This window comes from Rahnella sp. AN3-3W3, from assembly GCF_003263545.1.
GTDB classification, from domain to species: domain Bacteria; phylum Pseudomonadota; class Gammaproteobacteria; order Enterobacterales; family Enterobacteriaceae; genus Rahnella; species Rahnella variigena.
Genome location: NZ_JYDG01000055.1, coordinates 1 through 45,467, shown reverse-complemented (window position 1 = coordinate 45,467; position 45,467 = coordinate 1). Strand labels below are relative to the sequence as shown.

Annotated in this window: 36 protein-coding genes and 1 pseudogene; 22 read left to right on the top strand and 15 right to left on the bottom strand. The window is 52.1% G+C overall.

Going from position 1 to position 45,467, the window contains the following annotated elements; all coding sequences use genetic code 11:
* Nucleotides 1-544 precede the first annotated feature (544 nt).
* Together xylB and xylA are read right to left on the bottom strand one after the other, a co-directional pair.
* The gene (gene xylB, locus UC15_RS16255; RefSeq protein ID WP_112289403.1) at nt 545-1,996 is read right to left on the bottom strand and encodes a xylulokinase; all 1,452 of its coding nucleotides are present in this window, start codon (nt 1,994-1,996) and stop codon (nt 545-547) included.
* Nucleotides 1,997-2,087: 91 nt separating this feature from the next.
* The gene (xylA, locus tag UC15_RS16250; RefSeq protein WP_112289402.1) at nt 2,088-3,407 is read right to left on the bottom strand and encodes a xylose isomerase; all 1,320 of its coding nucleotides are present in this window, start codon (nt 3,405-3,407) and stop codon (nt 2,088-2,090) included.
* Nucleotides 3,408-3,789: 382 nt separating this feature from the next.
* Here xylA and xylF point away from each other — a divergent pair, with 382 nt between their 5' ends.
* From xylF to xylR, 4 genes are all read left to right on the top strand, one after another.
* Nucleotides 3,790-4,782 (top strand): D-xylose ABC transporter substrate-binding protein, encoded by a 993-nt coding sequence (gene xylF, locus UC15_RS16245; protein WP_112289401.1) that lies wholly within the window; start codon nt 3,790-3,792, stop codon nt 4,780-4,782.
* Nucleotides 4,783-4,847: 65 nt separating this feature from the next.
* The gene (locus tag UC15_RS16240; protein ID WP_112289400.1) at nt 4,848-6,389 is read left to right on the top strand and encodes a xylose ABC transporter ATP-binding protein; all 1,542 of its coding nucleotides are present in this window, start codon (nt 4,848-4,850) and stop codon (nt 6,387-6,389) included.
* Complete coding sequence (gene xylH / locus UC15_RS16235) at nt 6,382-7,581, top strand: xylose ABC transporter permease XylH (RefSeq protein WP_112289399.1); 1,200 nt, start codon at nt 6,382-6,384, stop codon at nt 7,579-7,581. Before UC15_RS16240 ends, xylH begins: the two co-directional genes overlap by 8 nt.
* 178 nt (nt 7,582-7,759) lie before the next feature.
* Nucleotides 7,760-8,947 (top strand): D-xylose utilization transcriptional activator XylR, encoded by a 1,188-nt coding sequence (gene xylR / locus UC15_RS16230; RefSeq protein ID WP_112289398.1) that lies wholly within the window; start codon nt 7,760-7,762, stop codon nt 8,945-8,947.
* 59 nt (nt 8,948-9,006) lie between these two features.
* On the opposite strand, the pseudogene UC15_RS26255 reads toward xylR, so the two are convergent.
* The 4 genes and pseudogenes from UC15_RS26255 to UC15_RS16210 form a co-directional block, all read right to left on the bottom strand.
* Nucleotides 9,007-10,430, bottom strand: a pseudogene (locus tag UC15_RS26255) (DUF1996 domain-containing protein).
* 248 nt (nt 10,431-10,678) lie between these two features.
* On the bottom strand, nt 10,679-13,003 hold the full coding sequence (gene yicI / locus UC15_RS16220) for an alpha-xylosidase (RefSeq protein ID WP_112289397.1): 2,325 nt from the start codon (nt 13,001-13,003) through the stop codon (nt 10,679-10,681).
* A 177-nt stretch (nt 13,004-13,180) separates the two neighbouring features.
* On the bottom strand, nt 13,181-14,548 hold the full coding sequence (locus UC15_RS16215) for a glycoside-pentoside-hexuronide family transporter (RefSeq protein ID WP_112289396.1): 1,368 nt from the start codon (nt 14,546-14,548) through the stop codon (nt 13,181-13,183).
* Nucleotides 14,549-14,749: 201 nt separating this feature from the next.
* Entirely contained in the window at nt 14,750-15,823 is a 1,074-nt protein-coding gene (locus UC15_RS16210; protein ID WP_112289395.1) for a sugar ABC transporter substrate-binding protein, read from the bottom strand.
* A gap of 297 nt (nt 15,824-16,120) precedes the next feature.
* Here UC15_RS16210 and UC15_RS16205 point away from each other — a divergent pair, with 297 nt between their 5' ends.
* Nucleotides 16,121-17,272, top strand: a complete 1,152-nt coding sequence (locus tag UC15_RS16205; RefSeq protein ID WP_112289394.1) for a PQQ-dependent sugar dehydrogenase — start codon at nt 16,121-16,123, stop codon at nt 17,270-17,272.
* A gap of 83 nt (nt 17,273-17,355) precedes the next feature.
* On the opposite strand, the gene UC15_RS16200 is transcribed toward UC15_RS16205, so the two are convergent.
* The 3 genes from UC15_RS16200 to UC15_RS16190 form a co-directional block, all read right to left on the bottom strand.
* The gene (locus UC15_RS16200; RefSeq protein ID WP_112289393.1) at nt 17,356-17,976 is read right to left on the bottom strand and encodes a glutathione S-transferase family protein; all 621 of its coding nucleotides are present in this window, start codon (nt 17,974-17,976) and stop codon (nt 17,356-17,358) included.
* 146 nt (nt 17,977-18,122) lie between these two features.
* On the bottom strand, nt 18,123-19,406 hold the full coding sequence (locus tag UC15_RS16195; protein ID WP_112289392.1) for an MFS transporter: 1,284 nt from the start codon (nt 19,404-19,406) through the stop codon (nt 18,123-18,125).
* Nucleotides 19,403-20,824 (bottom strand): M20 family metallopeptidase, encoded by a 1,422-nt coding sequence (locus UC15_RS16190; protein ID WP_112289391.1) that lies wholly within the window; start codon nt 20,822-20,824, stop codon nt 19,403-19,405. Before UC15_RS16190 ends, UC15_RS16195 begins: the two co-directional genes overlap by 4 nt.
* Before the next feature lie 156 nt (nt 20,825-20,980).
* On the opposite strand from UC15_RS16190, the gene UC15_RS16185 reads away from it, so the two are divergent.
* A complete protein-coding gene (locus UC15_RS16185; protein WP_112289390.1) occupies nt 20,981-21,904 on the top strand; it encodes a LysR family transcriptional regulator in 924 nt (307 codons plus the stop codon).
* 16 nt (nt 21,905-21,920) lie between these two features.
* On the opposite strand, the gene UC15_RS16180 is transcribed toward UC15_RS16185, so the two are convergent.
* Both UC15_RS16180 and UC15_RS16175 read right to left on the bottom strand, forming a co-directional pair.
* Nucleotides 21,921-22,634: an HAD family phosphatase gene (locus UC15_RS16180; RefSeq protein ID WP_112289389.1), complete on the bottom strand. Its 714-nt coding sequence runs from the start codon at nt 22,632-22,634 to the stop codon at nt 21,921-21,923.
* A 101-nt stretch (nt 22,635-22,735) separates the two neighbouring features.
* Nucleotides 22,736-23,080: a GlpM family protein gene (locus UC15_RS16175; RefSeq protein WP_112289388.1), complete on the bottom strand. Its 345-nt coding sequence runs from the start codon at nt 23,078-23,080 to the stop codon at nt 22,736-22,738.
* A 310-nt stretch (nt 23,081-23,390) separates the two neighbouring features.
* Here UC15_RS16175 and UC15_RS16170 point away from each other — a divergent pair, with 310 nt between their 5' ends.
* Complete coding sequence (locus UC15_RS16170; RefSeq protein ID WP_112289387.1) at nt 23,391-24,602, top strand: serine hydrolase; 1,212 nt, start codon at nt 23,391-23,393, stop codon at nt 24,600-24,602.
* 132 nt (nt 24,603-24,734) lie between these two features.
* Here the strand turns inward: UC15_RS16170 and ybjG are convergent, their stop codons facing one another.
* Both ybjG and UC15_RS16160 read right to left on the bottom strand, forming a co-directional pair.
* Nucleotides 24,735-25,340: an undecaprenyl-diphosphate phosphatase gene (ybjG, locus tag UC15_RS16165; RefSeq protein WP_112289386.1), complete on the bottom strand. Its 606-nt coding sequence runs from the start codon at nt 25,338-25,340 to the stop codon at nt 24,735-24,737.
* 294 nt (nt 25,341-25,634) lie between these two features.
* Entirely contained in the window at nt 25,635-26,369 is a 735-nt protein-coding gene (locus UC15_RS16160; protein ID WP_112289385.1) for a class I SAM-dependent methyltransferase, read from the bottom strand.
* Between the two features lie 272 nt (nt 26,370-26,641).
* Between UC15_RS16160 and UC15_RS16150 the strand changes: the two genes are divergently transcribed.
* The 4 genes from UC15_RS16150 (at nt 26,642) to UC15_RS16135 (ending at nt 30,067) form a co-directional block, all read left to right on the top strand.
* Entirely contained in the window at nt 26,642-26,929 is a 288-nt protein-coding gene (locus UC15_RS16150; protein ID WP_112289384.1) for a hypothetical protein, read from the top strand.
* A 449-nt stretch (nt 26,930-27,378) separates the two neighbouring features.
* Nucleotides 27,379-28,488: a porin OmpC gene (gene ompC / locus UC15_RS16145; protein ID WP_112289383.1), complete on the top strand. Its 1,110-nt coding sequence runs from the start codon at nt 27,379-27,381 to the stop codon at nt 28,486-28,488.
* A gap of 165 nt (nt 28,489-28,653) precedes the next feature.
* Nucleotides 28,654-29,016, top strand: a complete 363-nt coding sequence (locus UC15_RS16140; RefSeq protein WP_112289382.1) for a bleomycin resistance protein — start codon at nt 28,654-28,656, stop codon at nt 29,014-29,016.
* A 142-nt stretch (nt 29,017-29,158) separates the two neighbouring features.
* Nucleotides 29,159-30,067, top strand: coding sequence for a benzoate transporter (locus tag UC15_RS16135; RefSeq protein ID WP_112289381.1), 909 nt, complete (start codon nt 29,159-29,161; stop codon nt 30,065-30,067).
* A gap of 215 nt (nt 30,068-30,282) precedes the next feature.
* On the opposite strand, the gene UC15_RS16130 is transcribed toward UC15_RS16135, so the two are convergent.
* Complete coding sequence (locus UC15_RS16130) at nt 30,283-31,965, bottom strand: aspartate:alanine antiporter (RefSeq protein ID WP_112289380.1); 1,683 nt, start codon at nt 31,963-31,965, stop codon at nt 30,283-30,285.
* 318 nt (nt 31,966-32,283) lie between these two features.
* On the opposite strand from UC15_RS16130, the gene ybjM reads away from it, so the two are divergent.
* Nucleotides 32,284-32,655, top strand: coding sequence for an inner membrane protein YbjM (gene ybjM / locus UC15_RS16125; RefSeq protein ID WP_112289379.1), 372 nt, complete (start codon nt 32,284-32,286; stop codon nt 32,653-32,655).
* Nucleotides 32,656-32,735: 80 nt separating this feature from the next.
* Here the strand turns inward: ybjM and UC15_RS16120 are convergent, their stop codons facing one another.
* Nucleotides 32,736-33,002 (bottom strand): GrxA family glutaredoxin, encoded by a 267-nt coding sequence (locus UC15_RS16120; protein ID WP_013575818.1) that lies wholly within the window; start codon nt 33,000-33,002, stop codon nt 32,736-32,738.
* Between the two features lie 285 nt (nt 33,003-33,287).
* Here UC15_RS16120 and nfsA point away from each other — a divergent pair, with 285 nt between their 5' ends.
* The 10 genes from nfsA to UC15_RS16070 all read left to right on the top strand — a co-directional run bounded on the left by nfsA (nt 33,288) and on the right by UC15_RS16070 (nt 45,310).
* Nucleotides 33,288-34,010 carry an oxygen-insensitive NADPH nitroreductase gene (gene nfsA, locus UC15_RS16115; RefSeq protein ID WP_112289378.1) on the top strand — a complete coding sequence of 241 codons (723 nt, stop codon included), beginning with the start codon at nt 33,288-33,290 and terminating at the stop codon, nt 34,008-34,010.
* 19 nt (nt 34,011-34,029) lie between these two features.
* Nucleotides 34,030-34,932 carry a 30S ribosomal protein S6--L-glutamate ligase gene (gene rimK, locus UC15_RS16110; RefSeq protein WP_112289377.1) on the top strand — a complete coding sequence of 301 codons (903 nt, stop codon included), beginning with the start codon at nt 34,030-34,032 and terminating at the stop codon, nt 34,930-34,932.
* Between the two features lie 147 nt (nt 34,933-35,079).
* A complete protein-coding gene (locus UC15_RS16105; RefSeq protein WP_112289376.1) occupies nt 35,080-35,562 on the top strand; it encodes a YbjN domain-containing protein in 483 nt (160 codons plus the stop codon).
* A 461-nt stretch (nt 35,563-36,023) separates the two neighbouring features.
* Nucleotides 36,024-37,133, top strand: coding sequence for a spermidine/putrescine ABC transporter substrate-binding protein PotF (gene potF, locus UC15_RS16100; protein ID WP_112289375.1), 1,110 nt, complete (start codon nt 36,024-36,026; stop codon nt 37,131-37,133).
* Nucleotides 37,134-37,301: 168 nt separating this feature from the next.
* On the top strand, nt 37,302-38,435 hold the full coding sequence (gene potG, locus UC15_RS16095; RefSeq protein WP_112289374.1) for a putrescine ABC transporter ATP-binding subunit PotG: 1,134 nt from the start codon (nt 37,302-37,304) through the stop codon (nt 38,433-38,435).
* A gap of 11 nt (nt 38,436-38,446) precedes the next feature.
* Nucleotides 38,447-39,400 carry a putrescine ABC transporter permease PotH gene (gene potH / locus UC15_RS16090; protein WP_112289373.1) on the top strand — a complete coding sequence of 318 codons (954 nt, stop codon included), beginning with the start codon at nt 38,447-38,449 and terminating at the stop codon, nt 39,398-39,400.
* Complete coding sequence (gene potI, locus UC15_RS16085) at nt 39,397-40,242, top strand: putrescine ABC transporter permease PotI (protein ID WP_112289372.1); 846 nt, start codon at nt 39,397-39,399, stop codon at nt 40,240-40,242. The genes potH and potI overlap by 4 nt, the downstream gene beginning before the upstream one ends.
* Before the next feature lie 46 nt (nt 40,243-40,288).
* Complete coding sequence (locus UC15_RS16080; RefSeq protein WP_232829912.1) at nt 40,289-40,795, top strand: YbjO family protein; 507 nt, start codon at nt 40,289-40,291, stop codon at nt 40,793-40,795.
* A 71-nt stretch (nt 40,796-40,866) separates the two neighbouring features.
* On the top strand, nt 40,867-41,997 hold the full coding sequence (rlmC, locus tag UC15_RS16075; RefSeq protein WP_112289370.1) for a 23S rRNA (uracil(747)-C(5))-methyltransferase RlmC: 1,131 nt from the start codon (nt 40,867-40,869) through the stop codon (nt 41,995-41,997).
* 202 nt (nt 41,998-42,199) lie between these two features.
* The gene (locus tag UC15_RS16070; protein ID WP_112289369.1) at nt 42,200-45,310 is read left to right on the top strand and encodes a T6SS effector BTH_I2691 family protein; all 3,111 of its coding nucleotides are present in this window, start codon (nt 42,200-42,202) and stop codon (nt 45,308-45,310) included.
* Nucleotides 45,311-45,467 lie beyond the last annotated feature (157 nt).

Here is a 45,467-nt window from a genome sequence, read left to right as displayed (position 1 = left end):
TTGGGTTGCCACCCAAACCGGCCTTAAGGTCAAATCAAGGTCGTGGGCGTCGGCCCACACCGACCAGAGACCCGGTAACGCGCGGGCCTCTGGACTCCGCGCTTTTTTCACTGCGCGCTGTCGCGGGTATGACGGACATGTTCTGGCGCATTGGTGAGTGGCGCAAATCCAGGTGCTTCGCACTGCCTTCTCTCGGTCTTCAAGCCATAGGTCTTGAAGCCGCTCCGTTCAGCTGAATTTTAATCACGCCAGTCAACTTTTCTAAAAGATGAAAACAATCTGTCTTTGAATTTAAGATCATGCGGGCGTTTCAGAAAGCTTGCTGAATGAGAGGTTGCAGACCCAAGGCTGCAATCCCGAAATGAAGGGACCGCGCAGCGGCAAGATTTCCAGCCTGTCGCTGCGATACCTGAAACATAGCCAGCGAGCGGAGCGCGCAGTGAAAGAGCCGGAGATTCCTAAGAGGCGCGGCGATAGGCGCCTCTTAGGGCCGGTTTGGGTGGCAACCCAAGGTCTTGACCTGAAGCTGCCTTGTAATGGCCAATTACATCAACCCTTCAAGCCTCACATATAACTCCCTGAAGACTTTCCTCCGCTCCGCATATGCCGTGTTCTTAACACTGTCTGGTTCATGCACTTGCTCAAGTGCCAGCTCCGGCAGGAACTGTTCCAGCGGTTTACCCGCATTCATCGCAATTTGCGCCAGACGCGCTGCGCCCAATGCCGGACCGACATCGCCGCCGGTGCGGTATTCCAGCGTCTTACCGCTGATATCCGCCAGCATTTGCCGCCAGTAAGGGCTTCGGGCACCGCCGCCAATCAGCGTGATGCTGTGCGGTTTCAGACCGGTTGCGTGCAACACGTCCATTCCGTCTGCCAGGGCGAATCCCACACCTTCGAGCACCGCGCGGGCAATATCGGCAGGGCCGTGCTGATGGGTCAGGCCAAACAACGTTCCCCTGGCATTCGGATTATTGTGCGGCGTGCGTTCACCGGACAGATACGGCAGGAACCAGACCGGAGAGTCCGCCGGTTGAGTTTTCTGAGCCAGAGTGATCAGTTCACCCACTGAAGCGGTGCCGGTCAGATTCGCGGCCCAGTCCAGACAGGATGCGGCACTGAGCATAACCGACATCAGATGCCAGGTGTCCGGCAGCGCGTGGCAGAAACTGTGTACCGCCTGTTGCGGATTACTCAGAAATCCGTCGCTGACCGCGAAATACACGCCGGACGTGCCAAGAGAAAGCATCGCCTGACCCGTTTTGTATAACCCGACACCTACCGCGCCAGCGGCATTATCGCCGCCACCGGCGATGACTGGCACACAATCCATTCCCCAGCGGGAAGCGAGTTCCGGCAGTAACTGACCGGTAATCTGATTGCCTTCGAAAAGCTCCGGCATGTGTTTACGCGTCAGGCCGGTTGCGCTGAGCATTTTGTCACTCCAGTCGCGTTTCGCTACGTCGAGCCACATCGTGCCTGCGGCGTCAGACATATCTGAAGCAAAAACGCCGGTCATCAGCCAGCGAAGATAATCTTTGGGCAGCAATACTTTGTCTATTTTCGCGAACAACTCGGGTTCGTTTTCGCGCAACCAGAGCAGTTTTGGTGCCGTAAAGCCGGGCATCATCAGGTTGCCGGTTATCTGGCGGGAGTCCGGGAGTTCCGCTTCCAGTTTCCCGCACTGGCTGAAACTGCGGCCATCGTTCCATAAAATTGCCGGACGCAGAACCTGATGCTTTGCATCAAGAACCGTGGCGCCATGCATCTGCCCCGTCAGGCCGACCGCTTTAACACTTTGCAGGGCATGTTGCTTAGATAATGCAGAAACTGCGCGGTCTGTTGCAGTCCACCAGTCGGCCGGATTTTGCTCAGACCACAAAGGATGGGGACGGGAAAGGGTTAACGCCTCACTGTGGCTGGCGACCACCCGACCTTCTTCGCTAAGCAAAATGGCTTTGACGCCAGACGTGCCGAGATCTATTCCGAGATACATATTTTTCCCTTTTCTGTTAACCCGTTTCCAGAACGATTTACGCCCTGCGATTCCGCACAAAGCGGGCAGGGCGTCAGCTTATTTTACAACATTAACCAAACAGATAACGGTTAACCAGATTCTCCAGACGTTCCTGCTGGCCGCTCTGATGCTGAGGTGCCAGCGCGTTTTGTTGCGCGTAGTTGCTCAGGGATTCCAGAGACATTTTGCCTTGCAGGATCTGCTGACCCAGTTCTGTATTCCAGCCTGCGTAACGCTGTGCTACGTGTTTATCCAGTTCACGGCTTTCAATCATACGGGCCGCCACTTTCAACGCCAGCGCCATGGTATCCATGCCACCAATATGGCCGTAGAACAGATCATATTTGTCGGTGCTCTGACGACGCACCTTAGAGTCGAAGTTCAGACCACCGGTGGTGAAACCGCCGGCTTTGATGATTTCATACATCACCAGCGCGTTTTCTTCCACGCTGTTCGGGAACTGGTCAGTGTCCCAGCCGCATTGCGGGTCACCGCGGTTAGCATCGACGGAACCAAAGATCCCAAGGGCAATGGCGTTGGCAATTTCATGATGGAATGAGTGACCTGCCAGCGTCGCGTGGTTCGCCTCGATATTTACTTTGATCTCTTTTTCCAGACCAAACTGTTTAAGGAACCCGTAAACGGACGCCACGTCATAATCATACTGATGCTTGGTCGGCTCCTGCGGTTTTGGCTCAATCAGCAGGGTGCCCTGGAAACCAATTTTGTGTTTGTGCTCAACCACCATTTGCATGAAGCGACCCAGTTGTTCACGTTCCTGACGCAGATCGGTATTGAGCAGTGTTTCATAACCTTCGCGGCCACCCCACAACACATAGTTTTCACCGCCGAGCTGTTTAGTGGCGTTCATCGCATGAACAACCTGCGTCGCTGCCCAGGTATAAATTTCAGGATTTGGATTGGTTGCCGCACCCGCGCCGTAACGTGGATTGGTAAAGCAGTTCGCGGTGCCCCACAGCAGTTTAACGCCGCTGGCTTCCTGTTTTCGCGCCAGAACATCGGTCATCACGGCAAAATTATTGATGTATTCTTTAATCGTCGCGCCTTCCGGCGAGACATCAACATCGTGGAAGCAGTAGTAAGGCACATTGAGTTTCTGGAAGAATTCGAACGCCACATCTGCTTTACGTTTCGCCAGCTCCAGCGCATCGCCGGGTTGTTGCCACGGACGATCAAATGCGCCCACGCCGAACATATCATTGCCGTTCCAGCAGAATGTGTGCCAGTAGCAGGCTGCGAAACGCAGATGCTCAGCCATCGTTTTGCCGAGGATGACTTCTTCAGGATTGTAATGACGGAATGCCAGCGGATTAGTGCTGTTAGCACCTTCGTAGCGAACGGCGTCAAGCTTGTCGAAATATGCGTGCATTGAAAACTCCTTGAAAACGGGCCCAGCGGGACTGGGTAGCTGAAGCTCTATCTTCGGAGGAGATGTTAAATCCCACAATTACGTTATTTCACACTCAATTTAATAGAATTATTAAGTGTGCGGTAGATCGCATAAATAAGCAGTTTTCTTCATGATTTTTATTAAGCTTCCACGATGTCTCGATAATAAAAAGTCTTATCGTGCGCGTATTACAGGCAAACCATGATCCCCATCATAATTCCTGAAATAAACAAAAAATCGTAATGCAGTGATTAAAATCTGCAATTGCCGATTAATTACCCAGCGACAACAATCCTTGTGTCATTGCTGTACGAACTCTTCTGTATCTGCCTCTACTTATTCTTATAAAAGGTCTGACATGATGAAAATGAATAAAATAATTCTTTCTGCCTGTGCCACATTAGTGCTTTTCAGCCAGTCAGGGTTGGCGAAAGAAATTAAAATTGGTATGGCTATTGATGACTTACGTTTAGAACGCTGGCAAAAAGACCGTGATATTTTTGTGGCTAAAGCCAAAACGCTCGGTGCCGATGTTTTTGTTCAGTCTGCGAATGGTAATGAAGAAACCCAAATGGCGCAGATTGAAAATATGATCAACCGTGGCGTCGATGTGCTGGTGATCATTCCTTATAACGGACAAGTGCTGAGTAATGTTATTGCCGAAGCCAAACAGGAAGGCATAAAAGTGCTGGCGTATGACCGCATGATTAACAACGCCGACATTGATTTTTATATCTCTTTTGATAATGAAAAGGTGGGTGAACTTCAGGCGCAAAGTCTGGTTGAACGCGTACCCCAAGGCAATTATTTCCTGATGGGCGGCTCGCCGGTGGATAACAACGCCAAGCTTTTCCGCGCCGGTCAGATGAAAGTGCTCAATCCGTTAATCAAAGAGGGCAAGATAAAAGTGGTGGGTGATCAATGGGCTGATGGCTGGTTGCCTGAAAATGCCCTGAAGATTATGGAAAACGCGCTGACTGCCAACAACAACAAAATCGATGCCGTCATCGCCTCCAACGATGCGACCGCCGGTGGTGCGGTGCAGGCGTTATCTGCACAGGGTCTGGCAGGTAAAGTCGCGATCTCCGGTCAGGATGCTGATCTTGCGGCGATCAAACGTATCGAAGCGGGTACGCAGACCATGACGGTTTACAAACCCATCACCAAACTGGCCAATGATGCTGCCGAAATTGCCGTGCAGTTAGGTAAAGGTGAAACGCCAAAATCTAATGCGACATTAAATAACGGTAAAAAAGAAGTGCCTTCGTATTTATTAACACCGATTCAGGTGGATAAAAATAATATTGATAGCACCGTGGTGGCTGACGGTTTCCATAAGAAATCTGATCTTTAATTTTTCAATATTTTTCTACGAAAACAACACTTCCTTTTGACGTGTTGTTTTTGCTGGAGGTAAACATGCCAGATCAATATGAAAAATTACCCCTGCTGGATATGCGAAATATCACCAAGAAATTTGGTGCGGTAAAAGCGGTTGATAATATTAGTCTGACGCTGGCCGCAGGCGAAGTGTTATCCCTGTGCGGCGAGAACGGGTCCGGAAAATCGACATTAATGAAAGTATTGTGCGCAATTTATCCGCACGGAACTTTTGAGGGAGAAATTTATTTTTCAGGTGAACGACTTACTGCAAAAGGTATTCGTGATACCGAACAAAAAGGGATTGCGATAATTCATCAGGAGCTAGCGCTGGTAAAACAACTGAGCGTGCTGGAAAACATGTTTTTGGGCAATGAGTGGGGCAGCTTTGGCATGCTCGATACCGATAAAATGTATCTGCGCTGTCAGCGTATGCTGGCGCAGGTCAAACTCGATATCGATCCGCATACGCTGGTGGGCGAACTGGGATTAGGGCAGCGGCAGCTGGTTGAAATTGCTAAAGCCCTCAACAAGCAGGTGCGTTTGCTGGTGCTTGACGAACCCACGGCGTCTCTCACTGAAAGTGAAACCGCGATTTTGCTCGATATTATCCGCGATTTGCGCCATCACGATATCGCCTGCATTTACATTTCCCACAAACTGAACGAAGTGAAAGCTATCTCCGACAAACTTTGCGTCATTCGTGATGGACGTCATATCGCCACCTGCAATGCGGCCGGCACGTCGGAAAAGGACATCATCGCTATGATGGTGGGCCGCGAACTCACTGAGTTATTCCCCCCGCGTGAGCGGCAGATGGGTAATGAAATTTTGCGCATTGAAAACCTCACTGCGTGGCATCCGGTGAATCGCCACATAAAGCGGGTGGATAACGCCGGTTTTACGCTGCGTCAGGGCGAAGTGCTGGGCGTCGCAGGCCTGGTCGGTGCAGGCAGAACAGAAATGATGGAGTGCCTTTTCGGTGTTTATCCGGGGCGCTGGTCAGGAGATGTCTGGCTCGAAGGTCATAAAGTGCAGATTACCGATTGCCGTGATGCCATGCGCCGTGGCCTGGCGATGGTGCCCGAAGACCGCAAACGCGACGGCATCGTGCCGGTGATGGCGGTGGGCAGCAATATCACGCTGGCAGCGCTGAGCCAGTTCAGCGGTGGCGGCGTTCTGCGTGAAGCGCAGGAACAGCACACCATCAGCGAATCGGTGAAACAACTAAAAATCAAAACATCTTCTCCCGAGCTGGCAATCGGAAGGCTCAGCGGCGGCAATCAACAAAAAGCCATTCTGGCGCGTTGCCTGCTGCTGAAACCCAAAATCTTAATTCTTGATGAACCTACACGCGGAATCGATGTGGGAGCAAAACATGAAATCTACAAACTGATCGGCCAGCTTGCGGCACAGGGAATGGCAATCATCGTTATCTCATCAGAGTTACCCGAAGTGCTTGGACTGAGTGACCGCGTCGTGGTGATGCATCTCGGGCAGGTGAAAGCCTGCCTGGAAAATAACAATTTAAGTCAGGAGCAGGTCATGGAAGCCGCATTGAGGAGTGAAGCTTATGTCTAAATTTCCCCAGCCAGGGGCCCCTTCCGCCGCCGTCAACGAGAGCGGCTCAGAGGCTACATTGTCGGTAAAAAAACTGAAAAATATTAACCTGCAAGTTTTTGTCATGCTGGCGGCGATTGCGGTGATTATCGTGTTTTTCAGCGTGACCACCGACGGCGCGTATATCAGCGCGCGTAACGTTTCTAATTTGCTGCGGCAGACCGCCATTACCGGCATTCTGGCCGTCGGCATGGTGTTCGTGATTATTTCTGCGGAAATCGACCTGTCCGTCGGCTCGATGATGGGTTTACTCGGCGGCGTGGCGGCGATTTTTGACGTCTGGCTCGGCTGGCCGTTGCCACTGACCATCGTGGTGACGCTGACGCTTGGATTGTTGCTTGGCGCATGGAACGGCTGGTGGGTGGCGTACCGTAAGGTGCCGTCATTTATCGTCACGCTGGCAGGGATGCTGGCGTTTCGTGGCATTCTGATTGGTATCACCAGCGGCACCACGGTGTCGCCGACAACGCCTGCGATGTCGCTGATTGGTCAAAGCTACCTGCCAGATACCTTAGGTTTTGGTATCGGTGCAGTGGCACTGGCGCTGTTTATCGGCTGGCAATGGCACCGGCGTAAACAACGTGCAGCTCTAGGGTTGCCGGTGAGCGCGGCTAAAAACGATGTCACCCGTCAGGTACTGACGGCCATCATTGCGCTGGGTGCGATATATCTGCTCAACGACTATCGCGGCGTGCCAACACCGGTGCTGATTCTGGTCGCGCTGATGCTGGGTGGCATGTTTATGGCGTCCCGCACCTCATTTGGTCGTCGTATTTATGCCATTGGTGGCAACATCGAAGCGGCGCGGTTATCAGGCGTGAACGTTGAGCGCAGCAAGCTGGCGGTATTTGCTATAAACGGACTGATGGTCGCTATCGCCGGTCTGATCCTCAGTTCACGTTTGGGCGCGGGTTCGCCATCGGCGGGTAATATTGCCGAACTGGATGCCATTGCCGCCTGCGTTATTGGTGGAACCAGCCTGGCGGGTGGGGTGGGGAGTGTTGCGGGTGCCGTAATGGGCGCTTTCATCATGGCATCGCTGGATAACGGCATGAGTATGCTGGACGTGCCAACGTTCTGGCAGTACATCGTCAAAGGCGCGATCCTGCTGCTGGCGGTCTGGATGGATTCGGCCACCAAGAGACGCGCATAAATCCACCGCTGTGGCGGTGATTATAAGAGGCAATGCAGGAAAACCTGAGGAACCTCACATAATCACTATGCCAAATCAACCTAAGCCATTGCGCTGTGCTATTGACCAACGCAATCAGCCTCATTCAGTTAGCGCAATGAATGAGGCTTAGTCTATTAGAAACCGGTGAGAGACAGGCATGTTTGAGAAACGTTATCGGATCACTCTGTTATTTAACGCTAACAAAGTTTACGACCGTCAGGTAGTAGAAGGCGTGGGTGAGTATTTGCAGGCCTCACAAAGCGACTGGGATATTTTCATTGAAGAGGATTTCCGCTGCCGTATAGATAATATTAAAGACTGGCTCGGCGATGGCGTCATTGCTGATTTTGACGACAGGGAAATCGAGACGTTGCTTAAGGATCTCAACGTTCCTATCGTCGGCGTCGGCGGTTCTTATCATCAGGAAGACGATTATCCGCCAGTGCATTACATCGCCACCGACAACTACGCGCTGGTTGAAGCGGCCTTTATGCATCTCAAAGAGAAAGGTATCAACCGCTTCGCATTTTATGGTTTACCTGATGCGGGCGGGAAACGCTGGGCACAGGAGCGCGAGCATGCCTTCAAAAAACTGGTATCGGCCGAGCAATATCAGGGTGTGGTGTATCAGGGGATGGAAACCGCGCCGGAAAACTGGCAGCACGCGCAAAACCGGCTGGCCGACTGGATCCAGACCTTGCCGCAGCAAACCGGCATTATTGCCGTCACCGATGCCCGGGCACGGCATCTGTTGCAAGTCTGTGAGCATCTGAATATTCCGGTGCCGGAAAAGCTCAGTGTCATCGGCATTGATAACGAAGAACTGACGCGGTATTTGTCGCGTGTGGCGTTGTCTTCGGTGGTACAGGGGACGCGGCAGATGGGATACCGGGCGGCAAAACTCCTGCATCAGTTGCTGGATCAGCGCGATTTACCGTTACAGCGCATTCTGGTGCCACCGGTGAAAGTGGTTGAGCGCCGTTCAACTGATTTCCGTTCTTTGCGCGATCCGGCGGTTATCCAGGCCATGCACTATATCCGTTATCACGCCTGTAAAGGGATTAAGGTAGAGCAGGTTCTTGATGCCATCGGGATGTCGCGTTCGAACCTGGAAAAACGCTTTAAAGATGAAACCGGGCAAACAATCCACGGTGTGATCCACGAAGAGAAACTCGACCGGGCGCGCAATCTGCTGGCGGCGACGTCGATTTCAATTAATGAGATCTCGCAGATGTGCGGCTATCCGTCGCTGCAATATTTCTATTCGGTATTCAAAAAAGGCTACGAAATGACGCCGAAAGAATACCGGAGTATTCACGGCGAAAGTGTCTATCAGGACGTTTAGAAACCACATAAAAAAAGCCCCGTTGTGAGGGCAACGGGGCAAGGCAGACCTTCCGCTTTTTAAGGTTCGACGACCTTTTGATAACCGGCAAGCATCAGAACCGGCGGCTTACCGCTTTCTTTTGCTTCGACACTGATGGTGCGGCCGGTACGTTCACCGCCTATGTAATACGCCACTTCGGTTTGCCCTGCAGCAATAGCTGCTCGGACGGCTTTATCGACATCGACATAGCGGAATTGCTGAACGTTATCCATATACAAGCTGGCATCCGCAGTATATTTGAACGACGGTTTGTTATTCCAGTTCACTGTATTTTCATCCCAGCCATCAGGTGTGGTTGGGTAGAAGAAAATAGTAAAGGCACTTGTATCAGAAATATTTCCATTATAGATGCGGATTTTATATTTAAAGCTTACGCCGGGGTAATCATCCACATTTGGCGGTAAAGCGGGGATTTTGAATTTAATTAATGCCAGCATTTGTTTATGATAATCGCGGCTGGAGTTTCTCCAGTCATCCTGCACTAATAATGTCGGGACGCTGCCATAATTGTTTTCGGCATCGGTTTGATTGCTGACATAGGTATCAGCTTCTGCATCGGTATAGCTGTAAGGGATATTCGTCGAACATTCCATAGAATAATTCATACAACGGTCAGCCATGAATTTGGTTGCATCTTCTGTCCACCCATTCATGAAATCACCATGGGCGGTATAAATACTGCCCCAGAGTGGTGTCAGCTGACGTCAATCATCTGAGGATCCAGTGATAACTTGATTTTACTGACATCCAGCGATTGGATCTGAGGAAGGACATACGCAATGTTCATATTCACTGAGGCAATTTTGACAGGATGGTCGGCCGGACACTTCCCTGAATTATCGCTGTAGACGGCATTTTTCGTGCCCTTGGCTTTCAGGTTGACACCATCCCAGCAGTTAGGAAACATCACAGCAATATTGAACTGCACGGCGTCGCCAGCGGAGCGCAGGCCGCAGGTCTGGTCGGCGGTGTGGTTGTAACCATTGCCATTTGCGCATAAGAAATTAACCTGAGGATTCGGCCCCGAGCCCCGGTGATCACCCGCCAGTAACTGCAAACCGTGCGGATAAGCGGTGATAGGGTACTGTGCAACATTATTTGCCTGATAATAAATTTTGATGTAGGCCGGGTTCACCACCTGACCATCAGGTAACATCATGGTCGGCGCCCAATAACCGGTGCTGTCCGCCGCGTTATTACAGGTTGTGCCTGAATGCAGGAGAAGGCTTTCTGCCGTAGAGAAGGCGTCGGTGGAGCGGTTGCCCACAAAATCATGGGACATTGCCATGCCTGGCATTCCGGGCATTAATATGGCGTCATCCGGTTTCATATGACTGAAACTACACACCACGTTAGCCTGTCCGTCAGCAGCCTGAACGGACGGTACCGATATTCCTGCACAACAGGCCAGCAGCAAAGAAAAATAAAATCTACATTTCATATTGACATCCTTAACGGCGCGGCAAGGGTATTTAAATATTGAGTCGTGTTTAAAGAAAGAAAGGATTTCCGCTGGAGTAACCGAGATGTTTTATTATTTCATTGCCAGTGAAACGTGCACGTAAAATAAGATGAAGAAGAAAAGAATGATTTGTTTTATAACGATGAGTACAAATGAGTGATGCTGAAATTGACGGGAATAAAAAACCCGCTACCTGTGGAGGTAGCGGGGGTGGTTAATGATAAATTTTATAAGGTAATCACCAATTCCCGACAGTCCGAGGCGGGCGTCAGCACGACTCCTTGTGAATCCGCTTTCTGATGTGCGCCGCAGATTTCACGCACGGTGCTCAGGTTACGCAGACACAGTGTCCATCCTGCAGCCTGGCCCTCCTGGGTCACTGTAATCACGCCATCCCGACGTTCGGCTTTCAGGTTGAAAACAGTTTTCCCGTTCAGATCCGTGATAGCACTTTCCGCTACCGCACCGTCTTCCAGTTCAAACAGATGGAATTCGGTTTGCTGGCTGTAATCGTAATCCGGCTTCTGGTCGTTACTGCCGAGTGCCAGCAACGTGTTCGGGCGGACATACAGCGGCAGGCTGTCAAAGCCGTGCTGCTGACGATGCCAGCGTGAACCTTCGGCGACTTCGTTACTCAGAAGATGCGTCCAGCGGCCCTGCGGCAGATAGAAATCGACGTCGCCTTCTTCGCTGAAGACCGGCGCAACCAGCAAATCATCGCCCAACATATACTGGCGGTCGAGATAATCGCAGGCCGGATCTTCCGGGAATTCCAGCATCATGGCGCGCATGACTGGCGTTCCGTGGCTGGCTGCCTGTGAAGACGCAGGATACAGATACGGCATCAGGCGGCATTTAAGTTGCGTAAACTGGCGCACGACATCACAGGCTTCATCGTCATAGACCCATGGCACACGATAGGATTTGCTGCCATGCAGACGGCTGTGACTTGATAGCAGGCCGAAAGCGCACCAGCGTTTGTAGATGTGCGCCGGAGCGGTATTTTCGAATCCACCGATATCGTGGCTCCAGAAACCGAAACCAGACAATCCGATAGATAACCCGCCGCGCAGGCTTTCCGCCATCGATTCGTAGGTAGCGTAACAGTCACCGCCCCAGTGAACCGGGAATTGCTGGGCACCGACCGATGCTGAACGGGCGAACAGCACGGCTTCCGATTCGCCGAGTTTGTCCTGCAATGTTTCGTACACCAGTTTGTTGTATACGAACGCGTAATGGTTGTGCATTTTCTGCGGGTCGCAGCCATCATGCCAGACCACGTCGGTCGGGATGCGCTCGCCGAAATCGGTTTTGAAACAGTCCACACCCATATCCACCAGACGTTTCAGATGTCCAGCATACCATTCGCAGGCCTGTGGATTAGTGAAATCCACAATGCCCATTCCGGCCTGCCATTTGTCCCATTGCCACACGCGGCCGTCCGGGCGCTTAAGCAGATAACCTTTTTCTTTGCCTTCATGGAACAGCGGTGATTTCTGACCAATATACGGGTTGATCCACACACAGATTTTCAGACCGCGCGCTTTCAGGCGCTGCAACATGCCCTGCGGATCCGGGAAGGTTTGAGGATCCCACTCGAAATCACACCACTGGAAGGCTTTCATCCAGAAGCAGTCGAAGTGGAAAACGTGCAACGGCAGCTGGCGTTCTGCCATGCCATCGATAAAGCTGTTCACCGTGGCTTCATCGTAATTGGTGGTGAAAGAGGTCGTCAGCCACAGTCCAAATGACCAGGCCGGCGGCAGCGCAGGGCGGCCGGTCAGACGGGTATAGCGGTCGAGCACTTTTTTCGGCGTCGGGCCATCAATGACGAAATATTCCAGATACTCGCCTTCCACGCTGAACTGCACTTTAGAGACTTTCTCCGAACCCACTTCAAAAGATACACATTCTGGATGATTCACCAGCACGCCATAGCCGCGGTTGGTGAGATAGAAGGGAATGTTTTTGTAGGATTGCTCCGTGCTGGTACCGCCATCGCGGTTCCAGGTTTCGACAGTCTGACCATTTTTAACCAGTGCGGTGAAACGCTCACCGAGACCGTAGACCGTTTCGCCGACGCCGAGATCCAGACGCTCCATCATGTAGGTTTTCTGCGAGTTCGCGTCCTGCACGTAGCCGTTAGATTTGGCGACACTGCCGGTTATCCGGCGTCCATTGCGCAGAAAATCCAGCGTCCAGTTATTGCCTTTGGTCACACGCACACAGAGGTCACCGCTGTGCAAAGCAGCGAATTCCTCGTTGTCTTCAAACCGCAATTCCGGTGTGTCGGATTGCAGCAGCGAATAGTGCGGGCCTTTATCGGTTTCGCCGTCAAAGTGGGTAATGCGCACACCAATAACACCGGTTTGCGGCGAGAAAAATCGCAGCGTGAACAGCGTTGAATCCAGCTGGCTGGCACGCTCTGACGCATCTTTCGGCGCGGCATAAATCACCATGTCGTTGCCTGAGCGCTGCACTTCAAACACCTGTAGCGGATGTGTCAGCGACAAACCATCTTGTATCAACCAGTTACCGTCACTGATTTTCATAATGAATTTCTCCTTTAGCCCTTCATCCTTCGCGCTGACTCTGCGTTGGCTGCCTTCGCCAACCCCGGTCACATACCTGTGTATGCTCCCGGGGATTTACTCAGTTGCCGCCTTGATTCAGCACGAATGATTTTGGGCATGTTCAGTTAAATCAATTTCAGTTTTTCAAAAACAAATTCATTTCATAAACTCTTGCTGATTACGGCGGATGCCCTGAGCCACTTCATCAAGAATGCGGCGCAGCAGCGGGGTGCGCAGAATGTAATAGCGTTTGCAGATGATGGCGCTCAGCAGATAGCAGACTGCCGGAACCAGAGTGAATAACGCGATAATGCTGGTCATGGTGGCCGCATTTTGAGTAGTGGCACCGGACTGATAACCGGAACCAGCCAGCATCCAGCCGATCATCGCGCCGGCCAGTGCCAGACCGAGTTTCAGCACAAACAGGGTACCGGCGAAACTGATACCCGTCAGACGCTTGCCGTCATTCCATTCGCCGTAATCGACGGTGTCGGACATCATCACCCACTGGATTGGCGTCACGAGCTGGTGCAGAACACCGATGACGAAGATGAAGATAAACATCAGTACGCTGCCGTTCACCGGCAGGAAGAACATGCCGATGCTCAGCACCGCCAGAATAGCGTTGGTCCACCAGAACACGCTGACTTTGCATTTCCAGTCAGTCAGCGGTTTAGCCAGTGCGCTGCCGAACAGGTTGCCGACCGAATACACGCCGAGGAACCAGGCGAACAGCACCGGATTGCCGAGAATATAAGTGACGTAATACATCATGGCGCCGCCGCGAACCGCGACCGCCATAATATTGAGGATGGTCAGCAGGCCGACAATGCGCCACTGATCGTTGTGCCAGATATCACGCAAATCTTCGCGCATGGTGCCGGTCGGTTTGCCCGGGTCGACACGTTCTTTGGTGGTCGCGAAACAGATCGCCAGCATGACGGCAGCGACAATTGCCAGTACCGCGATCCCGCCCTGATAGCCGAGTGCTTTATCTTCACCACCGATGTAATTCACCAGCGGCATCATCAGCACCGTACTCAGCATCCCGCCGGCGGTGGCCAGCACGAAGCGGTACGATTGCAACGAAATACGCTGTGTCGGGTCAGAAGTGATCACGCCACCCAGCGCGCAATAAGGGATATTCACCACGGTATACATCAGCGTCAGCAGCGTATAAGTGATGGCGGCGTAAATCATTTTGCCGGTCATGCTGAGCTCAGGCGTGGTGTAGGTAAAGACGCAGACGATACCGAACGGAATAGCACCGAACAGTACGTAAGGACGGAATTTCCCCCAGCGGGTGCGGGTGCGGTCGGCCAGTAATCCCATGCAGGGATCAGAAATTGCGTCCAGCGCGCGGGCGAGCAGGAACATGGTACCGACATAACCGGCCGGAATGCCGAAGATATCGGTATAAAAGAACATCATGTAAAGCATGACGTTATCGAAAATTATGTGACTGGCCGCATCGCCTAATCCATATCCAATCTTTTCCTTGACCGAAAGGATCTCAGTACTCATTGCTTCAATGTCCGTATGAAATGGGAGAGTAGGAGTTTTAACGTTTACAAGGCGTTGAGGCTATTGAGATTTTTGTTTCTGAAATTATGTTTCTTTATTTCTGTGATCGCGCGGGGTAAACGGGGAAAAGTTGAGCGGAACAAACGGGCGAAGTACTGAACAGCGAAGGAAAACCTCCCGTTTCCGGGAGGTCTGAGGCGGTTACTTTTTGTATTTTGCTTCCAGCGTTGCAAACCACGGCGCAGTGAAATCTTCAGATTTTCCCCAGCCCGGAATGATTTTACTCAGGCCGGTCACGTTGATGCCATCCGGCTGGCTGAGCAACAGGGATTGAGGAATGGTTTGTGCCGGGAATTCATAAGTGGCAGGCGTTTTCTCACCGGCAATTTTCAGGGCCACGATACGCAGGTTCACGGCGCCGATCAGCTGAGTATCGACAGCGGCGGTCATCTGCCATGGGCTGCCTTTTTCGCGCATCAGCTGAAGATCCTGATTCGACACGTCGATGCTGTAGAGTTTGATTTCAGTACGGCCATTCTCTTTCAGGGCCTTATATGCGCCCTGGCTGAAGGCATCCCATGCACCCCAGATTGCATCAATCTGACCTTTCGGGTATTTCGCCAGTATCGCGCCGACTTTGTTCGCCGTATCGCCCTGAACGTCAGATGACACCGCGCCGATAGACTCCAGCTGATGAATACCCGGATTCTCTTTCAGAATGGCTTCGTAAGTTTTCTGGCGACGTTCCATTGGCGGGAAACCGGCTACCCACAATTTGACGATATTGGCTTTACCGTTGAAATCTTTCACCAGCTGACCCACAGACGCTTTTGCCAGTGAAGCATCGTCCTGACGAGTCACCGTGACGCCTGGAATATTCTCCGGCACTTCGGTATCAAAGGCAGACACCGCAATACCGGCAGCGGCGATGCGTTTCACCAGCGCTTCAGAGTAAGGTCCGCGACCTTGCGAAAGGATGATGCCGTCGTATTTCTGGCTGATGGCCTGATTGACGAAATCCTGGAATTTGGCGTCATCGCCGTTGCTCAGGAAGGTATCAACTTTGAACCCAAGCGCACGGCCTTGTTTGATGGCACCGGCCAGAAACTGGGTGGTGTTGTCGTCGGAGCCGAGATTACGGATAACCGCGATGCGCACAGGGCCGTTGTGCTGGGCAATGGTCGCCGGAACGGGCGCAGGCGTTTCACCGGCAGCGAAGGCGGGTACAGTTGAAAACAGGCTCAATGCCAGCAGGGATGCGGATATTTTTCTCATTATACTGTTCTCATTATATTGCTCTTATTATTAAAGAGGTCCGTCGGACGCGGTTTTTCTGGTGTCATTTTTAACTGAGGATGTACAGAAGTCTGTCTGTCCAGACGTCTATTTCGTCGAGGCAGTTTACCGGTATGTTAAGAAAGAGGGAACGCCTTGTTGTTATTATATTTCGGCCAGGCGTTATTCCTGTTGGTTATAGGGAACGAACCGTCGCACAGCAAAATCAGTCACATGGCCTAAACTGAAACTTCACCTCTGAATTTCATTATCAACAATGCCTCCGGGAGAAGCCTTATGTCCTTTTCTTTCCGCGACACATTATTGCCTGTTTTTACCCTTGTCCTGATATCCGCTCACGCCGGTGCCGCGCCGAAATCCCCGGTTCCGCCGTCAAAGGCTGGCGCACAAGTGACGGAACTGGCGAATGGCTTAGACCATCCCTGGTCGCTGGCTTTTTTGCCGGATAATCAGGGGGCGCTGATCACCGAACGTAGCGGACAGCTTCGTTTATGGAAGCCGGACGGCGGACTTTCTTCGCCGCTGAAGGGCGTGCCGCGCGTCTGGGTCAGCGGACAGGCCGGTTTGTGGGATGTGCGTTTATCGCCGGATTTTGCCAGCAATCGTCGGGTGTATCTGACCTTCTCGCAGCCGGGTGAAAAGGGCGAACCTCATGCTGCGCTCGGCTACGGCACATTGTTGGCGGATAATAAAACGCTGAGCAATTTTAAAGTGATCTTCATTCAGCAACCGGCCCTGCAAAGCGGTATCAATCTTGGCGGTCGCATGGCGTTTGATGATAAGGGCAATATTTATCTGTCCACCGGCGATAACAATCAGCGCATTAATGCCCAGCATCTGAATCAGCTACAGGGCAAGATTTTGCGTCTCACGCCGGAAGGTGGCATACCGCAGGACAATCCGTTTGTGCACGACAAGAATGCGAAGCCTGAAATCTGGACGTACGGCAACCGCAATCCGCAGGGGCTGGCCATCAATCCATGGAGCGGGGCGCTGTGGGAAACCGAACACGGGCCACGCGGTGGCGATGAAGTGAATTTTGCGCAGCCGGGGAAAAACTACGGCTGGCCGCTGGCGACGTTTGGGATTAACTATTCTGGTCAGCCGATCCCTGAAGCGAAAGGGACGACGCTGGCGGGTGCAGAAGATCCGATTTACTACTGGGAGGTGTCGCCTGCGCTGAGCGGAATGGCGTTCTATAACGCGCAGACATTCCCGCAGTGGAAAAACTCGCTTTTCGTCGGGGCGCTGGCGGGTGAATCACTGATCCGCCTGACGCTTGACGGCGATAAAGTCACCCATGAGGAACGGCTGCTCAGCGATCGTAAAGAGCGTATCCGTGAGGTGCAGATCGGCAGCGACGGGTTTGTGTATGTGCTGACGGATGAGAGCGACGGTAAGTTGCTGAAAGTTGCGCCACAAAACTGAAGTTATTTAAAGCAACAGGCGGTCAGAAATGACCGCCTGTTGCAGGTTAAATCCAAGCCAGGATTAACCGACGCGAACACCGGTCAGCTCAGGGGCAGCATCACGCGCTTACAGAAAGCCGGACGCTGCTGAAGTTGCTGATACCAGCGTTCCAGATTCGGATGCGCCTGACGTTCAATATCCAGGCGGAACCAGGTATAGGCGTAGCAGGCAACCGGAATATCCCCGATGCCGAACTGCTCACCGGAGAACCATTTTTGTTTCGCCAGCACGGCGTCGGCAATCGCCCAGTATTTTTCAAATGCCGCCATCCCCGCCGCGACCACCGACATATCGCGTTCTGCTTCTGGCGTGCGCACCAGCGTCAGGAACACCTGACGAAAAGGTACGGTCAGCGAGTTACTGCACCAGTCCAGCCATTTATCCGCCGCTGCCCGTTGTTGCAGATTGTCCGGCCAGAAGGCTTCTTCGCCGGAACGTTCTGCCAGATAGCGCAGAATGGCATTGGATTCCCACAACACGAAATCGTCGTCCTGCAGACAAGGCACCAGCCCGTTCGGGTTAAGCGACAGATAAAGCGGTTCATTGTTTTTGCCATACACGCCGCCGGCATTGATGTGCTGAAAGGTCACATTCAGTTCATCGAGCAGCCACAGTACTTTTTTGACATTGCTTGAATTTTCGCGGCCCCATAGGGTGAGCATCCGGAACTCCTTGTTTTTAATAGGGGAAAACAGAAGGTGTACATCTTTCTGGCTAAGACTATAGGCCACGGTCAGTGATTAAGCGACGTGAAAAAAGTAACACTCAGCAACAGGATCTCCCGCCGCTGAGTGCTGCTGAGACGAAATCAGCGCTGAGTTTTTTGTGCTTTAAACAGTGACCAGACGCTGAGCAGGGCGACAACCATCAGATAGTACCCCGGCGCCAGACTGCTGCCGGTGGCGGAGATCAGCAGCGTACAGATGAACGGTGCAAAACCACCGAAAACAGTCACCGCAACGTTGTAGCTGATCGCCATGCCGCTGGCGCGGGTGGTTATCGGGAACAAATCCGCCATCATCGATGGCACGGTAGAGAAATACACCGATTTCAGCAGTGCCAGCCAGCTAATCAGCAGCAGCAATGACATCGCCGACGTGTATTGCAGCATCAGCCAGAACGCCGGATAAATGGTCAGCAGCAACAGAATCAATGAGCCCCACATCAGCGGCAGGCGGCCAATTTTCTCTGCCCACAGCCCCATAAACGGCGTGACTACGGTCAGGATGATCCCGGCGGCCAACGTGGCGCTGAATCCGGCGGAAGCAGGCAGATGCAGCGTTTTGGTCGCGTATGTTGGAACATAGTTCAGCATGTAGTTGATGGCGGTAGACACCACCATCAGGCCGATGGCTGTAAAGAACAGACCTTTCTGTGAACGGACGATTTCTTTCAGCGGAGAGGCCGTCTTTTCGGCTTTACTGAAGCTTTCCGACTCTTTGATATGGCGGCGGATATACAACCCGACCGGGCCGATCAGCAGACCGAAAATAAACGGAATACGCCATCCCCAGTCCTGTAACTGCGTTTCGCTCAGGACGGCGGATAACCCCAGCCCGAAAGCCGAGGCCAGCAGCGTGCTGGCACCCTGCGTGGCGAACTGCCAGCTGGCGATAAACGCTTTACGCTCCGGAAAATGTTCGACCAGAAACGCCGTCGAACTGCCGAATTCCCCGCCTGCGGAAAACCCCTGAATCAGCCTGGCGGCCAGTATCAGCAGCGGTGCCGCCATGCCGATAGTGGCGTAAGAAGGTGTGATAACGATAATCAGCCCGCCGATCATCATCAGGCTGATGGACATCAGCAACGAGGCTTTGCGACCGTGTTTATCGGCGTAAGCACCCAGAACAATGGCACCCAGAGGGCGGATCAAAAATGAAACGCCGAAACTGCCAAATGCCAGCAGCAGGGAAACAGTTGGGTCGGACGTCGGGAAATATGCATGGGCGATATAGCTGGCGAAAAAGCCGTAAATGGCGATATCAAACCATTCCAGAGCATTGCCGATACAGGTCGCGAACAAGGTTTTCATCAGGCTGGGCTTTTCTGCCGCTGAGCCTGCGTGTTGAGATGTGGCGCTTAACTGGCTCATTTTGCACCTCCGGCGTGGGCAAGATGCTGTTCCAGCAGGCGGGTACCGCGCTCACCGAGATCCCACAAAAGATGAGTCATGATAGCCAGCCCCTCGCGGGCCACGGAAATCAGCATATGTTCGTTAACGCCATGCTGGCCGCAGGCCGGATAAGAGTGTGGAACCCAAAGCGTCGGCAAACCGAGAATGTCGGCAAAGACATCATTAGGCAGCGAACCGCCCAGATTTGGCAGCAATGCCGGTTTTTTGCCGGTTGTGTGTTGCATGATATCCAGCGCCCAGCCGACCAGCGGATCGGTTGGATCAAATCGTGTCGCCGGTGAGCCGCGTACAAATTCCACATCGACCTGCGGGAAACCGTGAGCATCCAGATGTGCGCGTACGTGCTCCGCCAGATTCTGCCAGTCGGTGCCGACCACAAACCGCAGCTGACAAACTGCTGTAGCATTGCCCGGAATAGCGTTCATCGGGCGCTGCGGATTACCTGTCAGGAACGACAGCACTTCCAGCGTATTCCACGCGTACAAACGCTCGGTTGGCGTCAGACCCGCTTCGCCCCAGTTCGGGTCGATTTGCGGATCGCTGGCACCACCACCCACATCGACATCACTGAGGATCTCACGGATAGCCTCGCTGACCGCCGGTGGTTTCAGTGCCGCAACCTGCAGCTGACCGTGCTGATTCACCAGCGACGCCAGCGCATTCGCCAGTTGTGTACCTGGGTTGGTGAGCAGACCGCCCCAGTTGCCGGAGTGATAGGCATTGTCGCGTGCGTTAATCGTCAGACGGAAATTCACCGCGCCCCGTGAGCCGAGGAATAATGTCGGGCGTTCTGCGCTCAGACGCGGACCGTCCGAGGCCAGAAAAATATCGGCGCTCAGTTCATCATGATAATCACGGCAAAGTTCAGCCAGCCCCGGAGAGCTGATTTCTTCGCCCATTTCAAACAGCAGTTTGCAGTTGAATCCCAGGCGGCCGCCGCGGGCTTTGAAAATCTGCTCCAGCGCGGCAATGTTGACGCTGTGCTGGCCTTTATTGTCGGCGCTGCCGCGTCCGTACCAGCGGTCACCTTCCTCTTTAAGCTCCCAGGGCGATAAATCCTGTCGCCAGTTTTCATCGTCGCCAAACACCACATCGCCATGGCCGTAACTCAGTACGGTCGGCAGGTTGCTGTCTTCAATGCGCGTGGCAATCAGAAAAGGACGATGTGAGGCATGAGGATTTTCCACGCTGAGCAGGCTGAAACCCATCGCGGAAAGTGTCGGTTTGATCTCTTCATCGAGATAGCGCGCCAGTTCTGCGTCGCGCTGATTACTCTGGCTTTCAGTCGCAATAGCGACCCTGCGTGCCAGAGTTCGTTTATATTCACCCTGATCGAACCAGGCCAGCGCCTGTTTAACGATATTTTCCGCTGTCATATGAAACCTGCTTGTAATTGTTTTGAGGATTTATTGTTGGTTTTTTTAGCAGTTTCACTCTAAGCGCTGCGCAAGCGTTGCCACAATAATAATAATTGCAACTTAGCGTTGCTTTTATTGTAATGCTCATCTGCACAGTTATGAGGCAATAAAGTCATGCAAAGTTCGGAGATTCGCTATTTTCTGGCGGTAGCAAATACGGGATCACTGAGCGGGGCGAGTAAGCAATTATTTGTCGCCGTTTCTGCTATCAGCCGTCAGATCCAGCGGCTTGAAGAGCGCATCGGTGCGCCGCTTTTTGAACGTCATGCGCGCGGGATGGTGCTTAATGATGCCGGGCAGATCCTCGAAAACCATGTGCGTAAAAGCATGATGGATATGGAACATGCAATAGCGGAAATTCAGGGGCTGAATGCGGTACGCCGCACGGTGATCCGCATGGCCTGTACCGACGGGCTGGCGTTTGATCTGCTGCCGCAGTTGTTTTCACAGTTCAGACACGATCATCCCGGCGTGATGTTTTACCTCAATGTCGGTACGGCGGTGGAAGTGTCGGAAATGATCCATAAGGGGGAAGTGGATTTCGCCTTGCAGTTCAGTCTGGTGGCCGAGCGCGGCGTGGATATCATGGCCTCTTTTCCCGCACCGGTGAGGATGGTCATGCGGCCAGATCATCCGCTGGCTGAAAGCCATGTGCAACTGACTGATTTACATCCGTATCCGCTGGCGATGAACGAGCAGGGCAGCACCATCCGTCAGCTGTTTGATTTGTCATGCCGGATGAGCGGCGTTTTTCTCGAACCGGCGGTGAGCTGTAACCGTTTCTCTGTGTTGTACGATTTTATGGTGCATACGCCCGGCGCAATTGCGGCATGCAGCCATTTTTCCATTATGTATAAAGCGCGCCGCGACAATCTGCGCGTCAAACCGGTGAACATTGAACAGCTGAATCAGCGGACGTTGCAGTTGCAGTCACCGGCTGGAAAACGGCGTTCCGCTGCGCTGACGCAATTCATCGAGTTTGTTCGCGATGAGATAGCGCGGGAAAGCGAAGCGTTTATCCGTGATTTTGGTCTGTAGGTAAAAACATCTTTCTTCAGCAGGTGGCCTGTTGCAGATGTGGATAACGCGACCAGTGCTGAGAATGCCAGCCCTTTTCGGCCGCGATATTTTGCAGCGCCTCGCCGGGGTTAATCACCGTCGACACGTCGGCAAATTCCAGCAAAGGCTGATCGTATAACGTGTGACTGTAGGCAAATATTTGCTGATAAGCAGGGGGCTTGCGGGTTTCCAGCCAGAGTTTCAGCCGGTCGAGGCGGCCCTGATGAAACGTCAGATGGCCTTCCACCACACCGCTGAACCGCTGATTGCTGACGCCCGCCTTTAACCCGATACCAGCCTGTGCGCCAAGACGTCTCGCCACCGGTTTCACCAGATGTTCGCCGGAGGCCGAGACAATCAGGATTTCATCCCCGCGCGCCCGGTGCCACTCCAGCTTTTCACGTGCCTGCGGATACACACGCGGCATGATATCGCGGTGAATAAACCGCTGAACCCAGTTTGCTACGGTCGGGCAACTCAGACCGCTCATCGGGACAAAGGCACTGGCAAGATAATCACTGTAATGGGCGGCAGATTGCGGGGAAAACTGTCCACCGGCGACTGAATTTTGTGCGGGCAGGGCATGCAGGCGGTAATGACTGAGTTCATCCGAAGAGGCATAACCCTGAGAAATCAGCCAGTGCAGCCACAGGTTGTGGCTGTCATCACAAATCAGGGTATGGTCGAGCTCAAAAATGGCGAGATCCATGGTGCGGATTCCCTCAGCTGACAGTCTTCATTCAGCGTAGCGCAATTTTGGCGTTTGAGTGTTTTGTGAACGATATTGCCACGTAATCTTAATAAACCGATTTACCCGGCGTGAAAACGAGTCCACAGGCTGATCAGTGCCCAGGCGGCCAGCGACCAGCAGGCGACGGCGGCAATCAGAGCGTAAGGTAATTTCATCGAACCGATGAAAAAATATAAGGAAAGCAGATACACCATGTACGGGATGACGGCCCACAGGCCGAAAATGATGGTGGTGCGCAGTGCCTCGATATTGCGTTCAGTGCCGACTATATAATGGGCGATCAGAGCGAAAGTCGGGAACAACGGCACCAGCCCGGCAATGTAATAGTTACGTGTTTTAGAGAGTATTCCGATCAGGATCACGACCAGTGCGCCGATCAGCGCTTTAAAGACCAAACCTGCCATTTCTGCCCCTGCCGTCAGTTCATCAACGTTGGCGTCACGTTGTGAATAAGCCGTTTATTGTTATAGATATTTTGTATGTGTTTGTATGCCAAATTGCCGCACATGTTTGAAATGGTCAAGCACTGACTGCCGTTTTTATCGCCAGGTGAATCTGCGCAAGCAGCGGAAAACTTTACTATTCTTAAGATCTTTACACTATTTAGGTTTATTCCCGACGCGGAAAGCAGTAGGTTTTACACCTGACAGACTTGCACAATCTGATTGAAAGATAAGATAAATTTCAGTTACCCGGACAAAAGCGCTGATACCTATGACAATTTCTTCCCCATTCAAACGGACTTTCATTTACGCGCTGGGCAGTGGAATACTCCTGCTGGCGCTTCCCGCCGCTCAGGCGGATACCGGCCCCGTCGCCCCTCAGATTAATGCCAAATCCTGGGTGTTAATGGATTACAACAGCGGGAAAATCATCACCGAATCTAACCCTGATGCCCGTCTCGACCCGGCCAGCCTGAGTAAAATTATGGTCAGCTATGTGGTCGGACAGGCGATCAAATCTGGCAAAATCAAATCCGATGATCTGGTTTCTGTCGGCAACGATGCCTGGGCAACCGGAAATCCGGTATTACGCGGCTCCTCGCTGATGTTCCTTAAACCGGGCGACCGCGTGCCGGTGTCCGAACTCAATAAAGGCATCGTCATTCAGTCGGGTAACGATGCCAGTATCGCACTGGCCGATTACGTCGCGGGGAGCCAGGATTCATTCGTCAATCTGATGAACCGTTACGCAGAACAATTGAAACTGCAAAATACGCATTTCAAAACAGTTCACGGGCTTGATGCGGATGGTCAGTACACCTCCGCCACCGATATGGCGCTGCTGTCACAGGCCTTGATCCGCGATACGCCGGATGAATATGCGCTGCACAAAGAGAAAGAATTCACCTTCAACCACATCAAACAGATAAACCGTAACCGCCTGTTGTGGAGCTCAAACCTGAACGTTGACGGGATTAAAACCGGCTACACGTCAGGCGCGGGTTATAACTTAGTCTCCTCGGCCAGCGATTCAACCGGCATGCGCCTGATTGCCGTGGTGATGGGCGCGCCAAGCGACCGTATCCGCTTCAGCGAAAGCGAAAGCCTGCTGACATGGGGTTTCCGCTTTTACGAAACGCTGACGCCGATTAAAGCCGGTGATGCATTTACTAGTCAGCGCGTCTGGTTTGGTGAGGAAAAAATGGTGCCGCTGGGTGTCGCGGAAAATGCATCGCTGACGATGCCGAAAGGGCAGCTGAAGAATCTCAAAGCCAGCTTTAATCTGACCAACAAGCAGCTTGAAGCGCCGCTGGCGAAAAATCAGGTGGTGGGTACGGTAGATTTCAGTCTGGACGGTAAAGTGATTGAACAGCGTCCGCTGGTCGCATTGCAGGAAGTGAAGGAAACCGGCTTTATTGGTCGTATCTGGGACTTCGTGATGATGAAAATCAGCGGTCTGTGGGCAAGTATTTTTGGGAAATAAAACCCTGTCATCCCTCAGGCTGTCTCTGCGGTAGCTGCGTTTGTTCACCCCGGTCACTTACTGATGTAAGCTCCGGGGTTTCACACACTTGCCGCCTTGAAGCAAATCGAATGATTCAGGGGGGGACAGTTGTTAGTTCTGTACCCAGCCTTTCTTAATCGGGAAGGCAAATCCGAAGCGGTAAACCTTACACATCATCGCGTTAATCTGCTCACCGAACAGGTTCCACACCAGCTGTGCGAACAGGCAGCCGAGCATCCCCACCAGTAAACCGCCGACCATATCCAGCGGCCAGTGAACCCCCAGATAGACGCGTGACCAGGCGATACCCACGGCGGTCACCATCAGTATTGCGCCGGACCACAGGCGGTGCCAGAGCAGGAACGACAGGGCGAAGGTGAAGATGGCGGTGCCATGATCGCTCGGGAATGAACTGTCAGGGGCGTGCTGGAGGAAGGTATGTCCGAAACCCTCCACAAAAGGGCGTGCATGAGGGAATAACAGCGATAACGACTTAGCAGTCGCCATCGCAAAAAGAAGGGCAATGGCTGTTTTGCTGACCAGAACGCGTTGCTGGCTAATGTTCTCGCGCTGTCCCCAAAGCCATAGACCAACAATCAGCAGGGGGACAATGATGATCAGGTCATTGGCCAGAAATGAGGCAAACTTGATCAGCATTTCCGGCGAGGCCGGCGTCGCATTAATCCAGAGAAAAACCAGATGGTTCAGCTGTTCCATTAAACTACCCTCGAATAAACAGGCCAAAATAGCCTTCAAAAAATTGCGATCAATCAGTCACAAAACCTTCATAAACGCCGGATACGTTAATTGGCGTGGTCACAGAGGTAAAGGGGGCATCGTCGGAATATCCCCGGTCATTGAGCATCGGTATAGTTTCGCGATGAAATGAAGTGTAAACAGAAGAACTTAAGGAAGCCTTAAGCAGGCGGGAGGACGAGCCTCCCGGCGGTGATGCCTGACTGGATAAATGAAAGAAAAGATTTCAGAAAGAGGGGTATCAGGGGGGAACGATTAACGCGGTTTTTGCACTGACATCAGGAACAGCATTGGTCGTTCGGCTTCCTCAGCAAGGTCCGGATAAGCGGCAATCTGCTTAGCAGAAGGGCCCCATTCATCCAGATGACAGATAACGAATCCTGCTTCAATCAACAAATTGATATAAGTGCCGAGCTTCCGGTGCTGCTTAATAACGCCTTCTGCAAACCAGTCAGTGACGCGCTGGCCTTCACGCTGATAACCTTCCACCGGCCAGGTTTTATGACCTTGCCCGCTGAGTTTCCAGCCCGGCTCTGAAGGCGCGGTATACACCGGATGCTCGGCGGAGAAGACGAAATGCCCCCCTGCTTCCAGCGCCTGATAAACAGTACGGAACATCGCGGGCAGTGCGTCAATGTAATGCAGAGTCAGGGAACTGTAGGCAAGGTTGAAAGAAGCTTCGGGTAAGGTTAGCGTCTCCAGGTCGCGTCTTTCATAGCGGATAACCGTATCCGGGGTCATGGAACGGGCCTTATCCAGCATTTTTTCTGAGACATCCAGGCCGAGAACGTCACCTGCGCCCATTTCACGTGCAGCCCGGCAAAACCAGCCGTAGCCACAACCCAGATCGACCACGCGCGCGTTTTTCATGTCTGGCAGCAATGCTTTCAGGGAAGGCCATTCCGGTGCGCCGTCCAGCCCGAACTGCGAGCGTCCGAGTTGGGCATAGCCATCGAAAAAGGCCTGATCATCGTAAATATTTTGCGTCATGAGAATGACTCCTATAAAAATAGTCTTAACTGCCAATTCATTTTGGCCTGAATAGTGTAGTAAAAAATTTTATAAGAGAGCAATGAAATGGAGATTCGTGAGGCTGTTTTTGCCGATTTAAGTGTATTACAGCGTCTCGGGCGGGAGACCTGTCGCCATTATTTTGGTAGCTTGTGGCAAAATTGTGACGAGCTGGATGCATCAGATGGCTGAGACTGCCAATGTGACGGCCACACAGACGACTAAATTGTGGATAATGAAAAAGGATATCAATGATTAAAATACGCCTGGGCGGCCTGTTTATTACACTGGAAGCGGGAGAAGATATTCCTTACGCGCCGGAATATTGTGAACATTACACTTACCTTTTCCATCCGGTAGAAGGCGGCTATGAAATTTTGCGTTACGACGCATATTCTGGCTGGCATAAACGCCCGGACCAGTTATTTGAAGACGGACATCAGGCATTTGTATTTGCTTATCAGGCGTACCAAAATGAATGGAATCAGACCGACGGGCGGTTAGGCGGTAAAGATCAACATCTCGAACGTATTATGTAATAAACATGTGTACAAATAGATCCATCAGCCTCCCATCCCGGAGGCTTTTTTGTGGATGAAATTGCAACCCTGCCACCGCAGATATACAAAACATTACATTAGGCTTTTCAATATCCAGATTATGTTTCCATGCCATAGTTCCGCAGGGAAATGATTATTATCATCAGGCATTACTGTAAAGATAATAGTAATCACTGGGTGGGGTAATTGTCGACAACTCTATGTTATATATGGTTTTATTATTATGAGTTGATGATTTTTTAAACTTAAACCAATGCCAAACGAAAACAATTTCAAATTTTTTTTCGGTTGCAACGGAACTTATCCTGGATTATTTTGACGGCCATCAGTTCCAGACCCTAAAGAAGAAATATAACTTCACGGTGGGCTGAGAATTAACTTGCCGGGTGGCAATGTAGATAGCTTCCAAATAATCAAGGATATTGATGATGAAATTACGCGCACTTTCTCTGGTAATTCCTGCTCTGATGATGGCCGGCACTGCTGGCGCTGCCGAAATTTATAATAAAGACGGCAACAAACTCGATCTGTTCGGTAAAGTCGACGGCTTACATTATTTCTCCAGCGATGACAGCACTGACGGCGACCAGTCATATATGCGTTTGGGTTTCCGCGGTGAAACCCAAATTAATAGCGAACTGACCGGTTACGGTGAGTGGGAATATCAGGCAGCTCTGAATTCTCCGGAAAACGCTGATAACAACAACTTTACCCGTGTTGGTTTTGCAGGTCTGAAATTCGGCCAGTGGGGTTCACTGGATTACGGCCGTAACTATGGCGTGATGTACGACGTCGCGGCATGGACCGACGTATTGCCTGAATTCGGCGGCGATACTTACGGTGCAGACAACTTCATGTTCCAGCGTGCTAACGGCGTGCTGACCTATCGTAACAAAGATTTCTTCGGTGTTGTTGATGGCCTGGATGTTGCTGTTCAGTATCAGGGCAAAAACGGCAGCGCGACCGAATCTAACAACGGCCGTGACGTACTGGCTCAAAACGGCGACGGCTACGGCATGTCCCTGTCTTATGACCTGGGCGAAGGCTTCAGCGCTGCAGCAGCCATGATGGCTTCAGACCGTACCGCCGAGCAAAATGGCCGTAACAATCCGGCAATCATCGGTAACGGCGACAAAGCGACTGCTTACAGCGGTGGTCTGAAATACGATGCGAACAACATCTATCTGGCCGCGATGTACACCCAGAGCTACAACGCAAACCGCTTCGGTAAAGCAGGCAGCACCGCTTACGGTTACGCGGACAAAGCGCAGAACTTTGAAGCGGTAGCGCAATACCAGTTCGACTTCGGTCTGCGCCCGTCTATCGCGTATGTTCAGTCCCACGCACGTAATATCCCGGGTTACAGCAACCAGAACCTGACCAAATATGTTGATGTTGGCGCGTCTTACTTCTTCAACAAAAACATGCTCACTTACGTTGATTACAAAATCAACCTGATGGACGACACCCGTCTGACCCGCGACGCCGGCATCAATACCGATGACGTTGTGGCTGTTGGTCTGGTTTATCAGTTCTGATAAACCGACGCTGCCCTTATTGGTGAGGGCACCTGCGTCTCATGTGTCTGGATCCCCTGCCGAAAGGTGGGGGATTTTCGTTTACATTCAACCTTTCTTCTCATTGATGGCTCAGGCATGATGGCGTGAACGTTTAACGACATCTTCCGACGACAGAGAGCCGCTATGACCGATTTCGCTACACCTAATCTCCCTTCCCGAAATTTCAGCGCGACACAAGATTTCTATGGCAGTTTTGGCTTCACCACGACCTATGTCGATGACGGCTGGCTGATCATGACCCGCGGAACCCTCACGCTGGAATTCTTCCTGCACACAGATCTTGATCCGCTCACAAGCTGGTTCAGTTGCTGTTTACGCGTCGATGACGCCGATGCCATGTTTGCTGCTTTTAAAGCCGCAGGTATCGGCGAGGATCCTCATTCACGTCCCTGCGTTCATCTGCCTCAAATCCAGTCAGGGATGAAAATGGGCGTCATGATTGATATCGATGGAACATTGGTGCGGGTGATTGAGAATGAGTCATAGCAGAACGGGAGATAGTTAAAGGAGCAAAAGAAATAATTTGTGGCAGGCTGAGATATCACCAGGGAAGAAATGGAAAATTATTGATATCATTACGCACAAATTATTTCTGTTTCCTTACAATTTACCAACAGGATGTTGGCTCATGATTTACGATTGCTTTTTGTTTTATGACGAGGATATGTTGTTAGATATCCGTCTTAACACACTCTATCCGCATGTCGACTGGTTTGTCATCGTTGAGTCGCGATACACATTTACGGGTAAGAAGCGGGAGAAACTCCATTTCGATATCAGTAAATATGAGAAATTCAAAGACAAGATTATTTATGTAATCAATGAAGCTGTCCCCGTCATTCATGATAAATCCTTTAAGTCTAATTGCTCAGTCGTTGAAGCTGGACAATCTGATCCCTGGGAAAATGAGACTGTGGCACGCAATTCCATCATGTTGGGACTTAAAAATGCGCAGGATGATGACATCATCATCATTTCTGACGTTGATGAAATAATAAACTCGGAAAGCATTTCTCAGTTCAGCCATTTCCATCTTTGTACCATCCTGCATCAGAATTTCTACAACTATAAATTTAATATTCAGGTACTAAACAATGACGGGTCGGCGCGCAAATGTAAGTTGCCGAAGATGGTTAAGTTCAAAGTGCTGAAGAAATTCTTTTTATCCCAACCTGATTTGCTAAGAAATGTGAAGCGAAGGGGATCTGTCATCAGGGAGAGCTGGCTGCGCTGGAACTGGCTGAAGTACAGAACTAAAACGCTGAATAATGGGGGATGGCATTTCTCGTGGGTTATGACTGATGAGCGGATCTCAGAGAAAATGTCTACCATCTCTCACACAGAACATAACACCCCGGAATTCAACAACCCTGATCATATCCGCCGCTGCGTTGAAAATAATCAGGATTTATGGAACCGGCAAAGAGTCATGAAAGTGATCCCGATGACCAAAGAGTTCTTCCCTGATTATCTGGTTAACAAAAAAGATGAACTGGCAGCGTTTATCCGTCAGGAAGAATCGATCACAGATAATTGAGTTGATTTTAAAGGGATTTTGAATCAGAAAAGAAAAAACCCGGCAATCTTGAACCTAACGAGGCGGGATTGACGGGCTCTCCAAATTTGGGGACTTCAAAGAAAAGCAGTGGCACTAATTAAGACTACAGGTAACTTTAAAAGTTCGTTCCATGTGGCAAAAATTTAAAAAAATTATTGATTTTTTTTTGCCACATTACGGTTCAATGAGTTACGTCATGCCCCGGGCCAGATGATGACAATCAATGTCCCGGCGAGTGTCAGCAATACGTTAGCAATCGCGTAGGTTCCTGCATAACCGAGTGCCGGAATGTTGCTGCGCGCAGTATCACTGATGATTTCCATCGCAGGGGCACAAGTTCGTGCGCCCATGATGGCGCCGAACAGCAGCGCGCGGTTCATGCGTAACACATATGCCCCGAAGATAAAGCAGATCACCACCGGTACCAGGCTGACGATCAGGCCCGAAAGCAACATCTGACCACCAACCGCGCCAAGCCCGTTATTGATACCTGCACCGGCACTCAGGCCGACGCCCGCCATAAACACCATCAGGCCAAACTCTTTCACCATATTCAGCGCACCCTGCGGGATATAACCGAAAGTAGGGTGGTTTGCCCGCAGGAAGCCCAGCATGATGCCGGCGAACAGCAGGCCTGCTGCATTGCCGATACCAAAGCTGAAGTTTTTAAACTGGAAGGTGATAAGACCAATCATCAGGCCGACGATAAAGAAGGCGCAGAAGGCCAGCAAATCGGTGAGCTGGCTGTGTACGGAGATAAACCCGATACGCTCCGCCACGCTTTTGACGCGCTTCGCATCGCCGCTGACCTGCAAGACATCACCTTTATTGAGAACGATGCTGTCGTCGATCGGCATTTCAATCTGGCTGCGGATCACGCGGTTCAGGAAACAACCCTGATCGGTCAGGTTGAGCTGGCTCAGACGTTTACCGACGGCATGGTTATTTTTGACCACCACTTCCTCGGTCACAATGCGCATGTCGAGCAGGTCGCGGTCGAAGACTTCCTTACCGTTTCGGAAACTCGGATCAAGACGCGAATGCGCATCCGGATAACCCACCAGCGAGATCTCATCGCCGACCTGCAACACTGCGTCACCGTCCGGCGTCGCCAGAATGCCATTACGGCGGATGCGTTCGATATAGCATCCGGTCTGGCGATAAATGCCCAGTTCGCGCAGATTTTTGCCATCCGCCCAGGCCACCAGTTCCTGTCCGACGCGATAGGCGCGGATCACCGGAAGATAGACTTTGCGTTTGCTGTCAGTATCCAGGCCACGTTCGCGTGCTATTTGCTGGGCGCTGGTCGGTAAATCCTGATGTTGTAGCTTCGGCAGATAACGCGCGCCGAAAATCAGGCTGACCAGTCCGATCAGATAGGTCAGGGCGTAACCGAGACTCAGATTGTCCAGCTCAGAACCGAGAAGATTATTGCCGCCCATGGTGTTGCGCAGGGTATCCCCGGCGCCGACCAGAACCGGCGTCGAGGTCATGGAACCGGCGAGCATACCGGCGGTAAGGCCGATATCCCAGCCAAACAATCGCCCGAGCCCGAGAGCCAGCAACATGGCGCTGCCGACCATCACCAGTGCAAGCATGAAATAATTTTTGCCGTCACGGAAGAAAATCGAAAAAAAGTTCGGTCCGGCTTCCACACCAACACAGAAAATAAACAGCATAAAGCCGAGGTTCAGCGCTTCGGTATTGATGCTGAAATGCTGCTGACCTAAAAGCAGCGAAACCACTAATACGCCAATAGAATTTCCGAGCTGGACGGAACCCAGACGAATTTTCCCCAGACACAAACCGAGTGCCAGAACCACAAATAATAACAGGATGTAATTCCCGTTTAACAAACTAGCGACGTTTATATTCACAAGGATAACTTATTGTTTACCAACAAATTCTTGATATAGGAGAATGTAAAGGATAAATTCAGAAACGGAAAATTCCTACTTAGCTGGCACCGTCTGAACAGCCCGGGGAAGTGGAAATTGGGTTTCGGGCGTCATTTTAGTCATAGAACGCCAGTTCAGCCAGAGAAATGCCCGTATAAATCTTCTGAAAGCTTTTTTTGTGTTTCGCGGGATTGCGGAACGCGCTGGGGAAATGAGCCAGAAGGCTCTGACAGGTAATAAAGAACGCATTTTGTGCAGAGAACCTGTGAATCTCGCCAACTTTAAGGAGGAAGTAAAATGGCCATTTGGCGAAAGGTACTAGCGACGTTTATTTGTTTCATGATGTTCTTAATTCTTTATATTATATTAAGGAATGGTTGGATTGTTGTTATAAGTATCGCCCCGGGCCCTGAATACGGGCTGCTATTATTTTTACTACCCGGCATGGTGACGTCGCTGATTTCCCGCGACTCGGCGATATTTTCCTCCTTTGTCGGAGGGCTGGTTTCCATTCCTGTCTGTTTTTTATTGCGTCTGGCCTTTTACCCACGCGTTCGTCCACTGGTTCAGGAATTAGCTTATGCCACCAGCGCGATATTCTGGTGTGTTCTGGGCGCTATGCTCGTGCAAATGCTGCTCATCGCTTATCAGCAGTTCAGGCAACACTGACATGTGATGATGTCGAGGCCATAAAAAAGGCGCTCATTGAGCGCCTTTTTGCTGTGTGTATGTCTTTATTTTTTTGCGGATCAGTTGCTGAACAACGCCAGATGCTCTTTGGCATAGGCTTCAAAATCAGTGCAACCGCCGATGTGTTTCTGATCCAGGAAAATCTGTGGAACCGTTTCAACCGGTTTACCCACGGTTTTTTCCAGGTCGGCTTTAGTGATGCCTTCCGCGTGGATGTCGATGTAACGGAAGTTGAAATCATCACGTTCTTCAGTCAGTTTTTCAGCCAACTCTTTAGCGCGCACGCAATAAGGACAGCCAGGACGCCCGAAAATTACTGCAAACATGGAGACTCCTTTGTTAATACCAGCAAGATAAAATGAAAGGGGAGTGACTATTTTTGTTATCCACATCACCTTTTTGATGTCGCTACTATGCCTGTTGCAAACCATAAAAAAAAGCAGGAATTACCTGTCAGTCCGATACCTTTGACCTATCCAAATGAACCTGCTGCTGTTTTTAGCTGCCACACATTGTTGCACCAATTGATGCCGCAAGCCTTGCAAACGGTGCTCACAGCATGAATGATTGATACAGATTTCTCCTTACTTACACCATTCAGGAATTTTTTAATGACGCCGACTATCGACCTTTTGCGCTCTCACCGTTCAATTCGCGCCTTCACCGACCAGCCGGTATCCGAAGAACAACGCGAAGCCATTATTAGCGCTGCGCAATCAGCATCGACCTCCAGTTTCCTGCAATGTTCTTCTATTATTCGCGTCACCGATCCTGCGTTACGTGAAACGCTTGTGCAGTACACCGGCGGTCAGAAATATGTCGCCAGTGCGGCAGAATTTTGGGTCTTCTGCGCCGATTTCAACCGTAATTTGCAGATCAATCCCGAAGCTGAACTTGGCCTTGCCGAACAGCTGCTGCTGGGTTGCGTGGATACCGCGCTGATGGCGCAAAATGCCATGACGGCGGCAGAATCGCTCGGTCTGGGCGGGGTATTTATAGGCGGGATCCGTAATCAGGTTGAAGATGTTGTCACGCTGCTGAAATTGCCAAAATTTGTCATGCCACTGTTTGGTTTTTGCATTGGTACGCCAGCACAGGATCATCAGGTGAAACCGCGTATGCCACAATCCATGCTGGTTCACGAAAACAGTTATCAGCCATTGGATAAAGCGGTACTGGCAGAGTACGACGAACAATTAAGCGAGTATTATCTGCAACGGGACAGCAATGCGCGTCGCGATACCTGGAGCGACCTGATTATGCGCACGCTGAAAAAGGAACAGCGTCCGTTTATGTTGGACGTTTTGCACAAGCAAGGTTGGGCAACACGCTAAAACGGCGACGGAGTGTCGGATGAAAATTGCAATTCTCTCCCGTGACGGGTCTTTGTATTCGTGTAAGCGGCTGAAGGAAGCAGCAGAATCCCGCGGGCATGAGATAGATATTATTGACCCGCTTTCCTGCTATATGAATATCAATCCGGCCGCGCCAAGTGTGCATTACCGTGGACGTCAGCTCGATATTTATCAGGCGGTGATCCCGCGTATCGGTTCTGCCATCACTTTTTATGGCACTGCAGTCTTACGCCAGTTTGAAATGCTGGGCAGTTTTCCGCTCAATGAATCGGTGGCCATTACCCGCGCGCGCGATAAATTGCGCTCTATGCAGATTCTGGCTCGCGAATGCATCGATTTGCCGATCACTGGTTTTGCCAATGCTCCGGATGATACGTCGGATTTGATTGCACTGGTGGGCGGTGCGCCGCTGGTGGTGAAACTGGTGGAAGGCACGCAGGGCATCGGCGTGGTGCTGGCGGAAACCCGTCAGGCGGCGGAAAGCGTGATTGACGCATTTCGTGGCCTGAACGCGCATATTCTGGTGCAGGAATATATTCGTGAAGCGCAGGGGCGTGATATCCGCTGTCTGGTCGTGGGTAAGAAAGTGGTGGCGGCCATTGAGCGTCAGGCCAAACCAGGTGATTTTCGATCCAACCTTCATCGCGGCGGCTCGGCGGCTAAGGTCAACATTACGTCACAAGAGAAAGAGATTGCAGTGAAAGCCGCGATGACGTTGGGGCTGGACGTCGCCGGTGTGGATATTCTGCGGGCAAATCGTGGCCCGCTGGTGATGGAAGTCAACGCGTCACCGGGGCTGGAAGGTATCGAAACGACGACCGGGCTGGATATCGCCGGTATGATGATCGACTACATTGAGCAACGGGCTCGCCCCGGATTTCGTCTGAAGTCCGGGGGCTAATTCTTATTTAGCCGCGCTAATGTCCATCAATCCGGTATTGATCGTAGCGCTTACCGGCATAATTCCGTAAGCTATGACCCCTTCGTAATGCCGATAGCGTTACGAAGGGTTTGTTTTTTCCGTTGTGTTGAACTCGTGAGGCATTCTATGGATTCGCTCATCGTCCCTGATTTAGCGCTGCTTCGGCGCTGGCTGGATCAGCTGGGCATCTCTTTTTTCGAGTGTGATTCCTGTCAGGCTCTCCATTTGCCGCATATGCAGAATTTTGATGGCATTTTTGATGCCAAACTCGATATCGTAGATAACGTTATTTTGTTCTCTGCGCTGGCCGAAGTAAAACCGACGGCGCTCATCCCGCTGGTCGCTGACCTGAGCTCAATTAATGCCAGCTCGCTGACCATCAAAGCGTTTGTCGATATTCAGGATGATAATCTGCCGAAACTGATTGTCTGCCAGTCGCTGACTATCGCGGTAGGCGTGACTGAAGAGCAGTTTGCTTTCTTCCTGCAACAGGCAGAAGAGCAGATGTCGATGATTATTCTCGAAGCGCACGCCAATGACTTACTGTTTTTGGGTGATGAAGAAGAAGGTACGCCGGTGACTTCCGTGAATTTACCTTTGCTGCACTGATTTTCGTGTCATCTGCCATTTCCCTGATGGCGGTTATTTCTGTAAAGACCTTTTCCCCCTTTGAAGATCCTTTTCTGCGAGCCGTGTTTATTGCGGCTCCGCTGCCTTTATTCGCTTTCGCCATAAGTTATGCTGGTACTGTGCCATTGTTGCCAGATATTTCACTTTGTTAAAAGGCAAAATGCCAGACGGTATAGACTAAATCTGCATAATTAATCGATAAACGCCGGTTTTGCCTCGCGAGGCTGGTGCGCAGGGGTTGCAGGCGCTATGCTTCTGACTCTGCATCACGCGTGATTACGTCGTAAAACCAAACGGTTAATTCGCAGGCAGCGTATGCGTCAACGTTGAATGCCTATGCACATTCGTGGACGGCAGTTGGCCTTAGTGTGAAAGGTTTTGTATCCGTTCCAGTGATACAAATTCAATTTTATATTCCCCTGTCTTGGAGGTAGTAACGGATGTTCACCCTGCGTAAAAAGTGGTTATCGGGTGTTGTCGCCGGCCTGGTTATGGCTGCGTCCGTCACAGCGTCTGCGGAAGAAAAAACGCTGCATATCTATAACTGGTCTGATTATATCGCGCCAAATACCGTGCCTGATTTCCAGAAGGAAACCGGCATTAAAGTGGTTTACGACGTGTTTGATTCCAACGAAGTACTGGAAGGCAAACTCATGGCAGGCAGCACCGGTTTCGATCTGGTGGTGCCATCGGCCAGTTTCCTTGAGCGTCAGCTGGCGGCAGGCGTCTTCCAGCCACTCGACAAGAGCAAACTGCCTAATTACAAAAATATGGATCCTGATCTGCTGAAGATGGTGGCGCAGCACGATCCGGGTAACAAATACGCAATCCCTTATCTGTGGGCGACCACCGGCATTGGTTACAACGTTGATAAAGTGAAAGCGGTTCTGGGTAAAGATGCGCCGGTCGACAGCTGGGATTTAGTACTCAAGCCTGAAAACCTCGAGAAACTGAAAAGCTGCGGTGTTTCCTTCCTCGATGCACCTGCGGAAATTTACGCTACCGTGCTCAATTACCTGCATCTGGATCCGAACAGCACCAAAGCATCTGATTACACCGGTGCGGCCAACGATCTGCTGCTGAAACTGCGACCGAACATCCGTTATTTCCACTCTTCCCAGTACATCAACGACCTGGCGAATGGCGATATCTGCGTCGCTATCGGCTGGGCAGGGGATGTGATGCAGGCGTCTAACCGCGCGAAAGAAGCGAAAAATGGCGTGAACGTGGCGTACAGCATTCCGAAAGAAGGGGCGCTGGCCTTCTTCGACGTGTTTGCTATTCCTGCAGATGCCAAAAATCTCGATGAAGCCTATCAGTTCCTGAATTACCTGATGGAACCGAAAGTTATCGCGCAAATCAGTAACACTGTTTACTACGCCAGCGGCAACAAAGCCGCGACACCACTGGTGAACGAAGATGTGCGTAACAACCCGGGCATTTATCCACCTGCAGACGTTCAGGCGAAGCTTTTCACCCTGAAAGTTCAGGATCCGAAAATCGACCGGGTGATCACAAGATCATGGACCAAAGTTAAGACGGGCAAATAGTACCGTTTAAAAAAGGTCAGGAAGACTTCTCAGCGGCTCCGCTTATTGATGGCGGGGCCGCTGACGTTTTGCTTCCGGCTGTATTTTGGGCATACAGATCAGGCACTTTTCCCCCTGACTGTTATGCTTATTTGAATTGCTTCATTTTGATACCGGAGATTTCTCTGAGTGAACGACGCTATCCCCCGCCCGCAGCCTAAATCCCAGAAGGGTTTCACGCCTTTGCTGGAAATCCGCAATCTGACCAAATCTTTTGATGGTCAGGCCGCCGTTGATGACGTGAGCTTGACCATTTACAAAGGCGAGATTTTCGCACTGCTCGGCGCGTCCGGCTGTGGAAAATCGACCCTGTTGCGTATGCTGGCCGGTTTCGAGCAGCCTACGCAGGGCCAAATCGTACTGGATGGCGTAGATCTTTCGCAGGTGCCGCCTTATCAGCGTCCGATCAATATGATGTTTCAGTCATACGCCTTGTTCCCGCACATGACGGTCGAACAAAATATCGCGTTCGGCCTTAAGCAGGACAAACTGCCGTCGGCAGAAATCAAAAGCCGCGTGGCGGAAATGCTGACGCTGGTTCACATGCAGGAATTTGCTAAACGTAAGCCGCATCAGCTTTCCGGCGGTCAGCGTCAGCGTGTGGCGTTAGCCCGCAGTCTGGCGAAACGGCCAAAATTATTGCTGCTCGACGAACCGATGGGCGCGCTGGATAAAAAACTGCGCGACCGCATGCAGCTGGAAGTGGTGGATATCCTGGAGCGCGTTGGTGCGACCTGCGTCATGGTCACGCACGATCAGGAAGAAGCGATGACCATGGCCGGGCGTATCGCCATCATGAACCGCGGTAAGTTCGTGCAAATCGGTGAGCCGGAAGAAATTTACGAGCACCCGACCAGCCGTTTCAGCGCCGAATTTATCGGCTCTGTAAATGTTTTCGAGGGCGTGCTGAAAGAGCGTCTGGAGGATGCGCTGGTTCTGACCTCGCCGGGGCTGAAGCACCTGCTGAAAGTGGATGCGGATGTCTCCGTGGTCGACGGTGTACCGGTGTTTGTGGCACTGCGTCCGGAAAAAATCATGTTATGCGAGGAAGTGCCGGAAGACGGTTGCAACTTTGCTGTCGGTGAAGTGGTAAACATCGCTTATCTCGGCGACCTGTCGATTTACCACGTCCGGCTGCACAGCGGACAGATGATCACCGCGCAATTGCAGAACGGTCATCGTTTCCGCAAAGGCATGCCAACCTGGGGCGACGAAGTGCGCCTGTGCTGGGAAGCCGACAGCTGTGTCGTGCTGACTGTTTAGGGGGGATGAAAATGTCTGTAATCTCCGAAGCGCCGGCCAGTAAACCTCCGGGCGGATTTAAAGCTTTCACGGGTCGTCTGCAACAACGCCATGGCCGCAAACTGGTTATCCTGCTGCCGCTGGTGTGGTTCCTGCTGCTGTTTTTACTGCCTTTCCTGATTGTTTTCAAAATCAGTTTTGCAGAAATGGCGCGGGCTATTCCGCCGTATACCGATCTGGTCTCTTGGTCAGACGGTATGCTGGATATCGCGCTTAACATCGCCAACTACATCGGCCTGACGCAGGATCCGCTGTATATCGATGCCTATCTGCAATCACTGCAAGTGGCGGCCATATCGACACTGCTTTGTCTGCTGATTGGATATCCGCTGGCGTGGGCGGTGGCGCATAGCCGCACTTCGACGCGCAATATCCTGCTGTTGCTGGTGATTTTACCGTCGTGGACCTCATTCCTGATCCGCGTCTATGCCTGGATTGGCATTCTCAAAGACAACGGTGTGCTGAATAACGTGCTGCTGTGGTTGCATGTTATCGATCAGCCGCTGGTAATTTTGCATACCAATCTGGCGGTTTATATCGGCATTGTGTATTCGTATCTGCCGTTTATGGTGTTGCCGATTTACACCGCGCTGACCCGCATGGATTACTCGCTGGTGGAAGCGGCGCAGGATCTGGGCGCACGTCCGATGAAAACCTTCTTCAAAGTGATTATGCCGCTGACCAAAGGCGGGATTATTGCCGGTTCGATGCTGGTCTTCATTCCGGCGGTAGGGGAATACGTGATCCCGGAACTGCTCGGCGGGCCGGACAGCAATATGATTGGTCGTGTTCTGTGGCAGGAATTCTTCAACAACCGCGACTGGCCGGTGGCTTCCGCTGTCGCAGTGGTCATGCTGTTGCTGTTGATCATGCCCATCTTGTGGTTCCAGAAATACCAAAACAAAGAGCTGGGAGACAAAGAATGAATCAGTTACCGGTTGTCCGTTCGCCGTGGCGAATTCTTATTCTGGTGCTCGGCTTTACGTTTTTGTATGCCCCGATGCTGATGCTGGTTATTTATTCGTTTAACAGCTCCAAGCTGGTAACGGTCTGGGCGGGCTGGTCTACCCGCTGGTATACTCAGCTTTTTCACGATTCCGCGATGATAAGTGCAGTCGGAACCAGTCTGACCATTGCCACCGCTGCCGCCACAATGGCGGTGATTGTTGGGACGCTGGCCGCGGTGGTAATGGTGCGTTTTCAGCGGTTTCGTGGTTCGACCGGTTTTGCCTTTATGCTGACCGCGCCGCTGGTCATGCCGGATGTCATTACCGGTCTGGCGTTGTTGTTGCTGTTTGTGGCGATGGGCCACGCGTTTGGCTGGCCTGCGGAGCGCGGCATGTTCACCATCTGGCTGGCGCACGTGACGTTTTGTAGTGCGTACGTAGCCGTGGTGGTCTCTGCGCGTTTACGTGAACTGGACCGTTCGATTGAAGAAGCGGCAATGGATTTAGGTGCAGCGCCGCTGAAAGTGTTCTTTATTATCACGCTGCCGATGATTTTACCGGCGCTAATTTCCGGCTGGTTGCTGGCGTTTACGTTGTCGCTCGACGATCTGGTTATTGCCAGTTTTGTCGCCGGACCGGGTTCGACCACTTTACCGATGCTGGTCTTTGCCAGCGTGCGTATGGGCGTCAACCCTGAAATAAACGCGCTGGCGACGTTGATCCTGCTGGTGGTTGGGATCATCGGCATGATTGCCTGGTGGTTTATGGCGCGAGCCGAGAAACAACGGCGTAAAGAAATACAGCGCGCTCAACGAGCTTAAATTTTAAGATAATTTTCAGGGCGGATGTATTCCGCCCTGAACGTAAATGGAGAGCCCAAACGGATTTATGAAACTGGCATTTATCCCTGTTCCCGTGATGATAGGTGCGTCGGCAATTGTCGCGACGCGCTTACTCGAATTCATTTTACTGTTCGATGCCATGGGCTTTTCAGGGCTGATGAGTTTTATCGAAGTCAGTGCAGAGTCCTGGCTGAACTGTTTCATCATGCTGGCCAGCTTGCTGATTGTTCTGGTCGAATGCCGTGCTGCCTATGCCATGATGCGCGGCCGTCGCTGGGGGCGCCGGGCGTTTATCGGTTGTCAGGTGATTGTGGTCGGATACATGCTGCTGGCCTCATTTGACTGGTTCGGGCCACGCATCTTTCGCTTTAACGTCGAAACTCAGGGCGAATTTCTCTATGCGCTGCTGATGCAAAAAATCCCCGATATGGTGGTGCTTTTCCTGTTGTATGCGCCTGCCAGCAGCCGCAGATACTTCTCGCGTAAAAAGTCGAACGAAAAAAGCAGCCCGTCACAAATAGCCAAAGCGTAAGTGAGCCTTTCCCGTCGCGCAGTGGTAAACTGCGCGCCAGTTTTTTCCGCATTCTCTGACCGGACTTTTTCATGCATTGCGCACTTTACACCGCAGGAACCTGTCGTTCCTGCCAGTGGCTCGACAAACCTTATTCACAACAGTTAGCCGACAAGCAGCAGGATCTCAGTGATTTGCTGTCAGATTTGCCGGTGGGTGAATGGTGTGAACCGGTCACCGGCGCGGAAAGTGCCTTTCGCAATAAAGCCAAAATGGTGGTCAGCGGCAGCGTGGAGCGTCCTTTACTTGGGATGTTGCACCGCGACGGCACGCCGGTCGATTTGTGTGAATGTCCTCTTTATCCGGCCAGTTTCCCCGCAGTATTTTCAGTCCTGAAAACCTTTATCGCCCGCGCAGGACTGACGCCTTATAACGTGGCGCGAAAACGCGGTGAGCTGAAATTCCTGTTACTGACTGAAAGCCAGAAAGACGGTGGCATGATGCTGCGTTTCGTCTTGCGTTCGGAAACAAAACTGGCGCAACTGCGCGCCGCGCTGCCGTGGTTGCAACAACAGTTGCCGCAGCTCAGGGTGATTTCCGCCAATATACAGCCGGTACATATGGCGATCCTCGAAGGCGATACCGAAATCCCGCTGACGGACGTGCAGCGTCTGGAAGAAGACTTTAACCATGTGCCGCTGTTTATCCGTCCGCAGAGTTTCTTCCAGACCAACCCGGTGGTGGCTGAAAAACTCTACGCTACGGCGCGTGACTGGGTGAGGGCGCGGGGTGATATTCAAAGCATGTGGGATTTGTTCTGCGGCGTCGGCGGTTTTGGTCTGCACTGTGCAACGCCGCAAATGAAACTGACCGGTATCGAAATCAGCGCGGAAGCTATTTCCTGTGCAAAAGAATCGGCGGCGCGTCTGGGGTTGCAAAACGTCGAGTTTCAGGCGCTGGATTCGACCGGTTTCGCGACGGGCAAAGGCGAGGTGCCGGATCTGGTGCTGGTGAATCCGCCACGTCGCGGCATCGGCAAAGCGTTGTGTGAGTACCTGAGCCACATGGCGCCCGACACCATTCTCTATTCAAGCTGTAACGCTAAAACCATGGCGCAGGATCTGGCGCTACTGCCGGATTATCACATTCTGCGTGTCCAGCTTTTCGACATGTTCCCGCATACCGCGCATTACGAAGTGATGGCGTTATTAGAGCGGCGATAATATATCCCGACTGGTCAGCGGAACGATTTATCAGAACATATAATCAGTTCAGATAGCTGCGGCTGGTCCAATTCACAAAGCCACAACATATTGTGATATAAGGATATTTTCCCTAATTTGTGCCCGCGGATAAATTTTCGTAATGTCTCCTGGCGAGTTTGATGTGGTACATTAACCGCATTAATCATAAGGGAATTATTTCATGGATATGAAAGAGCAGGCGCAGCGAAACAGCGATGCCGCCCGTCAGGCGGCGGCTACCCCATCAGGTTGTAAGGCCTGCCAGCGTACCGGCATTCCGGTATTTCCGTTACGTGTGGCCGTGGTTCCCGGCAGCCTGATGCGAACCGACTGGCATCCGTCGGTTCCTGAGCAGACTGTTACCCTCGCCAGCCGTGAATTCAAATATTCCCTGCGTACTCTGCGCATGGGCTACCTATATGTGCTGCTCGATAAAAGTGTCTGGCAGGCGTACGAAGTGACCGCCGAGGGTTGCCTGCGGCAGTTTAACGCCCATGAGATGCCCGAAGGAATGACGGTAAAGCCGCTGGCAGAAGCCTGCCGAACAGCGGGGCACGACATCATCGCAAGCTTTATTAATCTCGATGACAACCTGTACAGCGAGGCCTGGCTGGCGTTCAGTTCTGATCCGTGGACGCAAACCGTGCTCGATGATTACCAAAACTCCCTGCGCCCGGACAGTCGTTTCACCAAAATCTCTCTCTCTGATCTGAAGAACGCACCGGCAAACCTGCCCGGGGCGCTGGTTATCGATCCGTCACTAACGTCGTTGAAAGAGAACGTGGCGGAGTTTTCGACGGTGTTTTTCCCGGACGTGATCCGGATTGGTGAGAAGGTATCGGGCAGCGTACACGGTTTTTATCCGCGCCGGGATCCGGACAAACAGCGCCTGATGGGGATGAAAATCGCGGAAATGGGGATGCGCTACGATTGCCGGATAGTGGCACTGCCGCTGAATGACAGTGTGGGCGTGGTGCAGGAGCTGAACAACAGCCGGATGCAGATAGCCGAGTACACCCAGGCCTATATTGAGCAACCCGGCGTTTTTCACCGGCATATGATTTCTGAAGCCATCACGGATTACCTCCGGAAGCTAAAAACCGGCATCGCTGAAAACGCGCATCCTGAATTTGACCTTGACCCGTCAATGTATGTGCTGGCCGGACCATCATTCGGAAAAGCACCGCGCATGATTTCAAAAGATGATGTGGCGGAAGCGAGCTTTTCAGAGCAGCGTGCCCGGCTGATGACCAACTATGATGAACCTGCAAGGGCGAAATTTGCGCAGGAATTTGAAGACTATTTCAGCACCCCCCAGCGTTTGCTGACGGCGATCGATAATGACCTCGCGGCCTGGTACCGGTCTGAGGAATGGCTGTCGCTTATCCACCATGACTACTCCCCGGAGACCAGCGTAAACAGTTGGGTGGCACAGACCTGCACGCTGGCGGCCTGTGTACAGGGGGGCGCGATGGGCGCGGCGACAGATAAGGTCTGGCAGGAAGAGTGGCTGACGAAAGGCACCTCTCCTGCCTATCTGGGCTTTACCGGCATGGAACCATCACAGCTGGACAGCGTATTCAACTTTGGTAACTACAAAACTATCCTGACCTCGGATGATTTTGCGAATGCGCTGAAAAGCCCGATTGTGCAACGAAGCCTGAGTAGCAGGATGCTGGCGGCCAGCGGATCCGTCGGGCGACTGGGGGACAAGCTGGACGAGTCAGCCCGCAAGGGGTTTATGTGGATGACCCAGGCCGCGATGCTAAGCGCCGGTGAGCCGGTGGTGCTCCTGCGCTACCGGACGACGGTGGGTGAGTTGCAGGCGCAACTGCAGCATTCTCCGGCGCTGGCCTTGTCGGTGGCAAGTCATAGCGACGTCTTTGGCGGAACAGGTTATCAGGGGAGCAGTGCAGCACGGATAACCGCCATTATGGCGGCTCAGGGGAAAATGCGGGATAGGGTCGTCGACGTCGAATTCAGTGCGCCGGGAACGGTTGCAGGGTTGCGCAAGATGACCCCGGCTGCCGGTGTTACGCAAAAAGTGGCCAGCAACCCGCGGCTGCTCAGTGCATACCATGACGTGTTTATCTCCGGACTGTCACTGGCGGAGAAAGGCACAGGCGAAGCGGTGCTGCGCACAACGCCGGAGGGCCTGAGGTATTACCGTGAACTGGGGCGCCGGATGGTCAGCGGCGACAGTGCTGGCCTGATTTTGGGGGCCGGGCTGATGGGGCTGCAGATGTACCACTGGCAGGAATTGTCGGCCCGGCTGAAAGCGTCAGTAGGTAACGATGTGGATATGACGGCGGACACGGCAATCAGCACGTTGCTGCTGATTGAGGGCTTCTCTGAAGTGATGGGTTTTGCCTACAAGCTGTCAATAAAACAAAACTGGCTGATACTGAGTGCATCGGAGCAGGTACCGGTGCCCGTGCGGTTTGGCGCCGTGTTGGGTGGGATTGCGGGGGTTGTTGATGGTATACGAAACGGGGTGCATGCCAGTGAGTCCTTTGGTGCAGGAGATAAAAATGCCGGAGATTATTATGTAGCATCTGCATTTACTTCTGTTGCGGGGGGAGTTATCTCCGTCATTTATGGTGCTCAGGGAGCTTTTGCTCTGACGGCTATTACCGAAGCTGGGATTATGCTGACACCATTTGGTTTCGCGTTCCTCATGCTGATTGCGGGAGCAATGCTGGCGGCGAAAGCCAGTGCCCTGCGCAGTACACCGCTTGAAATCTGGCTGCGGCGTACCTGCTTTGGCATTTCGGCCAGGCGGCATCCCGGGGATATCGTCTGGCATGCGGAAAGTATGAATGACCTGGCGGAGGCCATGGTGGATTACCGGGCGATTGTCAGCGGAATGGTGGCGGATGTGGCATTCGGGGGCACCACTACGCTCCAGACGGTGCCCTATAGTCGGGTGGAGTTCAGGGTGGCGCTGCCTGGCTGGGATGCCGCGAAAGGAGGCTGGTCGGTGAAAGTGACCCGTGACGGTGACAGCGGGGTGCTGTTTTCTGAGTCACAGGGTGCGCCCGGCCGGGATGACCATCAGCAGAGTATGCGTGCATCGGATTACTACGCCGGTACCCATGAGCTGACGGTCGAGCAGGGGACACTGGTGATGAAGGGCAGTGTCTGGGCGGAACAGAGCCGGACGCCGGGCGTGACGATGGTGGCGGACTACTGGGTAGATAACGCAAAGCCGGATACGCAAATGAGCCTGACAGTAAAAGCTGAACCATCGTGGGTGAACAGTGACACCACGCAGCAATGGAGCATCAAATGATGGGGAGAAGAACATCCCGGCTGATTAAACCGGTCAGAGGCTGGAGTGAAGACCTGCCTGATCCGGAAGAAGAACAAAGGGTGTACCCGCGTCTGATCCGGGTGAATGAAATTAATGATGTGTGGATGGAAATCCCGCGTTATGTCAATTATGGGTG

Excerpts from the sequence above, each read along its gene's own strand:
- xylB (WP_112289403.1), bottom strand. The coding sequence starts at position 1,996 with ATGTATCTCGGAATAGATCTCGGCACGTCTGGCGTCAAAGCCATTTTG.
- xylA (WP_112289402.1), bottom strand. The coding sequence starts at position 3,407 with ATGCACGCATATTTCGACAAGCTTGACGCCGTTCGCTACGAAGGTGCT.
- xylF (WP_112289401.1), top strand. The coding sequence starts at position 3,790 with ATGAAAATGAATAAAATAATTCTTTCTGCCTGTGCCACATTAGTGCTT.
- UC15_RS16240 (WP_112289400.1), top strand. The coding sequence starts at position 4,848 with ATGCCAGATCAATATGAAAAATTACCCCTGCTGGATATGCGAAATATC.
- xylH (WP_112289399.1), top strand. The coding sequence starts at position 6,382 with ATGTCTAAATTTCCCCAGCCAGGGGCCCCTTCCGCCGCCGTCAACGAG.
- xylR (WP_112289398.1), top strand. The coding sequence starts at position 7,760 with ATGTTTGAGAAACGTTATCGGATCACTCTGTTATTTAACGCTAACAAA.
- yicI (WP_112289397.1), bottom strand. The coding sequence starts at position 13,003 with ATGAAAATCAGTGACGGTAACTGGTTGATACAAGATGGTTTGTCGCTG.
- UC15_RS16215 (WP_112289396.1), bottom strand. The coding sequence starts at position 14,548 with ATGAGTACTGAGATCCTTTCGGTCAAGGAAAAGATTGGATATGGATTA.
- UC15_RS16210 (WP_112289395.1), bottom strand. The coding sequence starts at position 15,823 with ATGAGAAAAATATCCGCATCCCTGCTGGCATTGAGCCTGTTTTCAACT.
- UC15_RS16205 (WP_112289394.1), top strand. The coding sequence starts at position 16,121 with ATGTCCTTTTCTTTCCGCGACACATTATTGCCTGTTTTTACCCTTGTC.
- UC15_RS16200 (WP_112289393.1), bottom strand. The coding sequence starts at position 17,976 with ATGCTCACCCTATGGGGCCGCGAAAATTCAAGCAATGTCAAAAAAGTA.
- UC15_RS16195 (WP_112289392.1), bottom strand. The coding sequence starts at position 19,406 with ATGAGCCAGTTAAGCGCCACATCTCAACACGCAGGCTCAGCGGCAGAA.
- UC15_RS16190 (WP_112289391.1), bottom strand. The coding sequence starts at position 20,824 with ATGACAGCGGAAAATATCGTTAAACAGGCGCTGGCCTGGTTCGATCAG.
- UC15_RS16185 (WP_112289390.1), top strand. The coding sequence starts at position 20,981 with ATGCAAAGTTCGGAGATTCGCTATTTTCTGGCGGTAGCAAATACGGGA.
- UC15_RS16180 (WP_112289389.1), bottom strand. The coding sequence starts at position 22,634 with ATGGATCTCGCCATTTTTGAGCTCGACCATACCCTGATTTGTGATGAC.
- UC15_RS16175 (WP_112289388.1), bottom strand. The coding sequence starts at position 23,080 with ATGGCAGGTTTGGTCTTTAAAGCGCTGATCGGCGCACTGGTCGTGATC.
- UC15_RS16170 (WP_112289387.1), top strand. The coding sequence starts at position 23,391 with ATGACAATTTCTTCCCCATTCAAACGGACTTTCATTTACGCGCTGGGC.
- ybjG (WP_112289386.1), bottom strand. The coding sequence starts at position 25,340 with ATGGAACAGCTGAACCATCTGGTTTTTCTCTGGATTAATGCGACGCCG.
- UC15_RS16160 (WP_112289385.1), bottom strand. The coding sequence starts at position 26,369 with ATGACGCAAAATATTTACGATGATCAGGCCTTTTTCGATGGCTATGCC.
- UC15_RS16150 (WP_112289384.1), top strand. The coding sequence starts at position 26,642 with ATGATTAAAATACGCCTGGGCGGCCTGTTTATTACACTGGAAGCGGGA.
- ompC (WP_112289383.1), top strand. The coding sequence starts at position 27,379 with ATGAAATTACGCGCACTTTCTCTGGTAATTCCTGCTCTGATGATGGCC.
- UC15_RS16140 (WP_112289382.1), top strand. The coding sequence starts at position 28,654 with ATGACCGATTTCGCTACACCTAATCTCCCTTCCCGAAATTTCAGCGCG.
- UC15_RS16135 (WP_112289381.1), top strand. The coding sequence starts at position 29,159 with ATGATTTACGATTGCTTTTTGTTTTATGACGAGGATATGTTGTTAGAT.
- ybjM (WP_112289379.1), top strand. The coding sequence starts at position 32,284 with ATGGCCATTTGGCGAAAGGTACTAGCGACGTTTATTTGTTTCATGATG.
- UC15_RS16120 (WP_013575818.1), bottom strand. The coding sequence starts at position 33,002 with ATGTTTGCAGTAATTTTCGGGCGTCCTGGCTGTCCTTATTGCGTGCGC.
- nfsA (WP_112289378.1), top strand. The coding sequence starts at position 33,288 with ATGACGCCGACTATCGACCTTTTGCGCTCTCACCGTTCAATTCGCGCC.
- rimK (WP_112289377.1), top strand. The coding sequence starts at position 34,030 with ATGAAAATTGCAATTCTCTCCCGTGACGGGTCTTTGTATTCGTGTAAG.
- UC15_RS16105 (WP_112289376.1), top strand. The coding sequence starts at position 35,080 with ATGGATTCGCTCATCGTCCCTGATTTAGCGCTGCTTCGGCGCTGGCTG.
- potF (WP_112289375.1), top strand. The coding sequence starts at position 36,024 with ATGTTCACCCTGCGTAAAAAGTGGTTATCGGGTGTTGTCGCCGGCCTG.
- potH (WP_112289373.1), top strand. The coding sequence starts at position 38,447 with ATGTCTGTAATCTCCGAAGCGCCGGCCAGTAAACCTCCGGGCGGATTT.
- potI (WP_112289372.1), top strand. The coding sequence starts at position 39,397 with ATGAATCAGTTACCGGTTGTCCGTTCGCCGTGGCGAATTCTTATTCTG.
- UC15_RS16080 (WP_232829912.1), top strand. The coding sequence starts at position 40,289 with ATGGAGAGCCCAAACGGATTTATGAAACTGGCATTTATCCCTGTTCCC.
- rlmC (WP_112289370.1), top strand. The coding sequence starts at position 40,867 with ATGCATTGCGCACTTTACACCGCAGGAACCTGTCGTTCCTGCCAGTGG.
- UC15_RS16070 (WP_112289369.1), top strand. The coding sequence starts at position 42,200 with ATGGATATGAAAGAGCAGGCGCAGCGAAACAGCGATGCCGCCCGTCAG.